50 protein-coding genes and 4 pseudogenes (2 of these 54 running past the window's edge) are annotated in these 56,145 nt (G+C 64.5%); 30 read left to right on the plus strand and 24 right to left on the minus strand.

What is annotated here, in order from left to right:
* The 5 genes from HDG34_RS33475 to HDG34_RS33495 all read left to right on the plus strand — a co-directional run.
* Positions 1-661, plus strand: the final stretch of a protein-coding gene (locus HDG34_RS33475; protein WP_184066789.1) for a 2-oxoglutarate dehydrogenase E1 component. 2,201 nt of this gene lie to the left of the window's left edge; only the last 661 of its 2,862 coding nucleotides appear in the window; the start codon falls outside the window, past its left edge; it ends in the stop codon at positions 659-661.
* Positions 662-802: 141 nt separating this feature from the next.
* The gene (odhB, locus tag HDG34_RS33480; protein ID WP_184029896.1) at positions 803-2,077 is read left to right on the plus strand and encodes a 2-oxoglutarate dehydrogenase complex dihydrolipoyllysine-residue succinyltransferase; all 1,275 of its coding nucleotides are present in this window, start codon (positions 803-805) and stop codon (positions 2,075-2,077) included.
* 138 nt (positions 2,078-2,215) lie between these two features.
* A complete protein-coding gene (lpdA, locus tag HDG34_RS33485; protein ID WP_184066791.1) occupies positions 2,216-3,658 on the plus strand; it encodes a dihydrolipoyl dehydrogenase in 1,443 nt (480 codons plus the stop codon).
* Between the two features lie 88 nt (positions 3,659-3,746).
* On the plus strand, positions 3,747-4,844 hold the full coding sequence (gene zapE, locus HDG34_RS33490) for a cell division protein ZapE (protein ID WP_090804139.1): 1,098 nt from the start codon (positions 3,747-3,749) through the stop codon (positions 4,842-4,844).
* Positions 4,845-4,943: 99 nt separating this feature from the next.
* On the plus strand, positions 4,944-5,402 hold the full coding sequence (locus HDG34_RS33495; RefSeq protein WP_184066794.1) for a transposase: 459 nt from the start codon (positions 4,944-4,946) through the stop codon (positions 5,400-5,402).
* A gap of 159 nt (positions 5,403-5,561) precedes the next feature.
* Here HDG34_RS33495 and HDG34_RS33500 read toward each other — a convergent pair whose 3' ends face one another.
* Positions 5,562-6,047 carry a DUF2147 domain-containing protein gene (locus tag HDG34_RS33500; protein ID WP_184066797.1) on the minus strand — a complete coding sequence of 162 codons (486 nt, stop codon included), beginning with the start codon at positions 6,045-6,047 and terminating at the stop codon, positions 5,562-5,564.
* Between the two features lie 201 nt (positions 6,048-6,248).
* Positions 6,249-6,446: pseudogene (locus HDG34_RS39620) on the minus strand (ShlB/FhaC/HecB family hemolysin secretion/activation protein); the annotation flags it as partial.
* A gap of 205 nt (positions 6,447-6,651) precedes the next feature.
* Here HDG34_RS39620 and HDG34_RS33505 point away from each other — a divergent pair.
* Entirely contained in the window at positions 6,652-7,368 is a 717-nt protein-coding gene (locus tag HDG34_RS33505; RefSeq protein ID WP_184066800.1) for a DUF2968 domain-containing protein, read from the plus strand.
* 241 nt (positions 7,369-7,609) lie between these two features.
* Here the strand turns inward: HDG34_RS33505 and HDG34_RS33510 are convergent, their stop codons facing one another.
* A complete protein-coding gene (locus tag HDG34_RS33510; RefSeq protein WP_090805694.1) occupies positions 7,610-7,801 on the minus strand; it encodes a hypothetical protein in 192 nt (63 codons plus the stop codon).
* A gap of 193 nt (positions 7,802-7,994) precedes the next feature.
* Between HDG34_RS33510 and HDG34_RS33515 the strand changes: the two genes are divergently transcribed.
* Entirely contained in the window at positions 7,995-8,222 is a 228-nt protein-coding gene (locus tag HDG34_RS33515) for a hypothetical protein (RefSeq protein WP_184066950.1), read from the plus strand.
* Positions 8,223-8,252: 30 nt separating this feature from the next.
* On the opposite strand, the gene hfq is transcribed toward HDG34_RS33515, so the two are convergent.
* Positions 8,253-8,738, minus strand: coding sequence for an RNA chaperone Hfq (gene hfq, locus HDG34_RS33520; protein ID WP_184066817.1), 486 nt, complete (start codon positions 8,736-8,738; stop codon positions 8,253-8,255).
* A gap of 437 nt (positions 8,739-9,175) precedes the next feature.
* Here hfq and HDG34_RS33525 point away from each other — a divergent pair, with 437 nt between their 5' ends.
* From HDG34_RS33525 to HDG34_RS33545, 5 genes are all read left to right on the plus strand, one after another.
* Positions 9,176-9,313 carry a hypothetical protein gene (locus HDG34_RS33525; protein ID WP_167368637.1) on the plus strand — a complete coding sequence of 46 codons (138 nt, stop codon included), beginning with the start codon at positions 9,176-9,178 and terminating at the stop codon, positions 9,311-9,313.
* 26 nt (positions 9,314-9,339) lie between these two features.
* Entirely contained in the window at positions 9,340-9,900 is a 561-nt protein-coding gene (locus HDG34_RS33530; protein ID WP_184066820.1) for a sigma-70 family RNA polymerase sigma factor, read from the plus strand.
* A complete protein-coding gene (locus HDG34_RS33535) occupies positions 9,900-10,808 on the plus strand; it encodes an anti-sigma factor (RefSeq protein ID WP_184066823.1) in 909 nt (302 codons plus the stop codon). The genes HDG34_RS33530 and HDG34_RS33535 overlap by 1 nt, the downstream gene beginning before the upstream one ends.
* 97 nt (positions 10,809-10,905) lie before the next feature.
* Positions 10,906-12,483: an FAD-binding oxidoreductase gene (locus HDG34_RS33540; protein ID WP_184066826.1), complete on the plus strand. Its 1,578-nt coding sequence runs from the start codon at positions 10,906-10,908 to the stop codon at positions 12,481-12,483.
* A 60-nt stretch (positions 12,484-12,543) separates the two neighbouring features.
* On the plus strand, positions 12,544-12,972 hold the full coding sequence (locus HDG34_RS33545) for a hypothetical protein (RefSeq protein WP_184066829.1): 429 nt from the start codon (positions 12,544-12,546) through the stop codon (positions 12,970-12,972).
* Here the strand turns inward: HDG34_RS33545 and HDG34_RS33550 are convergent.
* The 8 genes from HDG34_RS33550 to HDG34_RS33585 form a co-directional block, all read right to left on the minus strand.
* Positions 12,969-13,907, minus strand: coding sequence for a DUF1571 domain-containing protein (locus tag HDG34_RS33550; protein ID WP_184066832.1), 939 nt, complete (start codon positions 13,905-13,907; stop codon positions 12,969-12,971). The two genes, HDG34_RS33545 and HDG34_RS33550, sit on opposite strands and share 4 nt — an antisense overlap.
* Positions 13,908-14,004: 97 nt before the next feature.
* The gene (locus tag HDG34_RS33555) at positions 14,005-15,792 is read right to left on the minus strand and encodes an AMP-binding protein (protein WP_184066835.1); all 1,788 of its coding nucleotides are present in this window, start codon (positions 15,790-15,792) and stop codon (positions 14,005-14,007) included.
* Positions 15,793-16,118: 326 nt separating this feature from the next.
* Positions 16,119-17,420, minus strand: coding sequence for an acetyl-CoA C-acetyltransferase (locus HDG34_RS33560; protein ID WP_184066838.1), 1,302 nt, complete (start codon positions 17,418-17,420; stop codon positions 16,119-16,121).
* Positions 17,421-17,479: 59 nt separating this feature from the next.
* Positions 17,480-18,412, minus strand: coding sequence for a MaoC/PaaZ C-terminal domain-containing protein (locus HDG34_RS33565; protein WP_184066841.1), 933 nt, complete (start codon positions 18,410-18,412; stop codon positions 17,480-17,482).
* A 14-nt stretch (positions 18,413-18,426) separates the two neighbouring features.
* Positions 18,427-19,842, minus strand: a complete 1,416-nt coding sequence (locus HDG34_RS33570; protein ID WP_184066843.1) for a 3-oxoacyl-ACP reductase — start codon at positions 19,840-19,842, stop codon at positions 18,427-18,429.
* A 144-nt stretch (positions 19,843-19,986) separates the two neighbouring features.
* A complete protein-coding gene (locus HDG34_RS33575) occupies positions 19,987-22,485 on the minus strand; it encodes an acyl-CoA dehydrogenase (protein ID WP_184066846.1) in 2,499 nt (832 codons plus the stop codon).
* 200 nt (positions 22,486-22,685) lie between these two features.
* Positions 22,686-23,549, minus strand: coding sequence for a TetR/AcrR family transcriptional regulator (locus HDG34_RS33580; protein ID WP_184066953.1), 864 nt, complete (start codon positions 23,547-23,549; stop codon positions 22,686-22,688).
* Between the two features lie 332 nt (positions 23,550-23,881).
* On the minus strand, positions 23,882-25,132 hold the full coding sequence (locus HDG34_RS33585) for an MFS transporter (RefSeq protein ID WP_184066849.1): 1,251 nt from the start codon (positions 25,130-25,132) through the stop codon (positions 23,882-23,884).
* 371 nt (positions 25,133-25,503) lie between these two features.
* Here HDG34_RS33585 and HDG34_RS33590 point away from each other — a divergent pair, with 371 nt between their 5' ends.
* Entirely contained in the window at positions 25,504-26,913 is a 1,410-nt protein-coding gene (locus HDG34_RS33590) for a 3-deoxy-D-arabino-heptulosonate 7-phosphate synthase (RefSeq protein WP_184066852.1), read from the plus strand.
* 118 nt (positions 26,914-27,031) lie between these two features.
* Positions 27,032-27,277 carry a hypothetical protein gene (locus HDG34_RS33595; RefSeq protein ID WP_090804167.1) on the plus strand — a complete coding sequence of 82 codons (246 nt, stop codon included), beginning with the start codon at positions 27,032-27,034 and terminating at the stop codon, positions 27,275-27,277.
* Positions 27,278-27,425: 148 nt separating this feature from the next.
* On the opposite strand, the gene HDG34_RS33600 is transcribed toward HDG34_RS33595, so the two are convergent.
* Entirely contained in the window at positions 27,426-27,827 is a 402-nt protein-coding gene (locus HDG34_RS33600) for a DUF6566 family protein (protein WP_184066855.1), read from the minus strand.
* 224 nt (positions 27,828-28,051) lie between these two features.
* Between HDG34_RS33600 and HDG34_RS33605 the strand changes: the two genes are divergently transcribed.
* From HDG34_RS33605 to HDG34_RS33615, 3 genes are all read left to right on the plus strand, one after another.
* Complete coding sequence (locus HDG34_RS33605; RefSeq protein WP_184029739.1) at positions 28,052-28,426, plus strand: phage holin family protein; 375 nt, start codon at positions 28,052-28,054, stop codon at positions 28,424-28,426.
* The gene (locus HDG34_RS33610; protein ID WP_260321419.1) at positions 28,423-28,725 is read left to right on the plus strand and encodes a hypothetical protein; all 303 of its coding nucleotides are present in this window, start codon (positions 28,423-28,425) and stop codon (positions 28,723-28,725) included. Before HDG34_RS33605 ends, HDG34_RS33610 begins: the two co-directional genes overlap by 4 nt.
* A 115-nt stretch (positions 28,726-28,840) precedes the next feature.
* The gene (locus HDG34_RS33615; protein WP_018418322.1) at positions 28,841-29,029 is read left to right on the plus strand and encodes a hypothetical protein; all 189 of its coding nucleotides are present in this window, start codon (positions 28,841-28,843) and stop codon (positions 29,027-29,029) included.
* A gap of 231 nt (positions 29,030-29,260) precedes the next feature.
* On the opposite strand, the gene HDG34_RS33620 is transcribed toward HDG34_RS33615, so the two are convergent.
* Both HDG34_RS33620 and HDG34_RS33625 read right to left on the minus strand, forming a co-directional pair.
* Positions 29,261-29,563: a DUF4148 domain-containing protein gene (locus tag HDG34_RS33620; protein ID WP_184029736.1), complete on the minus strand. Its 303-nt coding sequence runs from the start codon at positions 29,561-29,563 to the stop codon at positions 29,261-29,263.
* A 292-nt stretch (positions 29,564-29,855) separates the two neighbouring features.
* Positions 29,856-30,297, minus strand: a pseudogene (locus tag HDG34_RS33625) (SDR family oxidoreductase); the annotation flags it as partial.
* Between HDG34_RS33625 and HDG34_RS33630 the strand changes: the two are divergent.
* From HDG34_RS33630 to HDG34_RS33640, 3 genes and pseudogenes are all read left to right on the plus strand, one after another.
* Positions 30,296-30,463 (plus strand): annotated as a pseudogene (locus HDG34_RS33630) (LysR family transcriptional regulator); the annotation flags it as partial. The pseudogenes HDG34_RS33625 and HDG34_RS33630 sit on opposite strands and share 2 nt — an antisense overlap.
* 292 nt (positions 30,464-30,755) lie before the next feature.
* Entirely contained in the window at positions 30,756-31,772 is a 1,017-nt protein-coding gene (gene pstS, locus HDG34_RS33635) for a phosphate ABC transporter substrate-binding protein PstS (RefSeq protein ID WP_184066956.1), read from the plus strand.
* A gap of 106 nt (positions 31,773-31,878) precedes the next feature.
* Positions 31,879-32,307 carry a YciI family protein gene (locus HDG34_RS33640; protein WP_184066858.1) on the plus strand — a complete coding sequence of 143 codons (429 nt, stop codon included), beginning with the start codon at positions 31,879-31,881 and terminating at the stop codon, positions 32,305-32,307.
* A 156-nt stretch (positions 32,308-32,463) separates the two neighbouring features.
* Here HDG34_RS33640 and HDG34_RS33645 read toward each other — a convergent pair whose 3' ends face one another.
* Complete coding sequence (locus HDG34_RS33645; protein ID WP_184066861.1) at positions 32,464-33,195, minus strand: heme-binding protein; 732 nt, start codon at positions 33,193-33,195, stop codon at positions 32,464-32,466.
* Between the two features lie 354 nt (positions 33,196-33,549).
* Between HDG34_RS33645 and HDG34_RS39625 the strand changes: the two are divergent.
* From HDG34_RS39625 to HDG34_RS33685, 9 genes and pseudogenes are all read left to right on the plus strand, one after another.
* A pseudogene (locus tag HDG34_RS39625) lies at positions 33,550-33,681 on the plus strand (tautomerase); the annotation flags it as partial.
* A gap of 132 nt (positions 33,682-33,813) precedes the next feature.
* Positions 33,814-34,746, plus strand: a complete 933-nt coding sequence (locus HDG34_RS33650; protein WP_184066864.1) for a hypothetical protein — start codon at positions 33,814-33,816, stop codon at positions 34,744-34,746.
* A 182-nt stretch (positions 34,747-34,928) separates the two neighbouring features.
* Complete coding sequence (locus HDG34_RS33655; RefSeq protein WP_184066866.1) at positions 34,929-35,357, plus strand: nuclear transport factor 2 family protein; 429 nt, start codon at positions 34,929-34,931, stop codon at positions 35,355-35,357.
* Between the two features lie 93 nt (positions 35,358-35,450).
* The gene (locus tag HDG34_RS33660) at positions 35,451-35,852 is read left to right on the plus strand and encodes a GFA family protein (protein WP_184029718.1); all 402 of its coding nucleotides are present in this window, start codon (positions 35,451-35,453) and stop codon (positions 35,850-35,852) included.
* Between the two features lie 450 nt (positions 35,853-36,302).
* Positions 36,303-37,424: an AI-2E family transporter gene (locus HDG34_RS33665; RefSeq protein ID WP_184066869.1), complete on the plus strand. Its 1,122-nt coding sequence runs from the start codon at positions 36,303-36,305 to the stop codon at positions 37,422-37,424.
* 29 nt (positions 37,425-37,453) lie between these two features.
* On the plus strand, positions 37,454-38,995 hold the full coding sequence (locus HDG34_RS33670; protein ID WP_184066959.1) for a TolC family protein: 1,542 nt from the start codon (positions 37,454-37,456) through the stop codon (positions 38,993-38,995).
* Positions 38,992-40,128 carry an HlyD family secretion protein gene (locus HDG34_RS33675; protein WP_184066872.1) on the plus strand — a complete coding sequence of 379 codons (1,137 nt, stop codon included), beginning with the start codon at positions 38,992-38,994 and terminating at the stop codon, positions 40,126-40,128. Before HDG34_RS33670 ends, HDG34_RS33675 begins: the two co-directional genes overlap by 4 nt.
* A 7-nt stretch (positions 40,129-40,135) precedes the next feature.
* Positions 40,136-41,149: a DUF2955 domain-containing protein gene (locus HDG34_RS33680; RefSeq protein ID WP_184066876.1), complete on the plus strand. Its 1,014-nt coding sequence runs from the start codon at positions 40,136-40,138 to the stop codon at positions 41,147-41,149.
* A gap of 52 nt (positions 41,150-41,201) precedes the next feature.
* A complete protein-coding gene (locus HDG34_RS33685; RefSeq protein ID WP_184066878.1) occupies positions 41,202-41,582 on the plus strand; it encodes a potassium channel family protein in 381 nt (126 codons plus the stop codon).
* Positions 41,583-41,705: 123 nt separating this feature from the next.
* Here the strand turns inward: HDG34_RS33685 and HDG34_RS33690 are convergent, their stop codons facing one another.
* From HDG34_RS33690 to imuA, 8 genes are all read right to left on the minus strand, one after another.
* On the minus strand, positions 41,706-42,173 hold the full coding sequence (locus HDG34_RS33690) for a nuclear transport factor 2 family protein (RefSeq protein WP_184066881.1): 468 nt from the start codon (positions 42,171-42,173) through the stop codon (positions 41,706-41,708).
* 116 nt (positions 42,174-42,289) lie between these two features.
* Positions 42,290-44,386: a glycogen debranching protein GlgX gene (gene glgX, locus HDG34_RS33695; protein WP_221309343.1), complete on the minus strand. Its 2,097-nt coding sequence runs from the start codon at positions 44,384-44,386 to the stop codon at positions 42,290-42,292.
* Positions 44,376-46,871 (minus strand): glycogen/starch/alpha-glucan phosphorylase, encoded by a 2,496-nt coding sequence (locus HDG34_RS33700; protein WP_184066884.1) that lies wholly within the window; start codon positions 46,869-46,871, stop codon positions 44,376-44,378. The genes glgX and HDG34_RS33700 overlap by 11 nt, the downstream gene beginning before the upstream one ends.
* A 33-nt stretch (positions 46,872-46,904) precedes the next feature.
* Entirely contained in the window at positions 46,905-49,301 is a 2,397-nt protein-coding gene (locus tag HDG34_RS33705; RefSeq protein WP_184066887.1) for a phosphoketolase, read from the minus strand.
* A 232-nt stretch (positions 49,302-49,533) separates the two neighbouring features.
* Complete coding sequence (locus HDG34_RS33710) at positions 49,534-50,493, minus strand: SOS response-associated peptidase family protein (protein WP_184066890.1); 960 nt, start codon at positions 50,491-50,493, stop codon at positions 49,534-49,536.
* Between the two features lie 47 nt (positions 50,494-50,540).
* Positions 50,541-53,690 carry an error-prone DNA polymerase gene (locus HDG34_RS33715; RefSeq protein ID WP_184066893.1) on the minus strand — a complete coding sequence of 1,050 codons (3,150 nt, stop codon included), beginning with the start codon at positions 53,688-53,690 and terminating at the stop codon, positions 50,541-50,543.
* 19 nt (positions 53,691-53,709) lie between these two features.
* Positions 53,710-55,179 carry a DNA polymerase Y family protein gene (locus tag HDG34_RS33720; RefSeq protein WP_184066896.1) on the minus strand — a complete coding sequence of 490 codons (1,470 nt, stop codon included), beginning with the start codon at positions 55,177-55,179 and terminating at the stop codon, positions 53,710-53,712.
* Complete coding sequence (gene imuA, locus HDG34_RS33725) at positions 55,109-55,816, minus strand: translesion DNA synthesis-associated protein ImuA (protein WP_184066899.1); 708 nt, start codon at positions 55,814-55,816, stop codon at positions 55,109-55,111. Before imuA ends, HDG34_RS33720 begins: the two co-directional genes overlap by 71 nt.
* An 82-nt stretch (positions 55,817-55,898) precedes the next feature.
* Between imuA and HDG34_RS33730 the strand changes: the two genes are divergently transcribed.
* A protein-coding gene (locus tag HDG34_RS33730; protein ID WP_184066902.1) for a hypothetical protein crosses the window boundary here: on the plus strand, positions 55,899-56,145 show its 5' portion. The gene runs 38 nt beyond the window's last position; 247 of the gene's 285 nt are visible here — the first part of the coding sequence; the start codon lies at positions 55,899-55,901; the stop codon falls past the right edge of the window.

Genomic DNA, 56,145 nt, shown 5'->3' on the forward strand with positions numbered 1-56,145 from the left:
CGAAGGCCAGGGTCCGGAGCACTCGTCGGCGCGTATCGAGCGTTTCCTGCAACTGTGCGCAGACCACAACATGCAGGTCGTTCAGCCGACCACGCCGGCGCAGGTCTTCCACCTGCTGCGTCGCCAGATGATCCGCCTGTTCCGCAAGCCGCTGATCGTCGCGACGCCGAAGTCGTTGCTGCGTCACAAGGAAGCCGTGTCGGATCTGTCGGAACTCGCGAAGGGTTCGTTCCAGCCGGTCATCGGCGAAGTGGACGAAACCATCGACGCGAAGAAGGTCAAGCGCGTGCTGGCCTGCTCGGGCCGCGTGTACTACGACCTGGTCGCGCATCGCCGCGAAGCGAAGGTGAACGACGTCGCGATCATCCGTATCGAACAGCTCTATCCGTTCGCGCACAAGCAGTTCGAAGCGGAAATGAAGAAGTACGACAACGCAACCGAAGTGGTGTGGGTGCAGGACGAGCCGCAGAATCAGGGCCCATGGTTCTACATCGAGCACCATCTGAAGGAAGGCATGAAGGAAGGGCAGAAGCTGGCGTACAGCGGCCGTCCGGCTTCGGCTTCGCCTGCAGTCGGCTACTACGCGAAGCACTACGAGCAGCAGAAGGCGCTGATCGAAGGCGCTTTCGGCCGTCTCAAGAGCGCGTCGATCGCTAAATAAAGAAACAGACGAGCCGGGAAAGCGCAGTGCGCTTTCCCGCGCCGCGCCGAACGTTTCCCATGAGGTTCAGGCGCGGCGTTCACGGTTCGCAGGCGGTCGTGAAGAAGCGCCGTCACCCGATACGTAATCAGGATACTCATAATGGCTATTGTTGAAGTCAAGGTTCCCCAGCTCTCCGAGTCGGTCTCGGAGGCAACCATGCTGCAGTGGAAGAAGAAGCCCGGCGAGGCTGTCGCTCAGGACGAAATCCTCATCGAAATCGAGACCGACAAGGTCGTGCTCGAAGTGCCGGCACCGGCAGCAGGCGTGCTCGCGCAAGTCATTTCGAACGACGGCGACACGGTCACGGCTGAGCAGGTGATCGCGAAGATCGACACGGAAGGCACCGCAGGCGCCGCCGCTGTCGAAGCCGAAGTGAAGCCGGCTCCGGTCGCTGCCGCGGCTCCCGCACCGGCGGCTCAGGCCGCTGTCGCAACGGGGTCGAACACCGCTGCTTCGCCGGCTGCCGGCAAGCTGATGGCAGAGAAGGGTCTGGCTGCGGGCGACGTCGCCGGCACCGGCCGCGACGGCCGTATCACGAAGGGCGACGTGCTCGTCGCCGGCCAGGCTGCTCCGGCTGCCAAGGCTGCACCGGCTCCGGCTGCCGCACCGAAGGCTGCGAAGCCGTCGCTGCCGGACGTCAAGGCCCCGGCATCGGCCGATCAATGGCTGAAGGACCGTCCGGAACAGCGCGTGCCGATGTCGCGTCTGCGTGCTCGTATCGCCGAGCGTCTGCTCGAGTCGCAGCAAACCAACGCCATCCTCACGACGTTCAACGAAGTGAACATGGCGCCGGTCATGGAGCTGCGCAACAAGTACAAGGACAAGTTCGAGAAGGAACACGGCGTGAAGCTCGGCTTCATGTCGTTCTTCGTGAAGGCGGCTGTTCACGCGCTGAAGAAGTTCCCGCTCGTGAACGCGTCGATCGACGGTAACGACATCGTCTACCACGGCTACTTCGACATCGGTATCGCTGTCGGTTCGCCGCGCGGTCTGGTGGTGCCGATCCTGCGCAATGCAGATCAGCTGAGCCTCGCCGACATCGAGAAGAAGATCGCCGAATTTGGCCAGAAGGCGAAGGACGGCAAGCTGTCCATCGAAGAAATGACCGGCGGTACGTTCTCGATCTCGAACGGCGGCGTGTTCGGCTCGATGCTGTCCACCCCGATCATCAACCCGCCGCAGTCCGCGATTCTCGGCGTGCACGCCACCAAGGAACGCGCAGTGGTCGAAAACGGCCAGATCGTGATCCGCCCGATGAACTACCTCGCGCTGTCGTACGACCACCGTATCATCGACGGCCGCGAAGCAGTGCTGTCGCTGGTCGCGATGAAGGATGCGCTGGAAGATCCGGCTCGCCTGCTGCTCGACCTGTAAGCGCACGTTCCACCGACGCCGGCCCGCGGTTTGCGCGGGCCGGCGTCATCCGTAGCACGTCTTTAGCATTCCGCAGTACAGGAACGGCGCGCGCCACCTCGGGTGGCCCGGCGCCGTTCCGCCATCAAAGGGATTGTCATGTCCAAAGAATTTGACGTCGTCGTGATCGGCGCAGGCCCTGGCGGTTATATCGCCGCCATCCGCGCAGCGCAGCTCGGCAAGACCGTCGCATGTATCGAAAAGTGGAAGAACCCGGCCGGCACGCTGAAGCTCGGCGGCACCTGCCTGAACGTCGGCTGCATTCCGTCGAAGGCGCTGCTCGCTTCGTCGGAAGAGTTCGAGAACGCGTCGCATCACCTTGCCGACCACGGCATCTCGGTGGAAAACGTTTCGGTCGATATCTCGAAGATGATGGGCCGCAAGGACGGCATCGTCGAGAAGATGACCAAGGGCATCGAATTCCTGTTCCGCAAGAACAAGATCACGTGGCTCAAGGGCCATGGCAAGTTCACCGGCAAGACGGACGCCGGCGTGCAGATCGAAGTGAGCGGCGAAGGCGAAGATGGTGCAAGCAGCGAAGTCGTCACGGCGAAGAACGTGATCATCGCAACGGGTTCGAAGGCGCGTCATCTGCCGGGCATTCCGGTCGACAACAAGCTGATCGCCGACAACGAAGGCGCACTCTCGTTCGACACGGCACCGAAGAAGCTCGCCGTGATCGGCGCAGGCGTGATCGGTCTGGAACTCGGCTCGGTGTGGCGCCGCCTCGGCGCGGACGTGACCGTGCTCGAAGCGCTGCCGGAATTCCTCGGCGTGGCTGACCAGGCGCTGTCGAAGGAAGCGGCCAAGCAGTTCAAGAAGCAAGGTCTCGACATCCAAGTCGGCGTGAAGGTCGGCGAAGTGAAGACGAGCGCGAACGGCGTGACGATCGCCTACACGGACAAGGACGGCAACGCGCAGACGCTCGAAGCCGACCGCCTGGTCGTGTCGGTCGGCCGCGTGCCGAACACCGACAACCTCGGCCTCGAAGCGATCGGCCTGAAGGCCAACGAGCGCGGCTTCATCGACGTGGACGACCACTGCGCGACGGCCGTGCCGAACGTGTACGCGATCGGTGACGTGGTGCGTGGCCCGATGCTCGCGCACAAGGCTGAGGACGAAGGCGTGCTGGTTGCCGAAGTGATCGACGGTCAGAAGCCGCACATCGACTACAACTGCATTCCGTGGGTGATCTACACCGAACCGGAAATCGCATGGGTCGGCAAGACGGAGCAGCAACTGAAGGCGGAAGGCCGCGAGATCAAGACCGGCCAGTTCCCGTTCATGGCGAACGGCCGCGCGCTCGGCATCAACAAGGCGGACGGTTTCGTCAAGATGATCGCCGACGCGAAGACCGACGAACTGCTCGGCGTGCACATCATCTCGGCGAACGCATCGGACCTGATCGCGGAAGCCGTGGTGGCGATGGAGTTCAAGGCGGCGTCGGAAGACATCGGCCGTATTTGCCATCCGCACCCGTCGCTGTCGGAAGTCATGCGCGAAGCGGCACTCGCCGTCGACAAGCGCGCGCTGAACATGTAAGCACGCACGCCTGACCGAAACGCAACCTTGGCATCACCAAAGGCGGGCGGGGTTCAATCCCTCCCGCCTTTCTTTTTGCAGCAACACGATGAACGTCACCGAATACTACGAAAAAGAACTGCAGACGCGCGGTTATCAATCCGATCCGGCGCAGCGCGCGGCGGTCGACCGCCTGCAGCGGTGCTATGAAGAGTGGGTCGCATACAAGTCGCGCCGCTCGAACGCGTTCAGAAAGCTGATCATTCACCCTGATCTGCCGCGCGGCGTGTACATGTGGGGCGGCGTGGGCCGCGGCAAGAGCTTCCTGATGGACAGCTTCTACATGATCGTGCCGTTGCATCGCAAAACCCGTCTGCACTTCCACGAGTTCATGCGCGAAGTGCATCGCGAGCTCGAAGAACTCAAAGGCCGGGCCGATCCGCTCGACGAACTCGCGCGCCGCATTGCGAAGCGCTATCGGCTGATCTGTTTCGACGAATTCCACGTCTCGGATATCGCCGACGCGATGATCCTGTATCGCCTGCTCGACAAGCTGTTCGAGAACGGCGTGCAGTTCGTGATGACGTCAAACTACGCGCCCGACACGCTGTACCCGGACGGCCTGCATCGCGACCGCATGCTGCCCGCGATCGAACTGATCAAGCAGAAGCTCGACGTGATCAACGTCGACGCGGGGATCGATTATCGCCAGCGCACGCTCGCGCAGGTGGAGGTCTATCACACGCCACTGGACGCCGCCGCCGGCAAGGCGCTGCGCGACGCCTTCGCGCGCCTCGCCGCGGTGCCCGACGAAAGCCCGCTGCTGCATATCGAGAAGCGCGAGCTGAAGGCGCTGCGCCGCGCGGACGGCGTGGTCTGGTTCGACTTCGCGACGCTGTGCGGGGGCCCGCGCTCGCAGAACGACTACCTCGAACTCGCGACCCGCTTTCACGCGGTGATCCTGTCGGACGTGCCGCAGATGTCGGTGCGCATGGCGTCGGAAGCGCGCCGCTTCACGTGGCTCATCGACGTGTTTTACGACCACAAGGTCAAGCTGTTGATGTCGGCTGCGGTGCCGCCGGAGCAGTTGTACGTCGACGGTCCGATGGCTAACGAATTCACGCGTACGGTGTCGCGCATCGTCGAGATGCAGTCGAAGGAGTATCTCGACACGCCGCGCCGGATCGTCGACACGTCCCTAACCTGAGCTACCGCGCACGACATATTTTCAGGATTCGGAGTGGTCTGATATTCCGCGCACGGATGACTGGCTATCTTTTGTCGTTGTTCTGACAAAGGAGGAAGCATGAACCCGTATCGCGAAATCACCGATGAAGAATGGCAGCGCGTTGCGCCACTGCTGCCCGAACTCCGGCCGCGTACCGAAATGCGTGGCCGTCCACTTGCCGATACCCGCTCGGTGCTCAACGGCGTGCTTTGGGTCATGTATAACGGCGCCACCTGGTCCAAAATGCCGCGCCGCTACCCGTCATATCAGACCTGTCATCGCCGCTTCAAGTCGTGGTACGAATTGGGCGTGCTCAAGCACGTCACGGAGCAACTGCTCGGCACCGCGAGCGAAGATTTCTGCAGATTGATGGAAGCGCGTATGCGCATGCACGCGAGCGTGCGGCACAAGCGCGCCGCGTCCAAGCGCGTGCCCGCGGCGTTTCGTATTCCGGCCGCCGCATACGATACGGTACCGGCCACGTCGGTGCCGGCGTCGCCGATCGCTTACGCTGCACCGCTCAAGCAGGCAGCATGAGCATCGCAAACAGCTTGCCCCAATGAAAACGGCCGCGCGATTCTTGATCGCCGGCCGTTTTTTATGTTGCACCTCCTGGCGCAGAGCGCGCATCGTTGCAGCATCATGCGCACATTCAGGCGACGTGCCAGGCGCCACGCATGCGCCGCACGTCGACCCTCATTGCTGCCGTATCCACGTTTGCGAGCGGCCAAGCAGCGCGACCCCAATGTAACCACGCACCACGAGCTTGTTGCCGCCGTCCTCGAGATGCATCTTGCATTTGTAGACCTTGCCGTTTTCAGGATCGAGAATCTGGCCGTGATCCCACGCGTCGCCATCCTTCTTCATGCTGTTGATGATGGTCATGCCGAGGACCGGTTGATCCTTGCGCGCGTCGGTGCATTCGGTGCAACGGCGATCCGGCTGGTCGTTCGCGCCGAGACCCTTGATAACCTTGCCGTTCAGTTCGCCATTGCCGTCTTGTGTGATCTGCACGAGCGCCTTCGGCTGGCCCGTGTGATCGTCGATGGTTTGCCAGGTGCCGATCGGTGTATCGGTCTGCGCCATCGCGGTCACGGCGCTGGCGAGCAGGGCGCCGGCGAGCGCGGCGTGACGGGCGGTGCGCAGCGCAAGCGCGCCGGCACGTCGAGTGAATTGCGTCATTGCCTTCCTCCTTGATATGAGACAGCGCGATCATGGTCGCGCGGCGTTATGGGCATCGTGGTCGGATGTGCGGTACCGGCCCTCGCGATGCGCAACGATGCCAGCGGTGTGCCGTTTGCAGCGTCAGCGCAGAATACGCGAAAGTGCATGTGTCGTTTGATAGTGGAGCTTCTAATCCGCTCGCGGCACTTCTGAAGCGTGTCAATTCAGCTGGTAGCAGAACCTCGCGTTGATGCGCGGACTGTGCGATGCGCTCTCCACCGGCGCATCACCGACCGCTTTTCCGACGGACACATCGAGGCTGTAGCAGTGCGCATATGTGAAGTCGAGCGTGATCGGCCGGTTTGCCTCGACCGTCGCGCCCTAGCCGGAATCGCCCGACGCATCGCCCGGCTCATGGCATGTCCTTGCCGACGAGCGATCAGCGGCAGGGAATCGAACGGATCGTCGTCTACCGCCGCGCCGGTGAGGCGGGACTGCGCTTGTGCCTGTTATAGAAGCAAACGCGCAAGTACCATATTTTCGACGAAGAGCCCGAAACCCGCCAAAGTGAGTAATAATTCCCCGTTTTCTACTAAAACAAAATCTGTTCAACAGGTATCACATGGACCGAAAGTCGAAGCTACGAGAGATTGCTCTGGCCGCATGCATCGTATTGGGGGCCCTTCAGGGCGCGAATGCACAGGCTCTGCAGAACAGTGGTGCGAGCGGTACGGTCGTGTCCCAGCCGGGTACGACAAGTGCGTTGCCCGACACCTCGCAGGCCGGCCAGGCGGAAACCACTGCACTGACGCCGGATGAAAACCGGCAATCCGCCACCGGGAACGTGGCTGAATTGCAGCAGATGATCCACGGCCCGGATCTGAGCGAATTGCGCACCACGTATAACGGCAGCTATGGCGCGAGCCTGCTGTTCTACGGCAAGGAGATGACCTACTACGTCGCGCTGTTCCAGCAGAAAAACTTCTGGCGCGTGATCAAGTCGCAGGACGCCGCGCGCGCCGAGCTGATCTACAAGGATTTCGCGCGGCAGACGATGCAACTGTCGGACATCGAGATCCGCCGTACGCAACTCGAAGCGCAGAAGGCGTTCACGCAGCGCATGGTCGCGCTGTCGCAGGAACGCGCGAGCCGGCTGCAGGCCGACCTCGACGTCGCGCGTCAGCAGCAAAGCATCGTCGCGAGCCAGCAGGAGCAGAAGCGCGCCGAGGCGACCGAACTGGCGCAGCAGAAGGCCGCCGCGCAGGATCAGTTGCGCGTCGCCCAGCGCCAGGTGCGCGACCTGCAGCGTCAGCTCAATAGCGGCTTGCCGGTGCATTGAGCACGACGGTGTGAGCCTGGGTGGAGTGGCGGGACGGCGCGGAAATCGGTGCGCCGTCCGGCTCGTCCGCGGGCGTTACCGTTGTTGTGTTTGATCGGTGCTTTCCACACCCCGCCAGCCCGCGCATCGCACTTTTACCGCCGGGCTTTTCGGCATTTGCACTCGGTATTTTTCGCGAGCCCTGACGGCTCGTTGCCGCGTCGTTGTGCGCCGCCGTCGTACGACGCAAGACGGCGCGACTTCAATGCCGCTTGCGCGTATCCGCTTGCGTTTTGCGCATCCGTTCGCGAGGTGGCTGCGTCACGTCGACGGCGATCGGATCGCTGGCGGGAAAGCTTTCCATCAGCGCTTCGTCGAGCCGCGTATCGGCGGACGTCGGGGGCGTCCGGCGCGTGCGCGCCGGTCGGGAGGCATGCTGGTTTTTGCTGGTCATGGCGCGCTCCATCGGTAGAGGGTCGATCATTCAGCATAGCGCATCGCGGCTATCGGCGAACGACCGCCAGATGGCGCAGGCGCGTCGTTTAAAGCCGGCTGGCATCGATTCGTTCTCCGAGTGTCCCGGCCGCGCTCGAGCCGCGCTCGAGCCGCGAACGACACCTCCATCGATCCATCACACAGCGAACCAGATGAACGGGAAAAAGCCGGCGGGCTCGCGACGAGTGCTCGCAGCCCACGTCGTGGAAGCCGAACTGGAACACCTGGATTGGGCGACGCGGCAACCGGCGCTGCACCTGTTCGACGCCGGCTACTGGCGCCGCCGCGTGCTGGCGGTCAAGGGGAGATTCGAGCTGACCGAGCGTCAGCTGACCCAACTGGAGAAAATTCCGCGGCGCCTCGGTTCGTCCGCGGAGTAGCGAGGCGCGGCCGCTACAGCTTCTTCGTATTTATTCCTGATTGCCGCCGGGGCTGCCGCCGCCGTGGTTGCCGCCGTGGTTGCCGCCATGATTGCCGCTTTCGCCGCCGGTGCCGAACAGACGCCGCCGCCGCGTGACGACCACCGGACCTTCGGAGTTGCCGCTGCGCTCGCTCGGCGCGCGTTCCGCCGACGGCGTGCCGTACGATTCACGCCCTTCGCGCGGCTCGCGATGTTCGCGCGAACCATGGGGACCGCGCGCGCCATGTTCGCCATGCGACGTTCGGCCCGTGCGCGGCGCCGGCCGCGTGCCGGTGTCGAGCTGGATCGTGGAGATCGCGCGCTTGTAGATGCCTTGCAGGCCAACCGGCGTGCGCAGCATCACCAGGTACTGATCGAACGACTCGATGCATCCGGTCAGGCGGATGCCGTTGACCAGATAGATTTCGACGCGCTTTCGTTCCTTGCGCGCAGCGTTCATGAAGTCGTTTTGCGGATGCGATTCTGCGGAAGCCATGGACAATTCAGGTTAGATAGACGGTGGTTCGCCGCGATTTTACCCTTTCTACCCTATGCGGGGGCAGAACGCGTCGACGGGGCGAACTTTGTCCACTATAACGACTTGTGAGCACATAAGCATCCGATAACGTGGGACTGTAACGTTGAGTTACGAATCAGCTGGTCAATGTCGTCTTCTTCCGGTCTCTCCAGGCATTGCCGGCATGGTTGGCGGAAAAGGAAGAACATAGGGGCATGTTGCGCGACCACGGCGGCGGCGTCGAAGCGCCGCGAAAAGCCCGGAGAAACAGCGCAGCGAAACAGCGCCACGACGGCGATGGAATAAACCACGCGATCGCGGCGTTGAGTCCAGTATGGCAGTACCGCATTCCGCGGCCTGCCGCCCGCCGCGCCGGTCGGTCGATCGCGTGCCGGGCATCTGCCAGGAGGCTCACCATGAAAGCATCCCGTATTCTGTCAGCGCTCTTCGTCCTGCTCGCGCTCGCGTGCGGCTCCCTCGCGCACGCGGCCGATACCGACAACGCCGCGTCGGGTTCGAGCAACAACAGCAACAGCAGCGGCGGCGGCTACTAACGCCGCGACCGGGCCTGGCACGCCGGGTGACATTCGAAGCGGAAGTGATCGCGTGGCTGCCCCAGCTGCGCCGCTATGCGCGCGCGCTGACGGGCGACCGCGCCTGGGCCGACGATCTCGTGCAGGATACGGCGGAGCGCGCGCTTGCGCGCTGGTCGGCATTCCGGCCGAACAGCAACCTGCGCGCGTGGCTGCTGACGATCCTGCGGCATCTGTACATCGACCAGCTGCGCGGGCGCCGCGAGATCGCCGTCGACGACGAAAGCGCGCCGTGGCGCAATCTCGAGGCGCCGCAAGGTGAGGTCGACGGTCTGGTGCTGCGCGACGTGCAGCGCGCGCTGTACTGCCTGCCGCTCGAGCAGCGTGAGGTGCTGCTGCTGGTGTGCGTCGAGGACCTGTCGTACCAGCAGGCATCGAGCGCGCTGGGGGTGCCGATCGGTACGGTGATGTCGCGGCTGTCGCGGGCGCGCGAGCATATGCGCGCGTTGCTGTGCGAGGAGCCGCCAGGACCGATGCACGGACCGCAGCCCCGTGCGCCGCGGGCGGCGCATAAAGTCGCGCCGCTGAAAGTGGTGAGAAACCGATAATGAACAACGATGACTCCGATTCCGGCTTGCATGACGAGCTCGATCTGCGCGCGCTGTCGGCCTATGTCGATGGCGAATTGCCGGAAGAGCAGCGCGCCGCGATCGAAACGCAGCTTCGCCAGCATCCGCAGGCCACCGCGCGCGTGGCCGCGTGGCGCGCGCAGAAGGCGGCGCTGCGGGCGCTGTGCGGCGCGCCGGACAGCGATGCGCGGCAAGCGCAAGCAGGGCAGCGGGCCGACGATCGGCAGCAAGCCGCTGAAGCCGGCGAGCGAAGCTATGCAGGCAGCCAGCCCACGGAGGCGGAGGAGCCGGCTTTTATCGTCGTGCGTCGGACGCGGCCGTGGTGGCAGCGCGCGGGTCTCGCCGCCTGCTGGCTCGCGGCTGGCGCCGGGCTCGCGCTGGCGCTCGGTCCGCTCGCGCCGCGGCTGACCGGCGGCGCGTGGAGCGGCTTCGGCGGACAGCCGGCCGGTTTTGCGCAGCGCGCGGATGTCGCGTACGCGGTGTACTCGCCGGAGCGGCGTCATCCGGTCGAAGTCGCCGCGAGCGAAGAGGAGCATCTGATCACCTGGCTGTCGAAGCGGCTGAATCGTCCGCTGTCGGTGCCGTCGCTGCAGGAGTATGGTTATTCGCTGGTGGGCGGCCGGCTGTTGCCCGGCGAGGCCGGGCCGGCTGCGCAGTTCATGTACGAGAACCAGACCGGCGCGCGCCTGACGCTGTACGTGACCGGCGTCACCCGCAACGAAACCGCGTTCCGCCTGTTTCGCGACGGCAACCGCCGCACCTTCTACTGGATCAGCGACGGCATGGGCTACGCGTTGTCTGGCGCGATCGCGGAAGGCAAGCTGCGCGAGATCGCGATCGACGTGTGCAGCGAGCTCGGTGGTAAGCCCGAGACGTGGCAGCAGTAGCGGGCGGTAGCGTGTCGTCAAGGCCGTCAGCGGCGACGCACGCATAGCTTGCCCGCGCGACTGCACCCGCGGGTTGCCCGACCGACAAGGAGACGCCTTGCCCCAGACGCTGCCGCCCAACCTGTCCGCCGCGCAGTTCGACCGGGCGCTCGCCGGCTGGCGCGCGATCGTCGGTGAAGCGCACGTGCTGCGTTCCGACGCCGGCCTCGCCGCCTATGTCGATCCGTTCGCTCCTGGCGAGCCGGGGGCGTTTGTCGCGAGCGCCGCGCTGCTGCCCGCGTCGGTCGATGAAATCCGCGCGGTGCTGCGCATCGCCAATCAGTACCGGATTCCGCTGTGGACCGTGTCGACCGGGCGCAACTTCGCGTACGGCGGCGCGGCGCCGCGTCTCAGCGGCTCGGTCGTGCTCGACTTGCAGCGCATGAACCGCATCCTCGAAGTCAACGAAACGCTCGCCTATGCGCTGGTCGAACCGGGCGTCAGCTATTTCGATCTGTACGCGCATCTGCGCGACAAGGGCTACAAGCTGTGGGTCGATCCACCGGCTGCCGGCTGGGGCAGTGTGGTCGGCAACACGCTGGAGCGCGGCTTCGGCTATACCGACTACGGCGATCACGCGGCGGCCCAATGCGGGATGGAGGTCGTGCTCGCCAACGGCGACGTGCTGCGCACCGGCATGGGCGGCGTCGAGATCGGCACTGCGTGGCAGCTTTATCAGCCGGGCTACGGGCCGTCGTTCGATGCGATGTTCATGCAGTCGAACTACGGCATCGTGACGAAACTCGGCGTGTGGCTGATGCCCGCGCCGCCCGCGTATCTGCTCGGCGAAATCCAGTTTCGTCGCGAGGCCGATCTGGAGGAGATTGTCGAGATTCTGCGGCCGTTGCGGCTCGACGGCACGATCCGCAATCACGCGGTGATCGAGGGCGGATTGCGGCGCGCGGCGAGCCTGTCGCCACGCCGGCAGTGGTACGACGGCGCGGGCGCGATGCCCGGGAGCGCGGTGCAGGCGATGCTCGACAAACTCGGCGTCGGGCGCTGGAACCTGCATTTCGCGCTGTACGGCACGCCCGAGTTGATCGATGCGCGCTACGCGCTGATCGAGCGCGCGTTCGCGCGGGTGCCGGAGGCGCGGCTCATGGCGGCGCGCTATGCGGGCGATGCTCAGCCGACTGGCGGCGGCGATCGCAACATGGCCGGCATTCCCGCGATGACCGCGTTTCGCATGCTCGACTGGCGCGGCGGCGCGGGCGCGCACGTCGACTTCGCGCCGATCTGTCCGGCGACCGGGCGCGACGCGATGCGCCAGTACACGATGGTGAAAGCGCGTGCCGCCGAATACGGCTTCGACTACTACGGTGGCTTCACCGCGGGCGCGCGGCATCTGCATCATATTTTCGCGGCGATTTTCGATCGCGACGACGCGAACCAGGTGGAGCAGGCCGGCGCGCTGCTGCGCTCGCTGATGAGCGACGCGCGCGCGGCCGGCTACGGCGAATATCGCGCGCATCTCGCGTACATGGATTTCGCGGCCGCGCAATACAGCTTCAACGACGGTGCGTCGCTGCGCTTCGCCGAAACGCTGAAGGATGCGCTCGATCCGAACGGCATTCTCGCGCCGGGCAAGCAGGGCATCTGGCCGGCGGCGTGGCGCGACCGGCGCGGGTACACGTGAACGACGCGTACGGACACGCACGGCAAACCGAAGCGCAAACAGAACGGAACGTACACGCCAATGGATCGACGCACTTTCATGCTCACCGGTGCATGCCTCGCGACGGCCGCGGGCGGCGCATGGCCGTGGCTCGCGCGAGCCGCCGCGTGCGCTGACGATGCGCGCGCGTTCGCGATCGTCGACTCGACGCTCGAATGCGGCGCGTCGTTCGCACGCTATGCCGCGCATCTTCGCTTGCCGACCTTCGAAACCGGCGACGATGCGGGTGCGCTCTGGTTCACCACACTTGCGCCACTGCTCGACGATGGGCGGACCCCGCACGTGATGCCCGCGCTGATCGGCTTCACGCGCGCGTCCGATTACTTCGTCCTGCAACACCTCGCGCTTCGCACGGGACGCTTCGTCGAGCATCGTCACGAAGCGCGCGCGGGGCTGGACGCGCAACCCGCCCACGTGGCCTTCGCGCTGACGCCGCGCAGCGCGCGCTAGAACTTGTAGTCCTTGTTCTTCGGATCGAAGGTCGAATCGTCGAATGTCTTCGGCGTGATGCTCTCGAACACGATCTGCTCGAAAATCTTGCCGTCGTTGTCGTAAGACTGGACGCTGCGAAAGAACGGATGACGCAGATCGAGCCCGAGCGTTTCCTTTTTCGCGTAGAACTGTGGCTGGCCGACCGGTGTTTCGAACGTGAACGCGACGACGCGCACACCGTCGATGGTCTTCACTGCGATCCGCACCGAACGTGGCAAGCCGGCCTCGGTGTATTTTTTTCCTTCACTCAGGTATTGATCGGCAACGTACTCGGTGCCGAGATCGCGCACGCTGTGATTCGATTGCGAGCGTGCGAGCGCGCCGGTCAGCGACGTCCACAACGGCATCACGTTCATGATGCCGCCGAGGTGGCCGTAGGTTTCGTCGCTACGTTTCGATTCGTCGTAGATGATTTCCTGGCCCGCGTGCGCGCCGTCGGCCAGCCACTTCGCGTAGATGCGCAGCGGGTCGTGCGCGACGCGCACCAGCATGTGATCGGGCTTGTCGGGCCAGATGCCGCGAATGCGCTCGGAGCGCGACATCGTGAACTCGTACGACGGGTAGTCGTTCGGCCCTTCCTTGATATAGCGCGGCAGCGCGAGCGGATCGAGCGACTGGAACAGCGCGACCAGTTGCGCGTCGTCGAGCTTTTCGAGCGTGCGGCTTTGCTGCGCGGCGCGCAGCCATTTGACCTGCTGGTCGAGCGTCAGCATGCCGACCTGCGCGGCCGGCGTGGTGGGTGGCTTGACGGCGCTCGCGGTGTTGAGCGGGGGCGGGCGATCGTCGTTCTGCGCGAAGGCCGTCGGCACCGACAGCAGGCCGAGCGCGACGAGCAGCGCACCCAGCAAGCGCTGTCGCCGGCGATGCGAACGGGCGGTCATGCGGTGCTTCATGAATTTCTCCAGAAAGTGACGCGGCCGCTCATGCAACCTGCAAGGCAATAACGCGAAGCAACAAAGCAATAACGCTTTGAAGCAACGCTTATTCCCGTCAGGCGGACTTCTGTTTCGCGAGTTCCTCGTCGCGCAACGCACGGCGCAGAATTTTGCCGACGTTGGTTTGCGGCAGCTCGTCGCGGAATTCGACGAGCTTCGGCACCTTGTAGCCAGTCAGATTCTTGCGGCAGTACGCAATCACCTGCTCGGCGGTCAGTGTCGGCGTGCGCCGCACGATGAACACCTTCACGCGCTCGCCCTGCGCGGGGTCGGACACGCCGATCGCGGCGACTTCGCGCACGTCCGGATGCGCGGCGATCACGTCCTCGATTTCGTTCGGATACACGTTGAAGCCCGACACGAGGATCATGTCCTTCTTGCGATCGATCAGACGGATAAAGCCGCGCGAGTCCATCACGCCGATGTCGCCGGTCGCGAGCCAGCCGTCGTCGTCGATCACCTTCGCGGTTTCGTCGGGCCGGTTCCAGTAGCCCTTCATGACCTGCGGGCCCTTCACGCACAGCTCGCCCGCCTCGCCGATATTGGCCCAGCTGCCGTCGTCTTTCCTGAAGCGCACCTGCGTGGACGGCGCGGGCAAGCCGATCGAGCCCTCGAAGTCGCGCAGATTGGTCACATCGACCGGATTCATCGAGACGATCGGCGAGCACTCGGTGAGTCCGTAGCCCTCGATGATCGGCTTGCCCGTCACCGCCTTGAAGCGCTCGGCGACGGCTTTCTGCGTCGCCATGCCGCCCGCCATCGCGAGCTTCAGGTCCGAGAAGTCGCGCCGACAGAATTCCTCGTTGTCGAGGAACGCGTTATAGAGCGTGTTGACCGCGGTCATGCCGGTGAATTTTTCGTGACGGATGATCATCATCACGCGCTTCATGTCGCGCGGATTCGCGATCAGGATGTTGCGCCCGCCGAGCCCCATGAAGATCAGCGCATTCACGGTCAGCGAGTAGATGTGATAAAGCGGCAGCGGCGTGAGCACCGTTTCGCCCTCGCCGGACAGCTGCCCCGCGGCCCACGCCTTCGCCTGCAACAGATTGGCGAGGATGTTCCGGTGCGTGAGCATCGCGCCTTTCGCGACGCCGGTCGTGCCGCCCGTGTATTGCAGGAACGCGATGTCTTCGTGGGTCGCGCGCACCGGTGTGTGCGGCCGCGCATAACCGGCCGAAAGCGCTGTCAGGAGCGGCACCGCCTGCGGCAGCTTGTAAGGGGGCACCATCTTTTTCACGTGACGCAGCATGAAATTGAGCAGGTGTCCCTTCAGGTTCGCGCCGTCGGCGAGCAGATCGCCGAGCCCGGTCACGATCACGTTGCGCACCTTGGTGCCGGGCAATGCATCTTCGAGCGTCTTCGCGAAGTTCTCGAATACGACGATCGTCTGCGCGCCGCTGTCCTTTAGCTGGTGCGCGAGTTCGCGCACCGTGTAGAGCGGATTCACGTTGACGACCACCGCGCCCGCCTTGATCGTGCCGAACAGCGCGACCGGATACTGGAACGTGTTCGGCAGCATGATCGCGACGCGCTCGCCCGGCTCCACGCCGATGCTTTGCAGGTACGCCGCGAACGCGCTCGCCTTGCGGCCCAGTTCACCGTACGTCAGGTTCGCGCCGACGCTCACGTACGCGACGCGCTCGCGGAACTGTGCGATGCATTCGTCGAAGAACTGATCGATCGACTCGTATTGCGTGACGTCGATGTCGCGCGGCACGTCGTCCGGATAGGACGCGTACCAGATGCCGTCGGTGTTCGGAGCGGGGTGGGGCACCGGGTTTTGACGAGGCGTGCCGCCTGCGTCCGGCACGTGCAGCGGGGCTTGGGTGGGCTCGGTCATCGGTTGCCTCCTGAAAATGTTGGTATGCGCTGCCGCGCTAGGGCCTGTTCACGCTAATAACGGGCTTGCGAACGTGCCTTTGCGCGCGTAGTGCAAGGAGAGAGGAGCGCCGTTTGGCCGAGCCAAACAAGCGACGACCGACGCCGCAATACGCGCGCAAAGGCACGTTCCCCTGTTTTAAAAAAATCATTCCCGGGGCTGGCCGCCAGAAGGGCCGATCGCCGCGTCATGCTCCTTGCGAATACGTCGAGTATTCGCTGCGTCGCAATCCTTGCGCTCGGCCCTTCTGGCGGCCAGCGCAAGCCCGTTATTAGCGTGAACAGGCCCTAGCGTTCCAGAATCGCGACGACCCCCTGGCCGCCCGCCGCGCAGATCGAGATCAGCCCGCGTGCGCTGCCGGCCGGTTTGTCGAGTTGCGCCAGCATCTTTGCGAGCGCGGCGACGATACGTCCGCCCGTCGCCGCAAACGGATGGCCGGTCGCGAGCGAACCGCCGTTCACGTTGAGCCTGGTGCGGTCGATCGCACCGAGCGCGCCGGCGAGGCCAAGCTGCGTGCGGCAATATTCGTCATCCTGCCATGCCGCGAGCGTGCACAACACCTGGGCCGCGAACGCTTCGTGGATTTCGTAGAAATCGAAGTCCTGCAGCGTGAGGCCGGCGCGCGCGAGCATGCGCGGCACCGCGTAGGCGGGCGCCATCAGAAGGCCTTCCTGCTGGTCGAAAAAGTCGACCGCCGCGGTTTCCGACCAGCTCAGATACGCGAGCACGGGCAAGCCACGCTCGGCCGCCCACGCTTCGCTCGCGAGCAGTACCGCGGATGCGCCATCGGTCAGCGGCGTCGAGTTGCCGGCGGTCAGCGTGCCCGCGTCGCGGTCGAACACGGGCTTCAGGTTCGCAAGCCTTTCGAGCGACAGGTCGGCGCGCAGGTTGTTGTCGCGCGCGAGGCCTTTGTACGGCGTCATCAGATCGTTGACGAAGCCGCGCGCGTACGCATCGGCGAGCTTGCGATGGCTCTCGTACGCGAGCACGTCCTGCGCCTCGCGCGAGATGTTCCAGCGCTTGGCCATCAGCTCGCAATGCTCGCCCATCGACAGCCCCGTGCGGGGCTCGCCGTTGCGCGGCAACAGCGGCTTGAACAACATGCCGGGCCGCAGCCTGCTGAGTGCGGCGAGACGCTGACCGGTACTCTTGCCGCGATTCGCTTCGAGCAGGATCTTGCGCATGCGCTCGTTGACGCCGATCGGCGCGTCGGACGTGGTATCGACGCCGCCCGCGATGCCCGCGTCGATCTGCCCGAGCGCGATCTTGTTGGCGACGAGGATCGCGGCTTCGAGGCCGGTGCCGCAGGCCTGCTGCACGTCGTAGGCGGGCGTTTCCTTCGCGAGCGTGGTGGACAGCACGGACTCGCGCGTCAGGTTGAAGTCGCGCGAGTGCTTGATGACGGCGCCCGCCGCGACTTCGCCGAGACGCACGCCGTGCAGGTCATAGCGATCGATCAGCCCTTGCAGCGTGAAGCTCAGCATGTCCTGATTCGATGCGCTCGCGTACGCGGTGTTCGAGCGGGCGAACGGAATCCGGTTGCCCCCGATGACGGCGACGCGGCGCACGGCAGGTTGCGGGTGGGACATGCTCGGCTCCTTTGGGTCGTTCCCAGATTATTGGTCGATGCGAACGGCGCGCTCGCGGTTCACAGCAGCCGCCACTGCATGCGCCCGCGCAAATGCGGCTTTTCCCCGGCGATATCGCGCACCTCGAGATCGCGCTCGATCAGCGAAGGCGATGCGCTCCACAGCGACGCTTCGCCCGGCAGCAGCATCGGCACCTTGAACTCGGCGCTGAGCGTTGCTTCGGCGAGCGGCTTCGGCGGCTGCAGCGACGACGCCGCGCGCGCGAGCGTCCACATGCCATGCGCGATCGCGCGCGGAAAGCCGAACGCCTTCGCCGACAGCGCGCTGATGTGAATCGGGTTGTAGTCGCCGGACGCGCTCGCGTAGTCGCGGCCCAGTTGCGGCGCGAGCTGCCAGCGCGCGATCCGTTGCAGCGCATCGGGGCCGAGCGTCAACGCTTCGAGCGGATGGCCGAGCGCCGGCACCGCGCGCTTCAGATAGACGCTGTCGCCGTCCCACACCGCCTCGCCGCGCCGATAGATGCGCGTATGCACGACGAACGCCTGGCCTCTGTCGTGACGCAGCAGCGCGCCGAATTCGACCTCGATGCGCAGCAGGTCCTTGTAGGCGAGCGGGCGGCGCAGCCGCACGTGATTGGCCAGATGCACGAGACCGAGCGCGGGCCACGGAAACGCGGGGTCGGTCAGCATCAGCAGATGCAGCGGAAACGCGAGCAGGTGCGGGTAGGTCAGCGGCACGCCGTGCTCGGGAATGAAGCCGCACACGCGCGCATAGCGCCACACGGGGCCGGGCTCGAGCACGACGGCGGGGCGCACGAGCCGCAACGGCGGCAGCCGCGTGTCGCGGCCGCGCTTGACGATGCCTGTCAGCGCGCGCCCGTACAGCTTGGCCGGCGCGGGCAGCGTTTCGATGACGACGGTTTTCGGCCGCGCGCCGTCGCCCGGCGCGGGAGCGAGCTGACGGCTGCCGAACGGATCACGCGGTTCGTCCATACCCATGCTCCCGTTCAGGCGCCAATCAGGCTTTGACCGCACACGCGCACGACCTGGCCCGTCACGCCAGCCGAGCCCGGGTGCGCGAGCCACGCGATGGTCTGCGCGACGTCGACGGGCTGGCCGCCCTGGCTCATCGAGTTCATGCGGCGGCCGGCCTCGCGGATCGCGAGCGGAATCTTCGCGGTCATCTGCGTTTCGATGAAGCCGGGCGCGACCGCGTTGATCGTGATGCCGCGCGCGCGCAGTGGCAGCGCCATGCTCTGCACCCGGCCGATCACGCCAGCCTTAGACGTCGCGTAGTTGGTCTGGCCGCGATTGCCCGCGATGCCGCTGATCGACGACACCGCGACGATGCGCCCGCCGTCGCGCAGGATGCCGCCCGCGAGCAGCGCGTCGTCGATGCGTTCCTGCGCGCTCAGGTTGATGTCGATCACGCTTTGCCAGACGGCGTCGGTCATCTTCGCGATGGTCTTGTCCTTCGTGATGCCGGCGTTGTGCACGACGATGTCGACGCCGAGCTCGTCGAGCGCGGCGGCGATCTGCGCGGGCGCTTCGGGCGCGGCGATGTCGAACGCGAGCGGGCTGCCGTTCAGCTGCCGCATCGTCGCATCGAGCGCGTCGCGCGCGGACGGAATGTCGAGGCCGATCACATGCGCGCCCTCGGCCGCGAGCACGCTCGCGATCGCCGCGCCGATGCCGCGTGCCGCGCCCGTGACCAGCGCACGCCGGCCGGCGAGCGGCTGGCGCCAGTCGAACGCGGGCGCGTCGTGCGGCAGCGCGCCATGTGCCGCGATCCGCACCACCTGACCGGACACATAAGCCGAGCGCGGCGACAGGAAAAAGCGCAGCGTCGCCTCGATGGCGTTTTCAGCGCCTTCCTCCACGTACACGAGATTCGCGGCGATGCCGCGCCGCGCTTCCTTGCCGAGCGAGCGCACGAGCCCTTCGAGCGCGCGCTGGGCAGTCCACTGACGCGGGCTCGCGCAGGCCTCGGGCGGCCGGCCCAGCACGACGATGCGCCCACACTTGCCGAGCGAGCGCAGCGTGTCGTGGAAAAAGCCGTGCAGCGGTTCGAGCAGGCTGCTGTCGTCGATACCGCTCGCGTCGAACATCAACGCGGCAAGCTTGCCCGGCGCACCGGCTTCGGCCGGCTCGAAGCGGCCGGTCATCAGGCCGTGGCGATGGGCGAGCGGCACCCACAGCCCGGCGCTTTCGTGCGCGACGCTCGTCATGCCGATGGTGGCGATCAGACTCGCGAGCGCGTCGAACAGGCGCGGCTCGCGGCCCGCGCCGATCGCGATCAGTCCGTCGAACTCGGGCCGGTCGGCGCGATAGCGCCGCAGCACCTCGGGCTTCGGCAGCCCGAGCGAGCGCGCGAGACGGCCGCCGAACGGCGAGTTGACGAACTTCAGGTAGGAGTCGTTCATGTTATCGGTTGCTCTGCTGGACGCGCCGCGGGCAGCCCCGTGATTTTCAGGGGCGCCGGACGTGTGTCAGTGTGCCTTGAGTTGCGTGACTCGGGTACGGTTTGCCGCGCTGGGTCGGTAGTTTTTTCTGCGTGAGCGCGCGCATCAGGCCACCAGTTCCAGCGCCTTTTCGAGCGCCTGCTTGCGCTGTTGCAAGCTCGCGAGCAGGTCGAAGTCGGCCGGGAAATCGTCGACCTTGACGACCTGCGCGCCGTAGCGCGCGTAGTCGTCGAGCACGCGCCGCTCGTCCGCGTCGACGAGGCCCTGGCGTTGCGCCGCATCGGTCCATGCGGCGAACTGCGGCAGGCTTTGCGGCAGCGGTTCGAGCAGACCCTGCTTCACCGCCTCGCGCAGCTTCTGCTCGATTTGCGTGAACTGCGGATTGAGCGCGAACGCGAGCTCGCCATAGCCGAGCGCATCGACGTCGGGGTGCGGCACGTACGAGTCGGCGACGAGCCGCTCGCGCGCGGCGCCGGGCGTTTGCATCAGTTCGGCGATCTCGCTGCCGAGCCGGTCCGACGGCTCGCGATGCGGCAGGCCGAACGGGAATGCGAGCACACGCACGAGCGTCGCGGCGACCCGGTTCGGGTAGTTCGCGAGCACGCCGTCGAGCGCGTGCTGCGCCTTGTACAGCGCATCCTCGACGCCCCACCGCACGAGCGGCAGGTCGTCGTGCTGTCGGCCTTCGTCCTCGAAACGCTTCAGCGTCGCCGAGATCAGGAACAGCTGCGACAGCACGTCCCCGAGGCGTCCCGAGATGCGTTCGCGACGCTTCAGATCGCCGCCGAGCACCAACATCGACACGTCGGCGAGCAACGCGAACACGGCCGACAGACGCGTCGCCGCGCGATAGTACGCATGGAGCGGCGCATACGCGCGGCGCGGCTTCGCGATCAGCGCGCCGCCGCTCAGCCCATACACGGCACTGCGCACCACGTTCGACACCGTGAAATTCACGTGACCGAAGAACGCCGCGTCGAACTCGCGCAAGGCTTTCGCGCGATCGGGCTCGCGCGTCGCCGTCATTTCCTTCAACACGTACGGATGGCAGCGAATCGCGCCCTGGCCGAAGATGATCAGACAGCGCGTCAGAATGTTCGCGCCTTCGACGGTGATCGAGATCGGCATTTGCTGATACGCGCGCGCCAGAAAGTTCGACGGCCCCATGCAAATACCCTTGCCGGCGACGACGTCCATGCCGTCGTTGATGACCATGCGCGCGCGCTCGGTGATGTGATATTTGGCGATCGCCGAAATGACGGACGGCTTTTCGCCGAGGTCGACCGCCTGCGCGGACAGCCGGCGCGCGGCGTCCATCACGTACAGGTTGCCGCCCATGCGGCCGAGCGCTTCCTGCACGCCCTCGAACTTGCCGACGGCGGTGCGGAACTGGCGCCGAATCGCGGCATATGCGCCGGTGCCGCGCACGGCAATCTTCGCCATCCCGACGTTCGACGACGGCAGCGAGATCGCGCGGCCCGCCGCCAGACACTCCATCAGCATGCGCCAGCCGTTGCCGACCTGGGCGCGTCCGCCGATCACCCAGTCGAGCGGAATGAACACGTCCTTGCCCGAGTTCGGGCCGTTCTGGAACACCGCGTTCAACGGCCAGTGACGCCGGCCGATATCGACGCCAGGGTGGTCGGTCGGAATCAGCGCGCAGGTGATGCCGGGTTCGTCGTTCGCGCCGAGCAGATGGTCGGGGTCGAGCGCGCGGAACGCGAGGCCGAGTACGGTCGCGATCGGCCCGAGCGTGATGTAGCGCTTGTCCCACGTGACGCGAAAGCCGAGCGTCTCGCGGCCTTCGTGCAGGCCCCGGCAAGCGATGCCGACATCGGGAATCGCGGCGGCGTCGGACCCGGCATACGGGCTCGTCAGCGCGAAGCAGGGGATTTCCTCGCCGCGCGCGAGACGCGGCAGATAGTAGTTCTTCTGCGCGTCGGTGCCGTAGTGCATCAGCAACTCGGCCGGGCCGAGCGAGTTCGGCACCATCACCGACACGGCCGCGGCCGAGCAGCGCGTTGCGAGCTTCATGATCACCTGCGAATGCGCGTACGCGGAGAACTGCTTGCCGCCGTACTGCTTCGGAATGATCATGCCGAGAAAGCCGTGCTGCTTGATGAACTGCCACGTTGGCGGCGACAGGTCCTGCCAGACCATCGTGGTTTCCCAGTCGTTCGCGAGGTCGCACAGCTGCTCGCATTCGACGTCGAGGAACGTCTGCTCTTCGGCGCTGAGCACGGCCGGGCCATAGCCGAGCAGCGTGTCCCAGTGCGGGCGGCCCGAGAACAGCTCGGCGTCCCACCAGACCGTGCCCGCCTCGATCGCGTCGCGCTCGGTCGGCGACATCTGCGGCAGGATCTTGCGGAACGTGTCGAGCACCGGTTTCGCGAGCCATGCGCGGCGCAGCGGTTTGATCGTCAGCACGAGGGCGGGGAGTACGAACACGATCGCGAGCAGTGTCGTCAGCAGCGGGCCGGCCGCGCCGCTCACGAGTGCGGCCGCGACCCAGACGATCAGCGCCGCGAGCCACCATGAGGCGCGGGCCTGAACGTAGACGAGAGCGAATGCGGCGATGACGAGCGCCAGGATGAACCACGGCATGACGTTTCCTCCTCTGTGGTGACGCAATCGCCGGGCCAGCTGCGAGTCGCGCACTTGCGTCGGGCGTTACCGTGTCTTACCGATTCGACTGACGCTGCGCAACGTAGATGTACTGCTCGGGTAAGCGAGCTCGTTCGGGTTCCATGTACGACGTGTGGTGGTTACGTCGAGTGATGACGCGATGACGCCGTGAGACGTCGTCAGGCGGTGCCGTGCAGCCCATGCTGATAGCTTGCCGGCGCCGCTTCCATCGTGCCGCCGCGGCTGTTGCTGTCGAACGTGTCGCGTGCCACTGCGCACGCGGCCGCCTCGCCGCTGGTCTGTTCTTGCGCACTGGCGAACGTGCCGTCCACGCCGCCGTCGGTCGCATCGCCGAGCACGGCGCCGAACGCGGCCAGTTGCGTGCCGTCCGGCAGCGGCGCCTTCAGCGCGGAGACCATCAGCGACGCAAGGCGCGCGATGAGCTGCAGATCGTTCATCGACTTGCCTTGCGAGAACTCGGCAATCAGGCTGTCGGTATCGGTGCCGGCGAGCACCCCCGACAGCGCGCCAATCGCGAAATGCAACCGCCAGCCGAGCTCCTCGCGCGGCAGATGCGGCAGCGCGCGCTGGAACGCGTCGAAGAAGCGCATCGCCACCGCTTCGTAATGCGCGTTCAGAAAGTCGCGGATGAACGACGCGGGATCGGTGTAGGCGCGCCCGAGCAGGCGCAGAAACGCTTTGCCGCCGACACGCGGATCGCGCGACAGACGCAGCGCCGGAATGAACATCGCGCCGAGCACGTGCTCGCAGGTCAGGCGCGCGCCGAGCATGACGTCGAAGCGGTCGAGCAGCTTCAGGCGCTCCCGGTTCAGCTGATCGAGCCGGCGCGACAGCATCGAGTGAATCAGCGATTCCTTGCTGCCGAAGTGATAGTTGACCGCCGCGAGATTGACTTCGGCGCGCGAAGTGATCTGGCGCAGCGACATCGCCTCATAGCCGCATTCGATGAACAGCGTCTCCGCGGCGTCGAGAATGCGTGACTTCGTATCGCCGGCATGCCGGCCGGCTGTGCGAACTGCCATGTTGCCGTCTCCCAGTTGCCGGGGCAGCCGGCTCGCAAACACGCGATTCAAATCGATATTTGAAACGACCGTTTTTTTAGGATAAGAAAGGATGGTCGGTGCGATCAAGGGACGGGCTCGACGAACTCCTCTAGAAGACCTGTCGGGGAGCCATGCTGGCGAAGCGCGGCGCGTCATGCCGCGCGGAAAATAAAAAGACCGTTCCGAACGAATCGGAACGGCCTCGTGTCGTGTTGCGATGTAATCTGGCCTTGCGCTCGACGACCGGGTTGACCCGGCTCCCACGCGTTGACGCGTATTGGCTAGCCGTCTGGTTCGAAAGCCTCAAGCTCTTAAACTCGTCCTCCGACCGCGCTACCCGTCGAGCCCGCGCCGACGACTTCACGCGCGGACTGCGTCATGTCGATGCCACGGCGCTCGCGACTGAACGGAATCAGCGCGCAGATCAGGATCGCGACGATGCCGACCACGATCGCCAGCACGAGCGCGTAGTTGTTGCCGTGCACTTCGGCGATTTTCGCTTGCAGCGGACCGTTGACCGACGCGATCAGATTGCCGAGCTGATACACGAGACCGGGGAAGGTCGCGCGGATTTCATCGGGCGAGATTTCGTTCAGGTGCACCGGAATCACGCCCCAGGCGCCTTGCACCGAGATCTGCATCAGGAACGCGCCGAGCGCGAGCAGGATCGGCGTGGTCGAGAAGGCCCACAGCGGCAGCACCGGCAGCGCGATCAACGCGGCGATGAAAATCGCGCGCTTGCGGCCGATCTTCTCCGACGCCCAGCCGAAGAACAGACCGCCGCAGATCGCGCCGATGTTCAGCGTGATCGTGATCCACGACACCGTGTGCGCGTCGAACTGGCGCTGTACGCGCAGGAAGGTCGGATACAGATCCTGCGAGCCGTGCGAGAAGAAGTTGAAGGCGGTCATCAGGATGATCGCGTACATCGACAGACCGACGTTCAGCTTGAGCGTCGCGACGAGGCCAGGACGGACCTTCTTCTCGAGCGTCTTGAACGCGGGCGACTCCGGCACGTGCGCGCGAATGTACAGCACGAGCAGCGCGGGCAGCACGCCGACGAAGAACATGCCGCGCCAGCCGAGGTATTGATAGAACAGGCCGAACACGATCGACGCGAGCAGGTAGCCGCTCGGATAACCGGCTTGCAGAAGACCCGACACGATACCGCGCGACTTCGTCGGCACGGTTTCCATGGTCAGCGCGCCGCCGACACCCCATTCGCCGCCCATCGCGATACCGAATAGCGCGCGCAGCACGAGCAGCGTCATCAGGTTCGGCGACAGACCGGACAGCAGTTCGAGCAGCGAGAAGCACGCGATGTTGACCATCAGCGTCGGACGACGGCCGTATTTGTCGGCGAGCCAGCCGAAAATCAATGCGCCGAGCGGGCGCATCATCAAGGTCAGCATGATCGCGACTGTGACCGAAGGAATGTCCGTATTGAATTCCTGCGCGATATCTTTCAATACGAACACCATCAGAAAGAAATCGAATGCGTCGAGGGTCCAGCCTAGATAGGCGGCGATCGTGACGTTTCTCTGTTCCCGAGTCCAGCTCATTGATTGTTCTCCTCAGTCTCCACAAAACCGCGTTTGATCGCGGACGGCACCGTAGCCCTTGCGCCTTATGGCAAGCGCTTCCCGGCGAGTGTACGCCGAGCGTTAAGCATCTGCATGGTTGAAGCCGGTTTTCTCCGTGTTAATCCGGAGAGCAATTTTCGTGCTGAATTCGTAGTGCATGTTTAATGTCGGAAAAATGTAATTGCCGGTTCGATTCATGTTTGTATTTTGTAATGTTTATCGGGATTTCCCAGCGCCCATTTTTCATGAAGTTTATGGCAATGGCGTTTTGACGGGGCGGCCCGTGCCGGTCCGCGCGCCGCATCGAACCTTCATGTACAGTTATTTCGCCAACTGATCGACATATCGCTATGTCCTTGACGCCATCGCCTTCGTTGCTCGACGAGATGCTCGACGCTGTCGCGCGTCGCTATCGCCTGCCGGCGCTTGCGGCCGTCTGCGCGCCGACGCAGCAAGCGAGACCCGCCACCGTGCTCGCGCTCGCGATCGAGCAGGCTCGCGAGGCGAGCGCGCGTGGCGAAGCGCCGGATGCGGCGAACCAGCGCTTCTTCGTCGAGGCGCTCGCGCGCATGATTCGGGAGGCGATGCGCGAGGAAGCCGGCGACCCGGTGTTTCAGGCGATGCTGCTACGGCATCGCAGCACGGTGGTGCGCGAGTACGCGTCGCTGGCCGCGCACGCGAGCGTCGATCGCCGGCTGATCTACGTGGCCGTCAATGCGATCGCACATCCGGCCAAACAGCAGCGGCTGCTACCCGGCCTGCAACGCGACGCGCTGGCGCGTCTGCACGCGCTGGCGTTCGCCGAAGCGTGGCCCGCGCTGGCCGAAGCCGTGCAAGCTTGCATCGATACGCCGCAAATCGCGCACGACGCGGCGCTGCAACGCGGCCTCGCGCAATTGCTGGAGAGTGCCGCTTTGCACCGCTTGCGCCGTCTTTACGCGCTCGCGTCCGACGAGCGCGTGCGTCAGTACCAGACGCTGTGGGATCGCCAGGGGCCGCGGCCGGGAAGCTCGACTGCCGTAGCACGAGGCTTGAGTTCGAAGCAGCGCGGCGCCGCGGTCGAGGCATCGGCCGCCGATGCGCTCGACGCGCTCGCGCGGCGCCTCAATGACGCGCACGGTGCGCTCGCCTCGTACCGTGTCGTGAACTCGATGCGCGTGCCGGCCGCGATACCCGCGAGCCACGAGCGCGCGAAAACCGAATGGGACGTGGTGCTGCTGCGCCAGGCACAGCCCCCGGCCGACGCGGCGGCGTGGGACGTCTGCCTGCTCGTCGAAGCGAAGGCATCGGTCGATGCGGCCACCACCGATCTGCCGCGGCTCGTGCGTGGACTGACGCTGCTTGCGCATGCGGACCCGCACACCGTCTACCCGTTTCGGACGCAGCAGGGGACGGTGGGATTGAGCGGCGCGTCGCTCGCCGCGCTGACGAGCGACGGGGCCGGTCTTCGCAGGACCGTGCTCTATTGCTGCGACGCACCCGTCGAAGCGGCGCCGCGCGTGCTGGGCCCTGCGAGCCGGATGCAGCTGCTGTCGGCGCACGCCAGCCTCGATTTCGCGGCCGCACTGGCGGATGGCCGTGATGCCGATTGCGCGGTGCTGGAACCGGTGTGGCATCAGTTGCTCGAATCGCCGAGATGGCGGACGGCGCTCGACCAGTACGCGACGCTGCGCGAGGTCCGCGAATTGATGGTTCATCCGGACGACTTGCGGGCCGCCGTCGGCATCGCCGACGCAAGACGGTTGAGCGCGGCGCGCTAGGCCTGCCAGGTCTGCGTAGGGCCAACTCAAGCGCTGTGCCGCAGTCGCGGCGCGATTGCATTGGAGGTGGCGCGCGCGTTGCTCGTAGCAATAGATCTTCGAGCAAAAAGGAGTGGTGATGGAAACGCCGTCGAAGCGACTGTCGGACACACAGGTGCAGGTTGCCAGCAAGATCTACGGATTTCGTTCGCCACAGGAGGCGGACCGTTTCGTGCAATGTCTGCGCGACGGCGACGCGAGCCGCTGCGTCGCGGACGTTCCGCCCGAGACAGCAACCGATGCCTATCCCCCAGGAACCCGCACAGGGTCGGGCGCGGGCATGACGATCGGGCCGCTGCCGGGCGGGCTGGATAGCGACGAGTAACGCGTTTGCGCCGGGTCGCCGGCGCGGGCACGGTTCTAACGCCTCGGCGATCAAAAAGACAATCTCGACCCGGACAATCCGTCGAACCCGCAATTACAACATTTGCAACGTGCGCGTATTGCGACGTGCGCGTGTGGCGACGCCCGCGTCAGCGCACCGGCCCCAGCGACGCCGACAGAGGTGCGGAGCCGCCGCCCAGCGTCCGGTCGATCAGATAGCGGCCCTGTTCGACGCCGGCGCGCAACGCTTCCGCCTCGGTGAGCCATTCCGGCGTCACGGGCTCCACGTTGGCCAGATTGGCGGGTATCTCCAGCGGCCGGCCCTCGCGGGAAATCGACACGTCGGCGATCCAGGCGCCTCGCGAGTTCCGATGCGCGGTCACCGTGATCAGCGCGCCGCGGTGCGCGTCATGCATCGCGTGGTGGGAGCCGGGCTCGGCGCGCGCGGCCGGCATCGCGCGTCCGTCCGCGCTAGCCATATCGGAGCCGGTCTCGCCGATGCTTGCGCCGGCGCTGCGGTCAGTGTGATCGGTTGGGGGGAGCGGGGTCATGCTGTCCTCGGCGAGCGAATGATCTGCATGATTCGAGCAAGCGCTGTGCCGACAGGGCGAACGCGTGGAGGCATCCGTCCAGAAACGGGCACGCGGCGTGCGATCGCTCAGCGCGGGCCCGGCTCTTGCGCTGCGCTCAACGCTGGCGTCGCTTCGCTCTGTCGGCCGAGAGGCGAAGTCTTTGCTGATGGCGGCCGCCGCAAATGAATCGTAAGGAGGACGGAATGTCGATCCATGCGAAGGTCACGAGGTGGCGCAACGTCGGGCGATTCTGCGTCGAACGTGTAACCGACTATAGCGAACTGTTCGCGCTGGAAGTCGAGGAGACGCGAAAGCGTCTGGTGCGCGAGTTGAGCGCACTCATGGCGTTGGCAGTCGCGGGCCTGTTCACGCTGTCCTTCATTTGCATCGCGATCATCGCCACCGCGTGGCAGACGCCTTACTTCCTTGCGGTGGTCTGGGGCGTTGCCGCCGCGTGGCTGCTCGTGTGCATCGTGTCCTTGCTCGTCTTGCGGGCGCAGAAACCGGCGCAATCGCTTCACGTGCTCAAGGCCGAGATTCATTCCGATCTCGACGCTCTCAGGGAGTCGCTCAAATGAGTCAGCCACATCACGCAAATGAGCTTGCCCGGCTCACCATTCTGGAACGCATGGAGGCATCGCGAGCCGCATTGGTCGCGGCGAACCAGACTGCCGCGTTGCCGGCGGTGCGGGCAGCCTCGCGCTCCTCCGCCGGCAATGTGCTCGCGTCGCTCGCCGAGGCGCCGCATGTTGCGCTGCTTCTCGCGCTGGTGATTGGCGGCATCGTGCTGGGGCCGCGCCGCACGCTGTCGATCGCGGGCCGTTCCGGTCTTGCGGCGTGGATCGCCCGCAATGTGCGGCGGTCGATCGCGCAGTGACGCCCTGAGCGAATGCAGCGATCGGACCAGGCAAAGCAGAATCGCCTCAGCGAACCGTGTGCAACCCTACCAGCCTGCTAGACTGGAAGTTCCCCTGCAAGCCATGGAGGGAAATATGACGACCGTCTACGTCGTAAAGACCGGCGAAAAGTTCCTCTGCACGGCAGAGGACGGCGATATCGGCATGGCACCGGAGATTAAGGAAGCCACGTCCTTTCGCTCGTATGAGGAAGCGAATAAAGTCGCGAACGAGCACGCCGACCCCGGATACGAAATCCTGACCATCGACGTTAACAAACGCTGACGAGGTGTTAGCTGTTTGCGCCCAGGCGCTCAGCGAAACAAGGCTGGCAATACAACAGGCGCCATGCGACATGGCGCTCGGGTCGGGTGCGTCCGAAATCGTCGTCATGACGGCTTCGGGCATTCAGGCGGCGGCCGAAACCACTCTGCAAGCGCGCATAGCACGACACTCCACGCCGTCCCCGGCGGGGACGGCATGCTCTGCATCGTCGAGCTGGTCAGGCGAGCAGGCTTACGATCCGCCAAAGAACACCGGCTTCATCCCACTCGTGCTGGCCGGATTACCCATCTGCTGCGTACCGCTGGTCGCGGGGCCGTAGCCGCTGCTCTGGCCTGCGGCAGTGGCGTTGGTGGTCGGCATGTTGGTAGGAAAGTCGACGGTATTCGCATTGGCCGGATTGAAGCCGGCTTGCTCGAGCTGAGCGATTTCTGCCTGCACTTGCGCGTGCGTCAGCGCCCCGTCCGACTGCGCCAGCGATGCAACTGACACAGCCATGACCGCGACCGCGCAAGCTGTGTGGACTAACGTCTTCATGATGGCCCGCCTCCTTGTTGGTTACTCCGGCTGACTCGCGCTTTGCTTTTCGCGGTTCAACTGATCAAAGGTTAGGTGAGGAACCGCACAGTGGTCGTTTATTTTTCATGGTAGGGGGTTCGTCCATCAGCCGACGCCGGTCGACGCTCGCGCCCGAACGCTCCGATGTCGGCCGCGCATCCGATACCGTACCTCCGGACACGAGCCGACATCATCGAAGCGTGGGTCAAGCAGCCGTGCGCGGGTCGTCGTCGAACATCCGCATTCCCGCGGGTGCCGTCGTCAAGAAAGCTCAGGTGCGTGTAATCGAAGCCCCCACCGTCCACCAACGAAGCGGTACCCGTCACGAAGGACGAATCGTCGGAAGCAAGGTAGAGCGCCGAGCGGGCAATCTCTTCCGGCTTTGCGACCCGCTTGAGCGCGTGCAGCCCGGTCACGAACGTCTGCGATTCGGCCGTATCGTTCATACCGCGATACATCTGCGTGTCCACCGCACCCGGGAGGATCGCGTTGACGCGCACGCCTTGCGGGCCGTATTCAGCCGCGAGCGCTTGCGTCAGTCCGATCAGCCCGACCTTGCTCGCGGCATAGGCGGCGGTCCCCGGGAAGGCGAACGAGTAGCCGACGAACGTCGACGTGAAGATGATCGACCCACCGCCTTGCTTGATCATTTCAGGAATCTGATGCTTGGCGCCGACAAACGCGCTCGTCAGGTTGGTGGCCAGCGTCGCTGACCTACGCGCAGGCCGGCTCGTCCAGGTATTGCCTGAATACCGTTTGCCGGATATCGATGTGCTCGCGCTGTATCCGAGCCGTCGCCACGTGAGCGCAAAAGTTCGTGCGGCAATCGATTTCCTGGTCAACGCGTTCTCGGGCGTGCCACCGTGGGACGAGACGTGAAGGGATGTCTGATGTGTGTCGGCTGTCCGGAAACCGGATGCCTGCAATTGGGGAAGAGGCCGCCGGGCACGGCGCGTTCGATAGCATGATTCAACTGGAATTCGGTCTGTCACCGTTCTTTAATGTGTCGTATGGCGCGTCATGCAGGAGACCTGACACACCCGATGAAAACTGCACATTGAATTACCGGCACGGTCGCCCTCCAACGAGCTCATGCGGTGGCAGGTCTGGATCAGCGATGTCCCGGAACAAGAACCGACGGGAGACATTCGTGAGAACATCCGACGCCATCATGGCCGGTCTGATCTGCTGTTCATGCGCAGCCGCGGCCTACGCCGCCGACATCAAGGGAGCCGGCAGCACGTTCGCCGCTCCCCTCTACACCCAATGGGCCGCCGACTACCAGAAGTCGGGTGGCAGCACGGTGATCTATCAGGGCACGGGTTCGTCCGATGGGCTCAAGCAGGTCATCGCCCGGGAAGTCGACTTTGCGGGCTCGGACGCGCCACTGACCGACGATCAACTGACCCGCAACGGCTTGCGGCAATTTCCAATCGTAATCGGCGGCGTGGTAGCCGTCGTGAACCTTCCGGGGCTCAAAGCCGGCGAGGTGATGTTGACGGGGCCGGTCGTCGCCGACATCTATCTCGGCAAGATTCAGTTCTGGGACGACCCGGCAATCGTGCGGTTGAACCCAAAGATCAAGATGCCTAATTACCCGATTGCCGTGGTGCGTCGCCAGGATGGCTCGGGCACGACGCTGATCTGGACTCACTACCTCGCGCAGGTCAGTCCCGAATGGAAGCGCAGGGTAGGCGAAGGCACTAGCGTGCGGTGGCCGCTCGGCATCGGCGGCAAAGGCAACGAGGGCATTGCCACGTATGTCGGCTATCTGCCCGGCGCAATCGGCTATGTCGCATGGGATTTCACGAAACAGAACCGCTTGAAGTACGTTGCCATGACCAATGCGGCGGGTAATGTCGTTCAGCCCAGCGCCGCGACCTTCAAGGCAGCCGCGGCGAGCGCCGACTGGTCGGGCTCTCTCTCGCAATCGCTGACCAACCAGCCGGGCAAGGATGCCTGGCCGGTCATGGGTGCGACTTATGTGTTGCTTCCCGCGATGCCGAACAAGCCGGGCCACGACGAAGCCACCTTGAAGTTTTTCGAATGGGCGTTGAGTCATGGTGGGCCGACGGTCAACGCGCTGGATTACATACCGCTTCCGGAGCCGGTCGTGACGAAGATCCGCGCACAATGGCCCGCCGATACAGGCGAAAAGTCGGTGCACAACGCGTTCGCAGTGCCGTGACCAGCAATCGTGTCTTGCGCGTGTCGATTTCCCCTATGATCATTCGTCGTAGTCACTGGAGGCGCCGTTGCCTCCAGACACTTTCGTCTTCTAAGGGAAAACCCAAATGCGCGTCATGGTCATGATCAAGGCAACCCCCGAATCGGAAGCCGGGCAAATGCCGAGTACCGAACTCCTCACGGCGATGGGGCAGTACAACGAGCAATTAGTCAAGGCCGGCATCATGCAGGGCGGCGACGGGTTGAAGCCGAGTTCGGCCGGCGCTCGCGTGAGGTTCTCAGGGAAGGACCGCACCGTCATTGACGGCCCGTTTGCGGAAACCAAGGAATTGATCGCCGGGTACTGGCTCTGGCAGGTTCAATCGATGGACGAAGCGATTGAATGGGTAAAGCGCTGCCCGAATCCGATGGTCAGTGATTCAGAGATCGAGATTCGCCCGTTCTTTGAGCCTGCGGACTTTGGCGAAGCTTTTACGCCCGAGCTTCAAGACGAGGAGAATCGTCTGCGCAGGCAAATTGACGGGCAGATGCGTTGACGATTTTCACCGCATCACTCTGCGGGTACGAACGCACTCCAGATCCGACTGTCCGAGACGCTACGCGGGCTTCCGATACGTTGTCCGGAAGCCCGATGCCACGGGTCGATGATTGCCGTCGTCAGTGGGTGTCGCCGGCCAACCGTTCGAAGCCGGTCAGTGCGAAGGTATCTGCTCGATCTTATCGGCGCTCAGGTCGCTCGGGAAGCAATGAGGATGCTCAAAGCCGATCGGAGATCCGCTCGTTGAATAGACGATGTTATCCGTGTTGTTCGGGCCTTGGCCGGCGGGTACAGTGCCGAGCCCCGCGAGCTTGCGCATGCGATAGGCGATCGCATGATCGGCGCAGGCGCTATCGCCGCTCACGCCCAATCCTCCGATGACTTTCCCTGCTGCATAAAGCGCGACGCCGCCGCCGAAGGTAATGACGCCGCCAAGCGTGTGTCCGATGCCGCTGCCCTGTTCGAGGAAGCGCGCGTCAAAAGGATTCGAATTATTCAGGCCGTAAAGGGAGCCGCCCGGCTGGGCGGCCGCATAGAGATTTGCCGTCGATAGGGCGAGTGCGTCGTTGCTGAAACCGTTCGCGGTATAAGCCTTCGCGATTGCAATGGCCCGGCTACCGGGCCAGGCGTCGCCGGTCACGATCACCGAACACAGATGCCCCTGCCGATCGACAATGGCCGCCCACATCCGGTTAGGCTTGAAGATCCCGCCGTTCGCATCGGACAGGTTCACGACCGTATGCAACTGCTTTTCCACCAATGCGACCGTACCTTGAGGTAGCGTGCATCGGGCTTGTGGGACATCATCATCGCCAGAGGCACGACTTTCGTGCGAAAAGGACGCAATACAAAACGCTGCGACAGCGACGGTAAGCATCTTACGCATGACGATTCTCCTGACGATCGATTTGACAGCAGGCACGCTGTGGGCGAGAACGCGAACAAACAATAGGACAGCCAATGAAATAAACGACTCATCGCTGTTGAATGTCGGTGGCGAGTTCCCGGCAGCGAACATACCTCGTTGATCCGGGACTTCGTGTAAATAGTGAAGACCATTATGCAAGGGCAATTGGCCAAAACAGAGTGCCCGTCAGCCATGCCTGCCTGGCGTTCGACACTGCTACGGACATGAGCGACGATTGGCTCGCCAGAGCGTGGTGCGGCGACGGTTTTGATCGATTGGATGGCGCGGCATATAGTTGGCGCGTGCGCAACACTCTCATTGGAGATCGACGCAATGCCTTATCTACAGCTTGATGTAAACGATCACTACTCTGTCGAGAGCAAAAGACTGCTCGCGGCGAAAATGAGTGAGACCTATGCTCGGATGATGTCGGGGGACGTCAGGCGAATCAGCGTAGGCGAGCGTTGAGGGTCCGGGTTCCGCGGCCTGTATTTGCGCATGGCCGTATGACGTCGGCGATATGCGGGAACCACGAGGGCGCCAGGATCGGATCCGCCTCCGTTGCGCCACGACCTGAGCCAAAGTAGGAGGAGGACCATGAGCAGGCTTGCGACATACCTGACAGGTAATCGGCGGACGCGACCGTGGTGGATGGTCTTGATCACGACGGTGTTCTGTTTCTTATGCCAGAGCGTCGTCGCGCAAGCGGACGACGGCGCGGCTCGCCTGCACGCGAAATATCAAAGTCTGACGCAGCAACTCGCGCACAACCAGTTTCAGCGACCGCTGTACCTCGAATCGCAGGAGTTGCCGTCGGCGCTCAAGGGCGATATTTACGGGGTGCTCAACTATCCTTTCGCGGTGGTCAGCGGCGCCCTCAACGACCCGACTCAGGGCCCGGCCAACTGGTGCGACGTGCTGATCCTGCATCTGAACACCAAATACTGCCATGCGTCGACCAGCGACAGCGGTACGATCCTCACCGTGAACATCGGCAAGAAAACCGAGGAATCGCTTTCGTCGTCGTACCGCGTGCAATTCAACTTTCGTGCGGTAGCGAGCACCCCTGATTATTTTCGCGTCGAGCTCACTGCCGCCAAGGGTCCGCTGAGCACGAAAGACTACCGTATCGTGCTGGAAGCGATACCGGTGGGCGATAACCGCACCTTTATTCACCTGACCTACGCGTACGGATATGGCACGGCGGGACGGATTGCCATGAAAACCTACCTGGCGACGATCGGCAGCGACAAGGTCGGCTTTTCCGCTACGCCCGATTCGTCGACGAGCGAGCCGCAATACATCGGCGGCGTGCGCGGCCTGGTCGAACGCAATACGATGCGCTACTACCTCGCCATCGATGCCTATCTTGGCGCGCTTTCCAGCCCGCCCAACGCCCGCCTCGACAAACGCCTCGCTGACTGGTTCGATGCGACCGAGCAGTATCCGCGGCAACTGCACGAGGTCAGCCGCGCCGACTATATGCAAATGAAGCACGACGAGTATCAACGTCAGCAGATCGCCCAGTGATCCGCGCAGCGGGCGGGATCTGATCAATGCAACGCAATATCGTGTTGAAGGTTTTTTCGGGGGAATGTCGATCCGATGGTGCGTCGATCGTCGTTACCTGGTAAGACAATTGGCCAGGAACCTTGGATCTGCCGTTTTGCGCCAGGTCTGGCCGCCATCGTCATCCGACCTGGGAGCACACCGTGAACCGACTCGACAATCCGATCCTGCAAGTCCTGGAAGGCTACAAAGCCGCGGTATTGGCAAAAGACGTGGACGCGTTCGTTGCGCTATACGACCGCGATGCGGTGGTCTTCGACATGTGGGGAACATGGTCGTACCACGGCATCGCATCGTGGCGCGACATGGTGGAGGGCTGGTTCGGTTCGCTGGGTACGGAACGTGTGATAGTCGATTTCAGCGCGGCGCAAACAATCGTCGCCGCGGACCTCGCCGTCGTTCACGCCTTCGCGACGTATAAAGCCGTCGACGCCGACGGATTGGAACTGCGCTCCATGGACAATCGCCTGACCATGACGCTGAGGCAGCAGGCCGACGGATGGAAAATTGTCCACCAGCACACCTCCTCTCCGATCGAGGTCGGCACGGCGCAGGTCATTTTCAGGCGCTAGCGGTCTGGGGGTTCGACATCGCGCGTCGGCTCGCGAATAATCACGGCTGCGTGACTTTCCAATTTGCGACGTACCTTCTGTTTAAAAGCAGCCATGAAACCATTGCTTGCCGGCCGATGCCTTTGCGGTGCGGTCCATTACTCGGTGAAGGACGAATTCGTCTATGCGTTGAACTGCCACTGTTCAAACTGCCGGCGCGCGACCGGCTCGGCGTTCAAACCCTTCGCGGGAATCGAGCGCGACAAGCTGCGCATCACTCGGGGCGAAGACAGCCTGTTGATTTTCGGCGATGAACGAGCGTCGCATGATGTGCGCTGCAAAATATGTGGAAGCCTGATGTTCTCGGTGGTTCGTCAGGGGCAGTACGTTCACGTCACGCTGGGAACACTCACGGACTCGCCCGCCATGTCTCCCACCGCCCACATTTTCGTGGGTTCAAAGGCACCGTGGTATTCGATCACCGACCAATTGCCGCAACACGACGAATTCGGGTGAGTCTCCTTCCTATCGCAACATCGACTCGAAAGGCGCCGTACCAGCCGCCGCCGCCGTGCGACAGCACGATCAGCGGCAGGTGATGGCCTGCTATCGGCGTGCCGGCCGCAACGGTCCGGGTGACGTCGCCCAAGGCGTGCGGCGTGGCCGGCGCATCGGTGGGATACCAGATTCCGGCCGTGAGCGGCGGCTCGGCGGCTGAGCTCCGGACGGCTCGAGGTCTATGAGACCAAAGTCCAATTGAATATTTCAGGCGCGGGTTCAATAGTAGTGAAACGCCGCGTTCTGTCGACGACAAAGCCGGCGCGTTCCTCTTCCTAAAATGCCGGAATTGCAGGCAGGCCTTGGTATTGGCGTCAGGAACGTTCCAGTGGGTTTGAGTTTTCGCGATTGCAGGCCTATCACGGTGTCGCCGCCGAACCGCGACGCGACCTGGCGGGAGAACAACTTATGCTGCTCACACCGATTCCCCAACGGACTCCGTCCCGAGAGATGCTCGACGTCCTGATCCGCGCCGGACTCATCGCGGTCCTGGCCGTATTCTGTTTTCGGATCTTCGCGCCGTTTCTTAACCTGATGGCCTGGTCGGTGATTCTTGCGATCACGCTCTATCCGCTGCAGGTCCTGCTTCGCTCCATGCTCGGCGGCAAGGATGGCCTGATCGCCACGCTGATCGTGCTTGTCGCGCTTGTCGTGATTCTGGTGCCAACGTATGCGCTGGGTCTCGCGGTAGCCGATTCGGTCGAGAAATCGATAGCCATTGCCAGGAGCGGTAGCTTCCGGATTCCGCCTCCCGCGGACTCGGTGGCGAGTTGGCCGCTGGTCGGCCAGCGTGTGTACGACTTCTGGCAACAGGCATCGACGGACCTGACCGGTCTTGCGCATAAATTCGCCCCGCAGCTGAAGGAGGCCGGGCTCGCTGTGCTTGCAACGGTGACGGGTCTCGGTGCCGGCCTGGTGATATTTTTCGTCGCGCTGATCGTCGCAGGCATCCTGATGGCCCACGGTGAGAAGGGCTATCACAGCGCGGTGCAGATCGCCTCGCGCATCTCGGGCCCCGAGAACGGCGCTCAGATCGCCGACTTGTGCACGGCGACGATTCGCGCGGTGGCCCAGGGGGTAGTGGGCATCGCGTTTATCCAGATGCTGCTGATCGGCATCGGCTTCATCGTGAAGGGGATACCCGGCGCGGGGTTGCTCGCGCTGGCCGTGCTGCTGCTCGGCATCATGCAATTGCCGGCCACGCTGATCACCATTCCGGTGATCGCCTTCGTGATCGTCACGGACGGCGTGAACACCGCAAACATCATCTTCTCGGTTTACGTGTTCGTCGCGGGCCTCGCCGACAACGTGCTCAAGCCATTGATGCTGGGCCGTGGCGTCGCGGTGCCGATGCCGGTCGTGCTGATCGGAGCGCTCGGCGGCATGGTGACGGGAGGCGTCATCGGGCTATTCGTTGGGCCCGTGATGCTGGCCGTCGGTTATCAGCTGTTCTGGCGCTGGGTCCGAGACCAGCCTCAACCCAGGCAACCCACGCAACCCACGCAGACCCACGAACAGAAGCAGACCTGAAGCTCGAGGATGGCTCCGTGTCACCGTTGATGCGTCCGTACGGGATCGCAGTGCTTTTCGGGGCGGCGGTTGGCCTGAGCGGATGCATGCGGGTGGGCCCGGACTTCAAGCCGCAGCATGAAGCGTGGAGCGAGCACTGGAGTAGCGAATCGATCACGCGGGTCACGCAACAGGGTGCACAGCCCGATGTGCGCCAGTGGTGGCTGATCTTCGACGATAGGAATCTCGAACGTCTGATCGCCGAAGCCGACGCGAACAACGGCGACCTGAAGATCGCCGGACTACGCGTGCTCGAGGCGCGCGCACAGCTCGGCATCGCGCTCGCGGGACGCTATCCGCAGGTGCAGCAGGCGAGTGCCGATGTACTGGCTTCGGCGCGCAAGCGCTCGGATGGTTCCAATCCGCGCTCGGGCGCCTTCGTGCAGTACGGCGCGGGCTTCAGCATCGGCTGGGAACTCGATTTCTGGGGACGCTTCAGCCGCGCGATCGAATCGGCCGACGCCGGGTTCTTCGCCGCGCAAGCCAACCGCGACGATGCGCTGGTTCTGTTGCACGCGCAGGTCGCGGATACGTATTTCACGCTGCGGGTCGCGCAGGCGCGGCTACGCATCGCTCGCGAGAACGCCCAGTTGCAAAAACGCAGCTACGACATCGCTCAAAAGCTCTTCAAGGCTGGCGAATCCGACGAACTCGACTTCCAGCAGGCGAAGACGCAGTACCTTGGGACGCTGAGCAGCATCCCCGATCTCGAAAGCCAGATCGTGCTTGCGCGTCATGCGCTGTCGGTGCTGATCGGGCGAGCGCCGGGTCCGCTGCCGGAACTCGACGTGCAGTCGGGCAAGGAAGGCGTGGTGCCGCTGGTGGATCATGCGGTGCTGCAGGACGTGCCGGCCGATCTGCTGTTGCGCCGCCCTGACGTTCGCGCGGCCGAGTATCAGATGGCTTCGCAGTCGGCGCTCATCGGCGTGGCAAAAGCGGATCTGTACCCGTCGGTATCGTTGCTCGGCACGCTGACGTGGACCGCCAGTTCGCTCGCGGGCGCACCGAGCACACTGCTCTTTGCCGCGGGCCCGAGCGTGACGTGGAACGTGTTCGATTACGGCAGGATCACGAACAACGTGCGCGTCCAGGACGCACGGCTGCAAGAGTTGACGCTCGCTTATCAGAACACGGTGCGCGAGGCGGCGCGCGAGGCCGACGATGCCGCGACGGCGCTGCTCGCCGCCTTGCAGCGCGACACCATTCTGAATGACGCGCAGGGCGCGGCGCGGCGCTCGCTGACGCTCGCCAATACGATCTATCGGGAAGGGTATTCGGACTTCCAGCGGGTCCTCGATGCGCAGCGCGCGCTGTTCGCGCAGCAGGACGCGTACGTGGTCAATCGCAGCAATGCGCTCGGTAGTGTGATCGCGCTTTACAAGGCGCTCGGAGGCGGCTGGGAAACCGAACAGCCGCTCGTCGACGCGGCGACGCGCGCGCAGATGCGGCAACGCACCGATTGGGGCGACCTGCTCGACCAGACGGCGCCGTCTTCCGGTACGCCGGGGCAAGCCGAAGGGGCGTCACGATGAGCGATACCCAGGATACCCGCGAGCCTCGAACCGCCGCCCCGCCGAAGTCGTCGACGCCTGCCGCCGACCCTTCGGGCAGGGCGGTCAAATGGGTCGTCTGTCTGATCGTGCTGAGCCTGATCTGGTATCTGCTCGCCGACCGCTTCACGCCGTATACGCAGCAGGCGCGGATTCAGGCCTATGTCGTGCCCGTCGCCGCCGAGGTGTCGGGACGCGTGACGCGGGTGTTCGTCCATAACAACCAGGATGTCAACGCGGGGGACGTGCTGTTCGAAGTCGATAGCGAGCCCTACCGCATTGCCGCTGACCGCGCGCGCGCCGATCTGGAGTCCACGCGCCGGCAGCTCGGTGCCAGCACGGCCGGCATCGAGTCGGCAGTCGCGGCGTTGCGGGCCGCCATCGCGAACGAGGTCAAGGCGCGCCAGGACAGCGACCGTCTCGAGCGGCTCTATCGTGAAGACGAGGGCACCGTCTCCCTGCGACGCCTCGAGGTCGCGCGGGCGACGCATGAACAGGCGCTAAGCCAGGTCGACGGGGCCCGTGCCGAAGTCGAGCGGGCGCGGGAGCAGCAGGGCGGAAGCGAGGCGGAGAATGCGCAGTTGCGCAGCGCCGCTGGCGCGCTGGAGAAGGCCGAACTCGATCTCGCCAACGCGCGGATCAGAGCCCGCTCGAGCGGCGTCGTGACCGATCTGCGCACGGAAGTCGGTCAGTTCGCCGCGGCGGGCAATCCGGTCATGACGCTGATCGCGATCCGCGACGTGTGGGTCAGCGCCGACATGACGGAGAACAATCTGGGCCATCTCAAACCCGGCACGCGCGTCGAGATCGCCTTGGACGTGCTGCCCGGCGAAGTGTTCGGCGGGCGGGTTCGCAGTATCGGCTATGGCGTGAGCGTGGGGCAGAGCACGCCGGCGGGCAGCCTGCCCACCGTGCAGAATAGCCGCGACTGGCTGCGTCCCGCGCAGCGTTTCCCGGTAATCGTCGAATTCGACGACAGCGAGCGCGCGCGTCTGCGCAATCTGCGGGTGGGCGGGCAGGCCGAAGTGATGGCGTTTCCGACCCAGGGCAATCCGCTCAATCCGCTGGGACACGCGTTCATCCGGCTGATGAGCTGGCTTTCCTACGTCTATTGAGAAGCCCATGCAACCCGTGACCCAGCGCCTCGGTTATCGCGCGATACGTGTGGCTATCGGAACGGCAATCGCTCTTGCCGTCAGCTTTGGACTCGATTTCCCGATACCCGTCGTCGCGCCGGTATTCACGGTTTTTCTGCTGGCCACGCAGAATCGGCCGCTATCGTTGAAGGCCGGCGTGATTCTTTCGCTGGTCGTGGCGTCGACCACCGGCAGCGGCCTGCTCCTCGTTCCGTTGCTTCGTCACTATGCGTTGGCCGGCATCATGATCGTCGGCCTCATGCTGTTCTTCGCGTTTCGTTACGGGCTGCGTGGCGGCAACAATCTCGTCGCGACTTTTCTGGTCGCGGGACTGACGATGATTTCCGCCGCGGGCACGGCCGACTTCGAACTGGCCCTGACGGTCGTCGGCGCGCTGGCGAAGGGACTTCTGCTTGCCGTGCTGACGTCGACGCTGGCGCACAGATTGTTTCCTGAAAGCATGGGCGCGCGAGAACAGCCCGCCGCGGCAGCGATGGCGGAAGACGAGGCGGCCTATATCGCGCTGCGTGCCGCGCTCGTCGTCATGCCGGCCTATCTGCTCGCGATGACCGACCCGGCGAACTACATGCCGATCATCATGAAGTCCGTCAGCCTCGGCAGACAAACCTGCACGACCTCGGCCCGCGGCGCCGCACGCGATCTGATCGGCTCGACGCTGCTCGGCGGTCTGCTCGCCATCGCGTTCTGGTTTGCACTGAGGCTGTTCGTGCATTTGTGGATGTTCTTTCTGTGGATGCTGTTGTTCGGCCTGCTGGTGGGACGCAAGCTGTACGGCCTGCAACCCACGCGTTGTTCGCCGGGCTTCTGGCTGAACAGTCTCGTGACGATGATCATTCTGCTCGGGCAATCGGTGCAGGACAGCGTGGCGGGCAAGGATGTCTACACCGCGTTTGCCGTGCGAATGGGGCTCTTTCTGGCCGTAACGGCCTATGCGTATTTGATGCTTCTGCTTTTCGAGCAGCACCGCCGTGCGGAGTGAGGCGGTGCGGCATGCTGCAAAGCCGATCCGGTGATCGCAACAGGAGCGTGCAATGGGAAATGCGACAGGCGATGGCGCGGTCCGTCCTCGGGCTAGTGAGATTCTGAAGGAAATGGCGATAACCCTGTGGTATCTGAGAGCGATTCTGATCGGTCTGCTTCTACTGTTCGTCTTGCTGACGATTGGCATGGACTACTGGGGCGCGCCCGTCGAGACAGCGAATCGGACACCGTCGCCGCTGGGTGAAACCGTGTACTTCTGCGCGATCACGGCGCTCACCATCGGGTACGGCGATGTCGTGCCCACTTCGGCGTTCGGCCGGATCGACGCCGCATGCCTCGGGCTGATCGGCGTGGTATTCACCGGCTTGATCGTGGCCGCGGCTGTACGAGGTGTGCAGGAGGCCGCGCATCGGGCGGAAAGGACGGGATAGCGAGGCGCGGAACAGAATGAGACGGACTGGACGGTATTGAAGGCGGCAGTCAAGGCGGGACGTATTCAGGTCATTCGTGAATGAGGTTCAAGTCCCAGCCTGACTTTTTCTAAACCACATCGGCTAATTGCCTTCCGGCATTTTCGACGAATGATGGCTGGTAATCAGCCACTTGTGCCCATTCCACGCGTAGGTGAACGTATAGCGCGCCTTGACGACCGAGCCGTCCGCGAACTTGAAGGTGTAGAGCCCCGAGTCGATCGCGGTGTTGCATTCGATCATGATGTCGCGGAAGTCGATCGTGCCGACCGGTTTGTTTTCGAGGAAGTGTTTGAAATAGTCGAGCTTTTCGTCGACGGTCAAACGCGGCCTGTTCGAGACGGTCGGCAGCAGGATCGAGTTCGGCGCGTAGTTCGCCACGACCTTCCGCGGGTCGCCGGTTTTCAGCGAGTCGTTCCAGCGATCGAACAGTGCGGAAATCTGCTTTTCCGAGGTGGGATGGCAGGCTTCGGACCTCGCGAGTGCGCTGCCATGGGCCACGACCGCAATCATCGCAAAGACGACGGACGGCCCGTCAACGCTGATTCTCATGATGCCCTCCGCGATTGTTGCCGGTGGATTGTTCCGCCAGTAAATCGAAACTGCGCACGGCATATCCGCCACAGCATCGACATTAGTGGACAAGAACCCGGGTTAATTGCGTCGGTTCAGCTCGCTTCTTCCAGAACCACGACGCTGCGTGCCTCGACGCGAAATTGATCGCTTTCGACAGCGACCTGTTGCGCCGCTTGCACGATGTCATGCGGACTGTCGCGCGCGGTATCGACGATACGCCGCCAGCGCCGCCCGTCGGGCGCGGGCAACTGGACCGTGCGGGCGCAATCGTCCATGTTGAACACCGCGTGCAGTGCCGGCTCGCCAGGCGCTTCGCCGCCCAGCGTGACGGCGAGAAGCCGCGCGCCTGGATCGTGCCAGCCCGGCTCGTTCAGGCGCTCGCCGTGCCATGCCGCATCCGGCCGAGTCTGCCCCGGCGAGGGCCGGCCGGTCAGGAAATACCGCCGCCGCAAACTTGCGTGGCGCTTGCGCAGCGCGATCAGCTCGCGCACGAAGCGCGACATGGCCGAGCCGGCTTCAGTGGGTGTCCAGTCGAACCAGCTGAGGGTGTTGTCTTGACAATAGGCGTTGTTGTTGCCGCGCTGGCTGCGCAGCACCTCGTCGCCGGCGAGCGTCATCGGCACACCCAGACTCAGGAACAGGATGGCCATCACGTTGCGTGCCTGGCGGTGTCGCAGACCGAGAATCCCGGCGTCGCCGGTCTCGCCCTCGACGCCACAGTTCCACGACAGGTTGTCGGAGCTGCCGTCGCGATTCTCGTCGCCGTTGGCTTCGTTGCGCTTCGATTCGTAGCTGACGAGATCGATCAGCGTGAAGCCGTCGTGGCACGTCACGAAGTTGACGCTGTTGTTGGGCAGCCTGCCGTCGTCCGCATAGAGGTCCGAGCTGCCCGCGATGCAGGTCGCGACCGCCCCGATGAGCCCCGGGTCGCCGCGCACGAAACGGCGAATCACGTCCCGATAGCGGCCGTTCCACTCGGCCCACGCCATGCCGGGAAAGGCGCCGACCTGATACATGCCGGCGGCGTCCCACGCCTCCGCGATCAACGGCACGCGCGACAGCACACGCGAAGACTCGATCGCCCAGGGCAGCGGTGGATCGACCATCAGCTCGCCGCGCTGGTCGCGCGCGAAGATACTCGCCAGATCGAACCGGAAGCCATCGACGCCGAGTTCTTCCACCCAGTATTCGAGGCAGCGCACGATGAACGTCGTCACCAGTGGATGGTTGCAATTGATCGTGTTGCCGCAGCCGGTGTAGTCCCGGTAGCGGCGCCGGTCGGCCGCGTCGAGGTGGTAGAAGATATCGTTGACGAGGCCCTTGAAGTTGATGACGGGGCCCGTCTCGCCCGCTTCGGCCGTATGGTTGAACACGACGTCGAGCAGCACGGCGATGCCCGCGGCGTGCATGGCGTCGGTCAGCGCGCGAAACTCCTGGGGCGCGCGCGCGGGATCGCGGCAGTAGCGAGGATGCGGGCTGTAATAGCTATGCGTGCTGTAACCCCAGTAGTTGCTCAGGCCGAGGGCCGCCGTGGCGGGCGGAACGTCCTGTTCGTCGAAGGCCATCACCGGCAGCAGCTCGACGTGGGTCACGCCAAGCTGCGTCAGGTACGGAATCTTTTCGATCAGGCCGGCGAAGGTACCGGGATGCTGCACGCCGCTCGACGGATCACGTGTAAAGCCGCCGACATGCAGCTCGTAGATGATCGCGTCGTCGAGTCCGCGCGAGATACGCCCAGGGGACGAGGGCAGGGGTTCTGTCACGATCGCGCGGTGGGTTTTGTGCCCGTTGGGATTCGGCTGGCCGAGCGCAGGCCGCGTCCAGAGCACGTCGCTGACCGCGCGGGCATACGGGTCGAGGAGTTCGCTGTCGGGGTCGAACGCGTGGCCGCTAGAGCGCGTATCGCGCGGACCGTCCGCCCGCCACGTGTAGTAGGTGCCGAACGGCAGCGCTTCGACCATCACGTGCCAGTAGTAGAAGGTGCGGTTGCAAGCGGCGGCGAGCGTGATGATCTGGAACGGCTCGGGGCTGTCAGCCGCGTCGTACAGCAACAGCTCGACGCGCGTCGCGTGACGGCAGAAGATGCAGAAATTAATGCCGCCGGGCACCGCCGACGCGCCCACGGGAAACCGCGACCCGGAGCGAACCGCATGAGCACGCACCGATCCCGTTTCAGGGTCATTGATCAAGGGTGATCCTCATCGGGCGGATCTTCCAGATCTTGTCGCAGTATTCGCCGATGGCGCGGTCGGAAGAGAACTTGCCCGAGCGCGCGGTGTTCAGGATCGACATCCGGGTCCAGCGCCGCGTGTCCTGCCAGGCGGCGCTCACGTCGTCCTGACACGCCACGTAGGCGGCATAGTCGGCGAGCACGAGAAACGGGTCCGCGTGCGTCAGATTGTCGATCAGCGGGCGGAACATCTCGCGGTCTCCTCGCGAGAAATGACCGTCGGCGATCAGTTGCAGCACTTCGCTCAGTTCCGCGTCATCCTTCACATAGTCCGCGGGGCGATAACCCGCGCGCTTCACACGTTCCACTTCGTCGGCGCTCAGGCCGAACAGGAAGAAGTTTTCGTCGCCGACCTCTTCGCGGATTTCGACGTTGGCGCCGTCGAGCGTGCCGATCGTCAACGCGCCGTTCATCATGAACTTCATGTTGCCGGTGCCCGATGCTTCCTTGCCGGCCGTCGAAATCTGCTCGGACAGGTCGGCGGCAGGGTAGATGAAGTGCGCGTTCTTCACATTGAAGTCCGGATAGAACACGACTTTCAGCCGCCCGTTCACCATCGGGTCGTTATTCACGACTTCGGCGATGCCGTTGATCAAACGGATGATCAGCTTGGCCGTCGCGTAGCCGGGCGCCGCCTTGCCGCCGAATACGAAACAGCGCGGTGTCAGCGCGAGCTGCGGATCACGCAGCAGGCGCCGGTACAGCGTGACGATCAGCAACGCGTTCAGATGTTGCCGCTTGTATTCGTGGATGCGCTTGACCTGCACGTCGAACAGCGCGGCGGTGTCGACGCCGATGCCCGTGACGCTCCGGATATGCTCGGCGAGCACGGCCTTGTTCGACTGCTTCACGCTACGCCACTGCTGCTGAAACGTGGCGTCGTCGGCATAGGCTTCGAGCTTGCGCAGTCGCGCGAGATCAGTGACCCAGCCAGCGCCGATGGTCTCGTCGAGCAGCCGCGCGAGCGCCGGATTGCAAAGCAGCATGAAACGGCGCGGCGTGACGCCGTTCGTGACGTTGTGAAAGCGCTCGGGCCACAATTCGGCGAAGTCCCGCAGCACGGTCTGCTTGAGCAGCCCGGAATGCAGTTCGGCGACGCCGTTGATCGCGTGGCTGCCGACCGTCGCCAGATGCGCCATGCGCACGAGCTTGTCACCGCGCTCGTCGATCAGCGACATGCGTTCGATGCGCGCGTCGTCGCCCGGATAGCGCTGCCGGACCTCGTCGAGGAAGCGGCGGTTGATCTCATAGATGATTTCGAGCAGGCGCGGCAGCAGGTTGCGCATCAGCGGCAGCCCCCAGGTTTCAAGCGCTTCGGGCAGCAGGGTGTGATTGGTGTACGCGAGCGCGCGCCGCGTGATGTCCCAGGCCTCGTCCCACGGCACCTGCCTGTCGTCCACCAGCAGACGCATCAGCTCGGCGACGGCGATCGACGGATGCGTGTCGTTCAACTGCACGTTGAACAACTGCGCGAAGTGTCCGACCGGTTCGCCCTTGATTTGGAGCAGGCGCAGCATGTCCTGCAGCGAGCACGACACGAAGAAGTATTGCTGCGCGAGACGCAGGCGCTTGCCGATCTCGGGCTCGTCGTTCGGATACAGCACCTTCGACAGCGTCTCGGAGATGACCTTTTCGTTGACGGCCTCGTAATAGTCGCCGGCGTTGAAGTCCTGCAGGTCGAACGACTCGACCGCCTCGCTCTTCCACAGCCGCAAGGTGTTGCACGTGTTGACGTGATAGCCGGGCATCGGCGTGTCGCAAGCCACGCCCTTGACCTGCCGTGTGGGTGTCCAGCGCACGCACAGGTTCCCGCGTGCATCGGTTTCGTTGTGGGTGCTGCCGCCAAACCCCACGTAGTACGCAACCTCCGGGCGCACGATCTCCCATGGATTGCCCTTTTGCAGCCATTTGTCGGTGGTTTCGACCTGCCAGCCGTCGCGAATCTGCTGGTCGAAGATGCCGAACTCGTAGCGGATGCCATAGCCGATGGCCGGTATTTCCAAAGATGCGAGCGAATCCAGATAGCAGGCCGCGAGGCGGCCAAGTCCGCCATTGCCGAGCCCCGGCTCTTCCTCGAGTTCGAGCAGCATATCGAGGTCGACGCCGAGCGCGCGCAGCGCCTCACGTGTGTTGGCCTCGATGCCGAGATTGACGAGGTTGTTGCCGAGTTGCGGGCCGATCAGGAACTCGGCGGACAGGTAGCAGGCGACCCGCACATCGCTTCCGGCGTAGGTCTGTACGGAGGTTGCCCAGCGGGCCAGCAGCCGGTCGCGCACACTATACGCGAGCGCCATGTACCAGTCATGCGGGGAAGCGATCGCCGGATAGCGGCCCCGCAGGCACAGCAGATTGTCGAGCACGCCGCGTTGGAGCGCGGCGGCGCTCAGGCCGGTGCGCGCTGCATCCGCGCTTTGCTGCGAGGTCGTGGTGGGAGCGTCGGCCATGATGCTTTCCTCGGTGCATGCTGCGCGTGACGTTCAGAAGGGCCAGACCCAGTCGACGATCTCGGCGCGGTCCGTGCCATGCGTATGCGCATAGTTCAGGTTGCTGACGATCGCGTTCCTCATGTCTTCCCTGAGATGCGCGGATCTGCCCTGCAAGCGCGGCACGCGGTCGAGCACGTCGATCACCAGATTGAAGCGGTCCACCTGATTGAGAATCGCCAGTTCGAGCGGCGTGTTGATGTTGCCTTTCTCCTTGTAGCCCCGCACGTGCAGATTCTCGTGATTGCGAAAGCGATAGGCGAGCTTGTGGATCAGCCACGGGTAACCGTGGAAATTGAAGATCACCGGCTTATTGGTCGTAAACAGGCTGTCGAATTCGCGTTCGGTCGAGCCGTGCGGGTGCTCGCTCGCCGGCTGCATCCTGAACAGGTCGACCACGTTGACGAAACGCAGCTTCAGTTCGGGCAGACGTTCGCGCAGGATCGCCGTCGCCGCCAGCGCTTCCTGGGTGGCGACGTCGCCGCACGAGGCCATCACCACGTCCGGTTCGGCGTCCTCGTCGTTGCTCGCGCGCCGCCACACGCCGATGCCTTTGGCGCAGTGCACGACGGCTTCGTCGATGGTGGTGAATTGCAGGTGTTTCTGCTTGTCGGCGACGATCACGTTGATGCAGTCGGTGGTGCGCAGACAGTGGTCGGCGACCACCAGCAGCGTGTTCGCGTCGGGCGGAAGATAGACGCGCGTGACCGAGGGGCTCTTGTTGGTGACGAGATCGATGAAGCCGGGGTCCTGATGCGAAAAGCCGTTGTGATCCTGCCGCCACACGGTCGACGACAGCAGAATGTTTTCCGCCGACACCCACGCGCGCCATGGCACGTGATTGCGGCTGATGTCGAGCCACTTCGCGTGCTGGTTGAACATCGAATCCACCACGTGCGCAAACGCTTCGTAGGTATGGAAGAAGCCGTGGCGGCCCGTCAGCAGATAGCCTTCGAGCCATCCCATCAGCGTGTGTTCGGACAGCATCTCCATCACGCGGCCGTCGCGCGCCAGTTCGCCGCCGTCCTCGTCCTCGGGGAGCATCTCGGCCATCCACACCTTCTTGCTGACCTCGTAGATCGACTGCAGACGGTTCGAGGCCGTTTCGTCCGGGCCGAACACGCGGAAGGTGTTCATGTTCGCGCGCATCGTGTCGCGCAGAAATTCGCCGAGTGGCCGCGTGTTCTCCTGCAGCACCTTGCCCGCGTGCAGCACATCCACCGCGTACGCGCGGATGTCGGGCAGCTTCAGTTCGCGGCGCAGCACGCCGCCGTTCGCGTGCGGATTGGCGCTCATGCGCCGCGGGCCTTGGGGCGACAGCGCCTTGAGTTCGGGGATCAGCCGGCCCTCGGCATCGAAAAGTTCGGCGGGCCGGTAGCTGCGCATCCATTCTTCGAGCACTTCGAGATTCGCGGAGTTGTTGCGCACATCGGAAAAAGGCACCTGATGCGAGCGCCACGAGCCTTCGACCTTGTGCCCGTTGATCTGCTTCGGTCCGCTCCAGCCCTTGGGCGTGCGCAGCACGATCATCGGCCAGAGCGGCCGCTCGAGATTGCCGTTCGCGCGTGCCTGCTGATGAATTGCGCGAATTTCGCCGAGCACGGTATCGAGCGTGTGCGCCATCTTCCGATGCATTTCCGCGTGATCCGATCCTTCGACGAAATGCGGGGTGTAGCCGTAGCCGACGAAGAGCGCTTCCAGTTCTCTGCTGCTGATGCGCGACAGGATGGTCGGATTGGCGATCTTGTAGCCGTTCAGATTGAGGATCGGCAGCACGGTGCCGTCGCGGGCCGGGTTGATGAATTTATTCGAATGCCACGCGGTGGCGAGCGGGCCGGTCTCCGCTTCTCCATCGCCGACCACGCAGGCCACGATGAGGTCCGGGTTGTCGAGCACGGCGCCATACGCATGCGACAGGCTGTAGCCAAGCTCGCCGCCCTCATGGATGGACCCGGGCGTCTCCGGCGTCACATGCGAACCGATATGGCCGGGAAACGAGAACTGCTTGAAGAACTTCTGCATGCCCTCGGCATCCGCGCTCTTGTCCGGATAGATCTCCGAGTAGGTGCCTTCCAGATAGGTGGGGCCGAGCACGCCCGGTGCGCCGTGTCCGGGACCGGCCATGAAGACGACGTCGAGATCGTCGCGTTTGATCACGCGGTTCAGATGCGCCCAGACGAACGATAACGCCGGGCTCGCGCCCCAGTGTCCGAGCAGGCGATACTTGACGTGTTCGACTTTCAGCGGCTCCCGTAGCAGCGGGTTGTCCAGCAGATAGATCATGCCGACCGAAAGATAATTGCATGCGCGCCACCACGCATCGATCAGCTGAAGTTCGTCGCTGCCGAGCGCGGTCTGCTGCGAAGCGTCCGCCGCGGGATGTTTGCCCATACCGACGTCTCCTGTGCTTGCAGCCGCAACCCGAGGGTGTGGATCGTGTCGGGCCCGCTGCGCAGGCGCTTCGATGATTGATGGGGTCCGAATCGCGCCTGTCGGCGGACCTCTGCAACCGGGTATTCTTCGCCAGCCGATGAACATCCATAACGCAGAATATGTTACTGCGCGAAGATTGCAAGGATGATCCGACACCGTCTCGCGCGGCCCGCGAAACCGCGTCTTGTATTCAGGCCGCGATCCGATGTTCGTAGAACGGCCGGTCCCGATCATCGAGAATTGCGTACAACGCTGCCAGATCGCGCGGATCGGGATTCAACCACGCGTCGATATGCTCAGGCTTGATCGGAATGATGCAGCGATCATGGCCGGCAGCGGCCACCTCGGGTGGCGGATCATCGGTGATGGCCGCGAAGGACAATAGATCGGGCTCGCCTTTGCCGCTCCAGCGGGACCACAAGCATGCGACCAGCATGTCGTGAGGCGGATTGGGCCGGAACTCGAGCCGGACATTTTCATCTTTCTCGCCGGGCGCCAGTTCGCGGCCTTCCATTCGCGCGCGCGAGACGTTCTCATAGAAAGAACTGGCCAGCACGAGTCCATGCGAATAGCCGAATAGCGCTTTCCAGAAACTTTCGAGACTGTCCCGACGAGCGTTGTACGTGCCGGGATAGCGGGTGTCGTACGATGCGGGCTTGCCGGCCAGGCGGCACTGATAGCGCATCGGTTTGACGACGCGCTGGCCATTCTCCATCATCATCACCGGCGCGTAGTAGCCTGGAAAGATGCGCGAGTCGCTTGCTTTGGGTGCGGTTCGGCCGAGGTCGTCGAGTCGCTCGAGCGTGCGGTCGATCTTGTCTTTGGCGATCCGTTTGCTCTCGGTCGCCGCCCTGGTGGCTTTGGTCTGCAAAGAGCGCTCGGCATCGGCGAAGCGGGTGCGCTGTTTGAACAGTTCCTGTTCGAGCTTCACGGTCTGCTGCGATCTGAAGCGCTCGATCAGCGCCCAGACTTCCCGTTGCGCGTCGGACTGCGGTTCCGAGAATGCGTCTTCCATCGCTTTGGGAATCCTGGCCTGACCGTCCTCTGCGCGTTCGAAGAAAAGACGCGCGAATTCCTCGATGCTCATGTGCGCGCCGAACATGCGGACGTAGCGCCGGTAGTCCGCCAGAATCTGAGCCGAATAGCACATGGATGCCTCCGTTTGCCGTTCCGATGATACGCATTTGCGCGCTCGCGTCAGCAGAAGTCTCTGCTCGTCGTCTGCAACTCGCCCAACAGATGAGACATGTCGACGAGCCGCTGCGCGACGAGGTGCCGTACTTCTCCCTGACACTGCCACGTGCCGTATACGGCGAGCAGCGCGGCGCCCAACGCTTCTTTGCGCTGTTTTTCGAGCAGACTCGGCCAGATGATCACGTTGACGTTGCCGGTCTCGTCTTCGAGCGTGACGAACACGACGCCCTTGGCCGTGCCGGGACGCTGACGCACCGTCACCAGTCCGCAGCCGCGCGCGAGGCGGCCGTCGCGATAGGTCCGCAGCGTCGAGGCCGGCATCAGCCGGTTCGCGAGCAACTGCGGCCGGAGCAGTTCCAGCGGATGGCGGTTGAGCGTCAGGCCGAGCGAACGGTAGTCGGCGACGATGTCGTTCGCTTCGCTCGGTGCGCCCAGTTCGGGCGTTTCGTCCTGAGTCGCCGCGGCCGCGAGCATATCCTTGTCCGGCACCGCGACGACCGACTGCCACAGCGCTTCGCGGCGGTTTCCCGCGAGCGCTGCCAACGCATTCGCATCCGCGAGCGCATGCAGGTCTTTGCGGTCGAGCTGCGCGCGGCGCGCGAGATCGTTGACGCTCGCGAACGGGCGAACCGCGCGCGCGTTCTCGATCCGTTCGGCGGCGCCGTCCTTCATGCCGCGCAGCAGCGAAAGACCGAGACGCACGGCGGGGCGCGTCGCCCCCGCGCGGTGTTCGAGCGAGGAGTCCCAACCGCTGATCGTCACATCGACCGGCAACACCGTGACGCCGTGCCGCTGCGCATCCTGAACCAGTTGCGACGGCGAATAGAAGCCCATCGGCTGGCTGTTCAGCATCGCGGCGAGAAAGGCTTCGGGTTCGTGACGCTTGAGCCAACTGCTCGCATAGACCAGCAGCGCGAAACTGGCCGCGTGACTTTCGGGGAAGCCATATTTGCCGAAGCCCTTGATCTGCTCGAAGATCGCCTCGGCGAAGGCCTGGTCGTAGCCGCGCTCCTGCATGCCGAGCACGATGCGGTCATAGTATTTTTCGAGTCCGCCCTTGCGTTTCCACGCGGCCATCGCGCGTCGCAACTGGTCGGCTTCGCCGGCGGTGAAGCCGGCCGCGAGAATCGCCACCTGCATCACCTGCTCCTGGAAGATCGGCACGCCGAGTGTGCGGCCCAGCGCGGTCTTCAACGCGTCGCTCGGATAGGTCACGGGCTCGAAGCCCTGACGGCGCTGCAGATAGGGATGCACGGCGCCGCCCTGAATCGGACCGGGCCGCACGATCGCGACTTCGATGACGAGGTCGTAGAACTTCTCTGGCCGCATGCGCGGCAGCATGCTCATCTGCGCGCGCGATTCGATCTGGAACACGCCGACCGTATCGGCGGCCGAAATCATCGCGTAGGTCGCCTCATCCTCGGCGGGGATGTCCTGCATTTCGAAACGTTCTCCGCGCTGTTCCGAAACGAGGTCGAGGGTGCGCCGGATCGCCGACAGCATGCCGAGCGCGAGCACGTCGACCTTCAGCAAGCCCAATGATTCGAGGTCGTCCTTGTCCCACTCGATCACCGAGCGGTCGGCCATCGCCGCGTTTTCCACCGGCACGAGCCGGGTGAGCTTGCCGCGGCTGATCACGAAGCCGCCCGAATGCTGCGACAGGTGGCGCGGAAAATTCAGCAGTTGCGAGGCGAGCTTCGCCCAGGCCTGAATCAGGGGCTGGTTCGGATCGAGGCCGGATTCCGCGAAACGCGCGAGCAGATCCCGACTGGTATCGAACCAGTGATGCGACTTCGCGACCGCATCGACGATCTGCGGATCGACGCCGAGCGCCTTGCCCGTTTCCCGCAGCGCACCACGCGGACGATAGGTCGACACCGCCGCCGCGATCGCCGCCCGGTCGCGGCCGTACTTGCGATAGATGTACTGGATCACTTCTTCGCGCCGCTGATGCTCGAAGTCGACGTCGATATCGGGCGGCTCGCCGCGCTCCTTGCTGATGAAGCGCTCGAACAGCATGTTGCCGCGCGCGGGGTCCACCTCGGTCACGCCGAGGCAGTAGCAGACCGCCGAGTTCGCGGCCGACCCGCGCCCCTGACACAGAATGTGCTGGCTGCGCGCGAAGCGGACGATGTCGTAGACGGTCAGGAAATACGGCTCGTACTGCAGGTCCGCGATCAGTTCGAGTTCGTGCTCGATCTGCTGCTGCACGTGATGCGCAATCCCCGCGGGAAAACGCCGCTGCGCGCCGACATAGGTTTCCTGACGAAGATACGAGGCCGGCGTATGGCCGGCCGGCACCAGCTCGTCGGGATACTCGTAGCGCAGCTCGTCGAGCGAAAACGTGCAGCGGCTCATGATGTCGACCGTCGCGGCCAGCGCGTCTTGCGGGTACAGGTTGGCGAGCCGCAACCTCGAGCGCAGATGCTGCTCGGCGTTCGGCGCCAGATCATAGCCGCACTGATGGACCGGTTTGCCGACCCGGATCGCGGTCATCGTGTCTTGCAGCGGCTTGCGCGAGCGCACGTGCATCACGACTTCGCCGAGCGCGACGACGGGCACGTCGCGGCTGCGCGCGACGAATTCGACCGCGCCGCGATGGAGGTCGTCCATCGCGCGTTGATGGAGCACGAGGCCGACCCATGCGCGGCCCGTGAACGTTTCGTCGAGCCATTCGACCTGCGCATCGAGCGCGTCTTCGCTGGCCGGGAAATCCGGCACGAGAATCGCGAGGCAGTCGGACATGCCGAGCAGGTGGCGATACTCCTTCTCCGGCCGCGACAGATCCTGCGGCGTGAGCCGGTATTCGCCCTTGGGCGCGCGCATGCGCGCCAGCGTGATCAGCTCGGACAGATTGCCGTAGCCGTTGCGGTTGCGGGCGAGCAGGATCAGCCCGAACGCCGGCGAACCATCGGCGTTGACGAGCCGGAAATACGAACCGACGATGAACGGCAGCTTCGCTTCTTTCGCCGCGACATGCGCGCGCACGACTCCCGCGAGCGAGCATTCGTCGGTGATCGCGAGCGCGGAGTAGCCGAGTTGCGCGGCACGCTCGGCCAGTTCCTCAGCGTGCGACGCGCCCCGCAGAAACGTGAAGTTGGAAAAGCAGAACAGCTCGGCATACGCCGGCAGCATCGTGAAGGTGGTGTCCATGGCCGCTCATCCGCGCCTATCAGCCGAACAGGCCATGCAGGAACCAGCGTTGCTCTTCTTCCGCGTCGCGGCTGCTCACGCGCTCGCGGTAGATCCAGTAGCAGCTCTGGTCGTCCGCCTGCGCGACGAAGTAGTCGCGCGTGACGAGCTCGCCGTCGAACCAGCCGCTCTCGATGCGCTCGCCCGGCGACACCATGCGCAACGGCGAGCCATAAAACGGGCGGTGCTGGCGCATCAGCAGACGCACGGGCGTGTCGAGCATCCACGTCGGGCGGGGCAGATTCTGCGGCAGCGGGCCGGGCTTGACCGGCTGCGACACCGGCAGCCAGCGGTTCGCGATCTCCGGACGATGATCGGCGCTCGGCGCGGGTTTCAGCACGTTCTCTTCGCCGAGCCGCGCGACCAGCAGTTCGAGCAGCCGCGCGTGATCCTCCTGCGAGCCGCCCGGTTCGGGAAACAGCGTGTCGGACGCGGGCACGGCCGACTCGACGTTCGACGCGTCGAGCCGCAACGCGATCACGGGCGCGGCGAGCTCGATACGATGCAGCCGCTCCTTGAGCAGCCGCATCAGATGTTCTTCGCGCCAGGTCGGCTCGCCGAGTGCGACGTCGATCGTGGTCGGCTCGATCGCAGCGCGTCCGCGCTCGTGTTCGAGCGATAGGCGAATGCCGGTGAGCGCGAGCTGTTTTGCGCACAGCCATCCGCACAGTTGCACGATCAGGCGCTGCGCGCCGAACACCGCGCCATCCGCGTGTTCGAGCCGGTCCGGCATCTCGATGCGCGCCGAGAACGTGGGCGGTAGTTCGAGCCAGTCGAACAGTTCGGGCGCGGTCCCGAACGCGCGGTCGAGCGAGTCGAGCAGATGTTCGCCGCAGCGGCGCTGCAAGCCGGCGCGGGGCAGGCGGCGCAGATCGGCGATGCGCTCGCAACCGAGGCCCGTGAACCAGTCGGCGAACGGGCGGACTTCGGGCACGGCGAGCATCGGCAGGGCGGACAGGCGCTGGTCGAGCGACGCGAGCTTCAGCACGCGCCGGTTGCCAAACTTCGCGAGCAGCCACGCGCCCTGGCCGGTCGGCGCGGCACTGATGCGCGCGGTGAAGCCGAGCGCGTCGAGGATGGTTTTCGTATCGCGGCACAGCGCGAGCAGGCCGCCGAAGAGCCGCAAACTCGCGCCGATCTCGACGACGACCGTCGCCTCATCGAGCAGCGCGACTTCGGGCGAGAAGCGCATCAGCGCGATACCCACCTCGCGATGGGCTGCCGTTTCACGGCCGCTATCGCGCTCATACATTTCGGTCTGCGGCGACAGCGTCAACACGCCGCCGCGCTTCATGCCCGGACGCACGCCTGCCGAGCGCGCGGCGGGGTCGGCCATGACCACCTTGTCTTTCTCCAGCACCGCGCAGCCATGCACGGGCTCAGGCGACCACTTCGGTCTGAAGACCTCGAGCGGCAACTTTGGCAGATGAACGGCGAGAAAGACGCGCATGTCGGGAAAGCAGAACGGGAGTGGGTTGAAGGGGAATCGACAGGGGCTCTGCGCGAGCGGGCCCTCGTCGTTTCACGATGTCGATGGTGAGACCTTCGGCCGATGGCCTGAGCGCGAGCCGCAGCAGCGCGGGGGATGCCTCCTGCGCGGTGGCGAGCGGCCGCACCATGATGAAAAGCGTCTCCGACGACTGCGCGGCCAGATGCAGACGGCGCAGCGAGGACGCCTGCGCGTACTGCGCCCAGAAGATCAGCGCGCCGCAACTGCCGGCGCGCAGGATCTGCTCGGCGGACCACAGCGCGTCGGCGGTTTTCGGCGCATTGATCCGCAGCACCTGCTGCAGCGACAGGCCGATGTAGTTGAGCCCGAGGCCGTCCGGCGTATGCGGCGGTTGCACGAAGACGAGCGGACGCTCGCCGACGGCGCTGAGCGCCGGCTGCAACAGCCGCAGTTCGCCGACGCCGGCCTGCTGCACGAGCAGATCGACCAGCGCGCCGAGCGGCCAGCCACCGCCGGGCAACTCCGCCGACAGGGCCGGATAGCCGGTATCGACGCTGCGGCCGCGGCCAGCGCCAAGCTGGGACGCCCGCCACAAGGACGGGTGAATGGCTTCCGGTGCTGGCAGGGGGGCTGTCATTTGCGAAAATACCTGTATGGATATACAGTATCCTACATGGTTTTATGAGATAGCGAACAGGCACTTTTTGGGGGGCGGGTTCATGGACATGCGAGTGCGCAAGCCAGCCGGGCATCCGATGCCGGAGATCGCGGCGTTCGTGGCCGAACTGAAAGCGGTGTTCGGCGAGCAGGACGTCGATGAAGCGATTCGCCGCGGCAAGGCGGGCGAGCCGACCTTTCATGCGCGGGAAAACGGACGCTCGGCGGGGACGGCGGCGCCGGTTGCGGCGAACGTCTGGCGCGTGGATCGCGCGGTGCGCGACCGCCATTACTGCGAGGGTTGCGACG

The sequence above is a fragment of the Paraburkholderia sp. HC6.4b genome (genome assembly GCF_014200875.1).
Classification (GTDB): Bacteria; Pseudomonadota; Gammaproteobacteria; order Burkholderiales; family Burkholderiaceae; genus Paraburkholderia; species Paraburkholderia tuberum.

Bases quoted from the DNA above. Each gene is read 5' to 3' on its own strand.
- odhB (WP_184029896.1), top strand. From the start codon at position 803: ATGGCTATTGTTGAAGTCAAGGTTCCCCAGCTCTCCGAGTCGGTCTCG.
- lpdA (WP_184066791.1), top strand. From the start codon at position 2,216: ATGTCCAAAGAATTTGACGTCGTCGTGATCGGCGCAGGCCCTGGCGGT.
- zapE (WP_090804139.1), top strand. From the start codon at position 3,747: ATGAACGTCACCGAATACTACGAAAAAGAACTGCAGACGCGCGGTTAT.
- HDG34_RS33495 (WP_184066794.1), top strand. From the start codon at position 4,944: ATGAACCCGTATCGCGAAATCACCGATGAAGAATGGCAGCGCGTTGCG.
- HDG34_RS33500 (WP_184066797.1), bottom strand. From the start codon at position 6,047: ATGACGCAATTCACTCGACGTGCCGGCGCGCTTGCGCTGCGCACCGCC.
- HDG34_RS33505 (WP_184066800.1), top strand. From the start codon at position 6,652: ATGGACCGAAAGTCGAAGCTACGAGAGATTGCTCTGGCCGCATGCATC.
- HDG34_RS33510 (WP_090805694.1), bottom strand. From the start codon at position 7,801: ATGACCAGCAAAAACCAGCATGCCTCCCGACCGGCGCGCACGCGCCGG.
- HDG34_RS33515 (WP_184066950.1), top strand. From the start codon at position 7,995: ATGAACGGGAAAAAGCCGGCGGGCTCGCGACGAGTGCTCGCAGCCCAC.
- hfq (WP_184066817.1), bottom strand. From the start codon at position 8,738: ATGGCTTCCGCAGAATCGCATCCGCAAAACGACTTCATGAACGCTGCG.
- HDG34_RS33525 (WP_167368637.1), top strand. From the start codon at position 9,176: ATGAAAGCATCCCGTATTCTGTCAGCGCTCTTCGTCCTGCTCGCGCTC.
- HDG34_RS33535 (WP_184066823.1), top strand. From the start codon at position 9,900: ATGAACAACGATGACTCCGATTCCGGCTTGCATGACGAGCTCGATCTG.
- HDG34_RS33545 (WP_184066829.1), top strand. From the start codon at position 12,544: ATGGATCGACGCACTTTCATGCTCACCGGTGCATGCCTCGCGACGGCC.
- HDG34_RS33550 (WP_184066832.1), bottom strand. From the start codon at position 13,907: ATGAAGCACCGCATGACCGCCCGTTCGCATCGCCGGCGACAGCGCTTG.
- HDG34_RS33555 (WP_184066835.1), bottom strand. From the start codon at position 15,792: ATGACCGAGCCCACCCAAGCCCCGCTGCACGTGCCGGACGCAGGCGGC.
- HDG34_RS33560 (WP_184066838.1), bottom strand. From the start codon at position 17,420: ATGTCCCACCCGCAACCTGCCGTGCGCCGCGTCGCCGTCATCGGGGGC.
- HDG34_RS33565 (WP_184066841.1), bottom strand. From the start codon at position 18,412: ATGGACGAACCGCGTGATCCGTTCGGCAGCCGTCAGCTCGCTCCCGCG.
- HDG34_RS33570 (WP_184066843.1), bottom strand. From the start codon at position 19,842: ATGAACGACTCCTACCTGAAGTTCGTCAACTCGCCGTTCGGCGGCCGT.
- HDG34_RS33575 (WP_184066846.1), bottom strand. From the start codon at position 22,485: ATGCCGTGGTTCATCCTGGCGCTCGTCATCGCCGCATTCGCTCTCGTC.
- HDG34_RS33580 (WP_184066953.1), bottom strand. From the start codon at position 23,549: ATGGCAGTTCGCACAGCCGGCCGGCATGCCGGCGATACGAAGTCACGC.
- HDG34_RS33585 (WP_184066849.1), bottom strand. From the start codon at position 25,132: ATGAGCTGGACTCGGGAACAGAGAAACGTCACGATCGCCGCCTATCTA.
- HDG34_RS33590 (WP_184066852.1), top strand. From the start codon at position 25,504: ATGTCCTTGACGCCATCGCCTTCGTTGCTCGACGAGATGCTCGACGCT.
- HDG34_RS33595 (WP_090804167.1), top strand. From the start codon at position 27,032: ATGGAAACGCCGTCGAAGCGACTGTCGGACACACAGGTGCAGGTTGCC.
- HDG34_RS33600 (WP_184066855.1), bottom strand. From the start codon at position 27,827: ATGACCCCGCTCCCCCCAACCGATCACACTGACCGCAGCGCCGGCGCA.
- HDG34_RS33605 (WP_184029739.1), top strand. From the start codon at position 28,052: ATGTCGATCCATGCGAAGGTCACGAGGTGGCGCAACGTCGGGCGATTC.
- HDG34_RS33610 (WP_260321419.1), top strand. From the start codon at position 28,423: ATGAGTCAGCCACATCACGCAAATGAGCTTGCCCGGCTCACCATTCTG.
- HDG34_RS33615 (WP_018418322.1), top strand. From the start codon at position 28,841: ATGACGACCGTCTACGTCGTAAAGACCGGCGAAAAGTTCCTCTGCACG.
- HDG34_RS33620 (WP_184029736.1), bottom strand. From the start codon at position 29,563: ATGAAGACGTTAGTCCACACAGCTTGCGCGGTCGCGGTCATGGCTGTG.
- pstS (WP_184066956.1), top strand. From the start codon at position 30,756: ATGGCCGGTCTGATCTGCTGTTCATGCGCAGCCGCGGCCTACGCCGCC.
- HDG34_RS33640 (WP_184066858.1), top strand. From the start codon at position 31,879: ATGCGCGTCATGGTCATGATCAAGGCAACCCCCGAATCGGAAGCCGGG.
- HDG34_RS33645 (WP_184066861.1), bottom strand. From the start codon at position 33,195: ATGCGTAAGATGCTTACCGTCGCTGTCGCAGCGTTTTGTATTGCGTCC.
- HDG34_RS33650 (WP_184066864.1), top strand. From the start codon at position 33,814: ATGAGCAGGCTTGCGACATACCTGACAGGTAATCGGCGGACGCGACCG.
- HDG34_RS33660 (WP_184029718.1), top strand. From the start codon at position 35,451: ATGAAACCATTGCTTGCCGGCCGATGCCTTTGCGGTGCGGTCCATTAC.
- HDG34_RS33665 (WP_184066869.1), top strand. From the start codon at position 36,303: ATGCTGCTCACACCGATTCCCCAACGGACTCCGTCCCGAGAGATGCTC.
- HDG34_RS33670 (WP_184066959.1), top strand. From the start codon at position 37,454: ATGCGTCCGTACGGGATCGCAGTGCTTTTCGGGGCGGCGGTTGGCCTG.
- HDG34_RS33675 (WP_184066872.1), top strand. From the start codon at position 38,992: ATGAGCGATACCCAGGATACCCGCGAGCCTCGAACCGCCGCCCCGCCG.
- HDG34_RS33680 (WP_184066876.1), top strand. From the start codon at position 40,136: ATGCAACCCGTGACCCAGCGCCTCGGTTATCGCGCGATACGTGTGGCT.
- HDG34_RS33685 (WP_184066878.1), top strand. From the start codon at position 41,202: ATGGGAAATGCGACAGGCGATGGCGCGGTCCGTCCTCGGGCTAGTGAG.
- HDG34_RS33690 (WP_184066881.1), bottom strand. From the start codon at position 42,173: ATGAGAATCAGCGTTGACGGGCCGTCCGTCGTCTTTGCGATGATTGCG.
- HDG34_RS33700 (WP_184066884.1), bottom strand. From the start codon at position 46,871: ATGGCCGACGCTCCCACCACGACCTCGCAGCAAAGCGCGGATGCAGCG.
- HDG34_RS33705 (WP_184066887.1), bottom strand. From the start codon at position 49,301: ATGGGCAAACATCCCGCGGCGGACGCTTCGCAGCAGACCGCGCTCGGC.
- HDG34_RS33710 (WP_184066890.1), bottom strand. From the start codon at position 50,493: ATGTGCTATTCGGCTCAGATTCTGGCGGACTACCGGCGCTACGTCCGC.
- HDG34_RS33715 (WP_184066893.1), bottom strand. From the start codon at position 53,690: ATGGACACCACCTTCACGATGCTGCCGGCGTATGCCGAGCTGTTCTGC.
- HDG34_RS33720 (WP_184066896.1), bottom strand. From the start codon at position 55,179: ATGCGCGTCTTTCTCGCCGTTCATCTGCCAAAGTTGCCGCTCGAGGTC.
- imuA (WP_184066899.1), bottom strand. From the start codon at position 55,816: ATGACAGCCCCCCTGCCAGCACCGGAAGCCATTCACCCGTCCTTGTGG.